Genomic DNA, 56682 nt, shown 5'->3' on the forward strand with positions numbered 1-56682 from the left:
GCGCGGTCCTGGACCACGCCGCGGCCGCTCCTGAGCATATGGGCATAGTTGTACATGCCCCAGTCCAGTCCGCGATCCGCGGCCAACCGGAACCAGTACGCCGCCACGGTATCGTCCGGCGCCACGCCCCAGCCATTTTCGTAGCAGCGGCCCACCATGTTGATGGCCATGAGGTGATCGGCGTTGGCGGCGCGTTTGAACCAGGCCAGCCCCTCGGACTGGTCACGCGGCACGCCGACGCCATCGAGCAGCATCTGGCCGAAGATGGTCTGGGCTTCCGCCAGCCCCATTTCGGCCGCCGTGCGCACCCAGGCGGCGTATTGCGGCGCCGGCCCGGCGCGCAGGCTGGCCAGTTGTTCGGGCGTGGTCGCGGCCACTTCGGCCGGCGTGTAGTGTGTTTTCATATGGGAGTCCGTGCCTGGCGCCACAGGCGGGCCAGGTTGTGCGCCAGCGCGTCTCCCACCTCGGTGGGATCGCGCCGCACGCTACAGGACGCCATGTCGACCGTGCGCAGGCCGGCGTAGCCACAGGGGTTGATGCCCAAAAACGGCGCCAGATCCATTGCCACGTTCAGCGACACGCCGTGATAGGCGCGGCCATTGCGGATCTTGATGCCCAGCGCGGCGATCTTGGCCAATTCGCTGCCGCCATCGGGATCGGGAACGTACACCCCTGGCGCCCCGGACTTGCGGCAGGCGCCCGCCACCCCCATCGCATCGAGCGTGTCGATCACCGCGGTTTCCAGCAAGGCCACGTATTCCTTCACGTACATGTCGACGCGGCGCAGGTCGAACAACGCATAGGCCATGACCTGGCCCGGGCCGTGATAGGTGACCTGGCCGCCACGGTCGCACTGCACCAGGGGAATGGCACCGGGGTTGAGCACATGTTGGGGCAGGCCTGCCTGCCCCAACGTATAGACCGGGGCATGCTCGCACAGCCAGATCTCATCGGGCGTATCGACGGAACGCTGGTCGGTGTACGCCTGCATGTCCCGCCACACGGACAGGTAGTCCGCCGGCCGCGCGAGCCACTTGATCACAACCGCTGGCCTCTACATCTACAGGACGATCGACACCATCGGATGGCCATGCAAGGCGCGGTAAAGCTCGTCGAGCTGCTCGCGCGAGGTGGCGCGCACCGTGAAGGTCAGCCCCATGTAGTTGCCGCCCTTGCTGGGACGCATCTCGACCGTGGCCGCATCGAAGCCCGGGTCGAAGCGCAGCACGACTTCGGTCAGCGTCTGCGCGAAGTCGGGGTGATGCTTGCCCATGACCTTGATGGGAAAGTCGCTGGGATATTCGATGAGGGAATCTTCGGGCGGAATATGCATGATGGATGGCCTGGAACGTCAATGTTTCTATATGGGGGCAGGCATCGTGCAGGCAAGGCCCGCCGCCGGGGCGCGCGGCATGGGCGGCCGCCGGGGCCGCCCCGCGGGTCCTAGAGCGCGGCGATGCGGGCATCATAACCCGCACGTAATTGCTCATAAACAGGGCCGGGTTTGCCCGAACCCACCGGCCGGCCATCCAGCGCGACGATCGGCAGCACCTCCTTGGTGGCCGAGGACAGCATCAGTTCGTCGGCCTGGACCACTTCATCCTGGGACAGGCGGCGCGCCTCGAACGGGATGCCGGCCTCCGCCGCCAGCTCGCCCATCAGGCCGTAGCGGATGCCCTCCAGAATCAGGTTGTTCTTGGGCGGCGCCAGCAGCTTGCCACCGGATACCACCCAGATATTGGTGGACGACCCTTCCGTGAGAAACCCATCGCGGAACTGCAGCACCTCGTCGACGTGGGCGTCCACCGCCTGCTGTTTTGCCAATACGTTGCCCAGCAACGATACCGACTTGATTTCGCAGTGCAGCCAGCGTTCGTCGGGAATGCTGATCGCGCGGAGCCCCTGGGCGCGCTGGGCAGCGGACGGCGGCGTCCAGGCCGACACCATGCCAAATACCGTGGGGGTCACGGCCGGCGAGGGAAACGGATGATCCCGCTTGGCCACGCCGCGCGTCACCTGCAGATAGACGATGCAGGTATCCAGGCTCGTCCGGTCGAGCAATTGCCGGATCAGGTCGATCCAGCCACTGCGGTCGAACGGCTGCGCGATGCGCAGCGCGGCCAGGCTGCGGTCGAGGCGGTCGAGGTGCTCGGCCATGCGGAAGGCATTGCCCCGGTACACGGGGACGACTTCGTAGATGCCATCGCCGAAAATAAAGCCGCGATCCAGGACGGAGACCTTGGCCTCGTCCACGCGCAGGAACTCACCATTGAGATACACCTGGCTTTCGCCCGGCACGCCCGGAATCATGAAGCACTCCTGAATTTGAAATGGAAGCGGGGCGGGCCTGCCGGCCCGCCCCAAGAAGCATGCAAAACGGGCGTTTCGCGCACGAAACGCCCGCTGCTAGCTTACACCCGCGGCCGCGCCCATGGCGCGCCCGTTTACTGGAACCAGCGCTTGACGGTGTCGACCATGCGGCCGAAGAAACCCGCGCGTTCGACCGCGTCCTGCACCACCAGCGGTTCGGTACGCAGCACCTTGCCGTCCAGCGTGAATTGCAGCGTGCCGACCTGCTGGCCCTTGGTCAGCGGCGCGATCAGCGGGTCGGTGCGTTGCGCCACCGGCTTGAGGTCGCCGGCCTTGCCGCGCGGCACCGCGATCGAAACCGGGTTGGGCGGACCGAGCTTGACGTTGTCGGCGGTGCCTTCCCAGACACGGGCGTCGATGCCGGGCTGGCTCTTGTCGAACAGTTTGACCGTGTCGAAGTTCTGGAAGCTCCAGTTCAGCAGCTTGAGGCTTTCCTCGGCGCGCGTGGCCTCGCTGTCGGTGCCCAACACCACCGCCAGAATGCGGCGATCGCCCCGCACCGCGGTCGACACCAGGCAGTAGCCGGCCGAATCGGTATGGCCGGTCTTCATGCCGTCGACCGAGGGATCGGCCCACAACAGGCGGTTGCGGTTGGGCTGGGTGATCTTGTTGTAGGTGAAGCTCTTCTGCTTGTAATAGTGGAAGAACTGCGGATGATCGGTGATCAGGTGCGCCGACAGCGTGGCCAGGTCGCGCGCGGAGGTCATGTGCTGCGGATCGGGCAGCCCGGTGGCGTTCATGAAATGCGTGTTGCGCATGCCCAGGCGCTCGGCTTCCTGGTTCATGAGCGAGGCGAACGCGGTTTCGCTGCCGCCGACCGCTTCGGCCAGCGCGACCGAGGCGTCATTGCCCGACTGCACGATCATGCCCTGGTTCAGCTCATCGACGGTCACCGGCTTGCGCGGCTCGATGAACATGCGCGAACCGCCGGTACGCCAGGCGTGCTCCGACACCGGCACGGTCTGCTCCAGCGTCAGGCGCTTTTCCTCGAGCGCGTTGAACACTACGTAGGCGGTCATGATCTTGGTGAGCGATGCGGGCTCGACCTTCATGTCGGGATTGGAGGCCGCCAGGGTCTGGCCGCTGTTCACGTCCAGCACGATCCAGGCCTTGGCCGCGATGGTGGGCGCGGGTACCGCCGACACATCGCCCACCGGCACCGCTCCCGTCGCCGACGGCGCGGCGGCCGTGGCGCCCGCGGCAGCAGGCGCGGCGGCGGGCGCCTGCTGGGCCCAGGCCGGCAGCGACGCCGCGAGCATCGCCGACAACACCGCGCCGGCGAGGGCTCGGCGGGCAAAGACAACGGGGGAGTGAGTGGGGTAAGACAAATTCTTCATCGGCAACGTGGGTCCTGGAAAGACGCCCGCCGGCGCGGGGCTGGTGGCTGACAATTATAGGCAGTCGATAAGACCCGTCCGGCCCGGGATGGGTTCCGCGGGCATTTAAAACATGCAACTTGATGCTACGCCGCGCCTCGCGCGGGGCAGCACTCGGTCAGTCAAGCTTGACCTTCAGGTGCGCCTGCACCAACTGGCGCAGCACCAGCAGCTTGCCATGGAAAAAATGCGAGGCACCCGGGATCACCACCACCGGAATCGAACGCGGCCGGGCCCAATCCATGGCCTCGGACAGGGGTACGACCTCGTCCTGTTCACCGTGCACCATCAACGTATCGCCAGGCACCTGGACCTCATGCGACTGGAAGCGGTTGACGGCGGGCCCCATCAGCATCAGCGCGCTCGGCAGCACGGCATCGCCCTGGTCGGCCAGCGCGGCGTAGGCCTGCGCGGCCACCGCCGTGCCGAAGGAAAAGCCGGCCAGCACCCAGGGCGCGGCCGCCAGTTCAGGATGGCGCTCGCGCATCTGCGCGACCAGCGCCAGCATGTCCTGGGTCTCGCCCACGGATTTGTCGAACTCGCCCTCGGACAGCCCGACTCCGCGGAAATTGGGGCGCACCGCCACCAACCCATGCTGCACACAGGCGCGCGACAACGTGGTCACGACCTTGTTCTCGCGTGCGCCGCCCTGCAAGGGATGCGGATGCAGCACCAGGGCCCAGCCCCGTGGCGTGCCGTCGGGCCAGTCCACCGCGCAGTCGATGCGGCCGGCGGCTCCGGTAAAGGCTTGGGTTTCAGTGCTTGCGGGCATGGCGGACTCGTGCTGCTTGGAAAAAAAGGAATGTTAACCGGCTGGCCGGGCCGCGGCCCTCGGCTGGGTGGCGAGCCATCGCGCCAACTGATCGGCGGCATCGTCGGTGGCCTGGCGCAACGCGGCCACGCCGCCGGCAGCGTCCTGGGTCGGCGCCGGCGCCTGCGTGGCGACACGCAACTGGCCCACCACGCTGCGACCGTCGAGCAGCACCGCCTGCAGCAACACGCGGCCTTCGCTGGACGAACCGTCGGGCGTGAACACCTGTTCGAACTGCGACAAGTAGACCTGCAATTGCGGCGTCTGGCCGCTGGCGCGCTCGGCCAGCACCGGCCCCTGGCGCGAGAGACGCTCGATCAGGCGCTGGCGCACCAGATCGGCCGGCGACGAGGCCCAGCGATAAGTGGCATACGCTTGCGGCGCGGCGCTGTCGCCGACACGCCAGATGACGCCGGTGCTCGACAGCGCCGGCACTGCCGAGAACACCAGCGCAACCGGCTCGCGCGCCGGCAATTGCGGCGCCGGACGGGCATCCAGGCCCAGGTCGAACACTGCCGGCGGCGCACCCACGCGGCCCACGCCGCAGCCCGCCAGCGCCAGGGTCAGGACCAGAACCACGCTACGCATCTTCATTTCTGCTGTCTCCCAAAGCCGGTGAACCCGGCCTCGCCGGGACCGGGCACGGCCGGCGGCGGCCCGAACAATAACGATTGCGGCGTGTTGTCCACGCGACGCAGCGTGAAGGTGGCGCCGCGCGCGGCCTCGCTGACGCTGGCCGCCATGCCGGTAACCGCCGGCAGCGTCTCCCCATCCAGGCGCGACGCTGCCAGGGCGATTTCGTTCAAGCTGCGCGTGGCGGCGGCCAGCGCGCCATCGGGCGCATTCAAGCCGGCCAGCGATTGCCGCGCCTGCCGCGCCAGATCGGCCACTTCGCGCGCCGCGCGGTCGGCCTGGCGCGACGTACCGTCGAGCGAATCGACCAGCGGCCCCAGCTTGGCCAGCGCCGGGGCCAGCTCGCGGCTGGCATCTTTCAGCGACTGGGTGATGTCGGCGGCGTTCTGCAGGCTGGCGGTCAGGGCCTGCACATTCTGCTCGCTCAACAGGCGCCGCAACTGCTCGGTGGCGTCTTCCACATTGGAAATGAGCCGTCCGCCACGTTGCTCGACGCGATCGAGAAAACCCGGACGCAACGGGATCGCCGCCGGATTGGCGTCGCTCGAAGCCAGGCGCTTGAGCGAACTGCCATCGTCGCGCAATTCCACATTGGCCATCCCGGTGACGCCCTGCACGCCCAGCTCGGCCCAGGTCGACTCCGTGATCGGCGTGCCCGGCGCCACCCCGATGCGGATGCGCACCTGGCCTGGCTTGTCGGGGTTCAACGCCAGCGATTGCACCTTGCCCACAGGCACGCCCTGGTAGCGCACGGTCGACTGCGGATTGAGGCCGCTGACGGCAGTGGCCGACACGATTTCATAGGCTTGCAGTTTGGTCCGGTCGCGGCCGATCCAGACGGCCACCAACGCCGCGGCGGCCAGCAGAACCAGCGTGAAGATGCCGGCCATGAGCGCGTGACTACGGTTTTCCATGATGCATTCCCTTCGGCGCCATGTCCCCGAGCGCGCGCAAGCCGCGCTCGCCCAGGAAGAAAGTTTGAATGAACGGGTGGTCGACCTTCAGCACTTCCGGCACCGTATCGCACACGATCACCCGCTTGTCCGCCAGCACGGCGACACGGGTGGCCAGCGCGAGCAGCGTGTCCAGGTCGTGCGTCACCATGACGACGGTGAATCCCAACTGCCGGTGCAGGCTGCGCACCAGGTCCACGAATTCGTCCGAGCGCAGCGGATCCAGCCCCGCCGTGGGTTCGTCCAGGAACACCAGCTCCGGGTCCAACGACAGCGCGCGCGCCAGCGCCACGCGCTTGACCATGCCGCCTGAAAGATCCGAGGGCCGCTTGTCCGCATCCTGCGCCGACAGGCCGACCATCGCCAGGCGGCACATCACCACATCGCGCACCAGGTCTTCCGGCACCGTGCGCAGCTCGCGCAGCGGCAGCGCGACGTTGTCGTACACCGACAGCGCCGAGAACAGCGCGCCCGCCTGGAACAGCATGCCCCAGCGATAGGACAGGCGCCGGCGCTCGCCGGGCGTCAGCTCGGACAAGGTGTTGCCCAGCACCCGGATGGTGCCGGCCGCGGGTCGTTCGAGACCGATGATCTGCCGCAGCAGCACCGTCTTGCCCGTGCCCGAACCGCCCACCAGCACCAGGATCTCGCCGGGAAAGACGGTCAGATCCAGGTTGTCGTGCACCACGTGGTCGCCAAAGGCCGTGCGCAGGCCGCGCACGGTGATCACGGGCGCGACCGTGACGTTGTCCTCGGCAAACAGGCGTTGCTGCTCGGCGCCGGCCATCAGATGCCCACCGAACTGAAAATGACCGCGTACAGGGCGTCCAGCAGGATCACGCCGGTGATCGAGGTCACCACCGAGGTGGTGGTGCCGCGGCCCAGGCTTTCCGTGTTGGGTTGGATGCGCAGGCCGAAATGGCAGGCGATCAACGCGATCAGGATGCCGAAGGTCACGCCCTTCAGGATGCCGATCCAGTAATTGGTCAGGGAAATGGCGTCCGGCAGCGACTGCACGAACCACTGCGCCGAGATGCCCAGTTGCACCTGGGCCGCCAGCATCCCGCCCAGGATCGCCATGGCGTCGGTCCACAGCACCAGCAGCGGCATGGTGATGGCCAGCGCCACCACCCGCGGCAGGATCAGCCGCTGGCCATGTGAAATGCCCATCACCAGCATCGCGTCCAGCTCCTGTGTGACGCGCATCACGCCGATCTGGGCGGTGATGGCCGAGCCGGAGCGGCCCGCCACCAGGATGGCCGCCAGCACCGGCCCCAGCTCGCGCACGATCGACACGCCCAGCAACCGCACGATGAAGCGGTCGGCGCCAATCATCTGCAACTGCTGGGCGGACAGGTACGACAGCACCACCCCGATCAGGAAACCCACCAGCGCGGTGATGCCCAGCGCCTGTGCCCCCGTGCGGTAGACCTGGGCCGAAATCTCGCGCCATGGGCCGCGCGACGGCCGCCTAAGCATGCCGCCCAGATCCAGCACCAACTGCCCCAGCATGATCAGCAGTGCGCGGCCGTTCTCGGCCGCCTGCAGCACCCCGCCCCCGAGGGCGCGCAGCCAACCCCAGGACGGTTCGGGACGCGGTGGGACCGACTGGCCGCCCTTGTTGGTGGCCAGGGTGGTGAATACGTCCTGCTGGCCGGCGGACCAGCGCACGCGCTCGGGCAGCTTCTCGCCCCACGCCTGCCAGATCAGCAGTGCGCCGATGGTGTCGAGGCGGCTGATGCCCTGCAGATCCCAGCGCACACCGCCAGCGGCCGCCTTGGCCATGGCCGCGCGGCGGCGCTCGACCTCGCCTGGCTCGGCCAGCGCCAGCACGCTCCAGTCGCCCCCGACATGGCACACGCCGGCTTCCTGGCGGAAGGGCGTGGCGGCATGGGAGGCGGGCGAGGCGGAATGCGGCATGTAGCGGAATACCGATGCAAAATGTATCCACAATGATATACGCAGGGGCTGGCACACCGCGAGCCAGCGCGCGCGTGCCCTACAATCGCCGCCATGTCCGCTCACGTCCGCCCCATCGACCTGCCCGCGCCAGACGACCTGGCCCGGATGCTGGGTTCGCGCCTGCCCGCCTTCCAAGACATCGCCTGGACCGCCACCACCGGCTCGACCAATGCCGACCTGCTGGCGCGCGCCCGCGCCGGCGGCAACGCCGGCAAACCCTGGCTGCTGGGCACCCATCTGCAGGAAACCGGCCGTGGCCGCGCCGGCCGCCCCTGGCAGAACCGGGTCGGCGCGGCGCTGATGTTCTCGTGCGCCTTCGACGTGCACCTGCCGGCCGCGCAATTGCCGGCCCTGTCGCCGCTGGCCGGCCTGGCCGCCTGCGAGGCGCTGCGCGCCGTGGCGGGCCCGGGGGCCGACGGCCTCTGCATGAAATGGCCCAACGACGTGCAATGGCGCGATGCCAAGCTGGCCGGCGTGCTGGTCGAGACCACCCGCAACCCGGGCGGCCGCGAAGCCGGCTACACGGTGGTCATCGGCATGGGCGTGAACCTGATCGACGCCGACGCGCTGTCGCAGGCGCTGGGCCGCCAGATCGCGGACTGGACCTGTGTCACCGAACACGCGCCAGGCCCCGCCGCTACCGCCGCCGACCTGGTCTGCGCCGCGGCGACTGCCTGGCACGAGGCCGTCCGCACTCTCGAACGCGAGGGCTTCGACGCCTTTACACAGCGCTTCGACCAAGTGGACGCACTCGCCGGCCGCGCCATCAACGTGCTGGACAAGGGCCAGGTGATCCTTAGCGGCACCGCCTGTGGCGTCGACGGCCAGGGCCGCCTGCTGCTGCGGACCCCGCAGGGCACCAGCCCGATCTCGGTTGGTGAAATCTCGATTCGGCGGCAAGCATGATCATCCTCATCGACTCCGGCAACAGCCGCCTCAAGGTGGGCTGGCTCGATCCTGCCAGCCCCGACATGCCGCGCGAACCGGCCACGGTCGCTTTCGACGGCCTGGACCTGGACGCCCTGGACCGCTGGCTCGCCGCCCTGCCGCGGCGGCCATCGCGGGCGCTGGGCGTGAACGTGGCTGGCGCCGACCGGGGCGCGGCCATTGCCGGCGTCCTGCAACGACACGGCTGCGCCGTGGCCTGGGCCACCTCCCAGCCCACCACCCTCGGGCTGGTCAATTGCTACAAGACCCCGTCGCAACTGGGCGCGGACCGCTGGGCCTCGCTGCTGGGGGTGCTGTCGCGCCTGCCAGGCGCGCATCCGCCCTTCCTGCTGGCGAGCTTCGGCACCGCCACCACCATCGACACCGTGGGACCGGACAACGTCTTCGCCGGCGGCCTGATCCTGCCGGGCCCGGCCATGATGCGCAACGCGCTGGCGCACGGCACCGCCAACCTGCCGATCGCCGATGGCCAGGTCGTGCCCTATCCCACCGATACCCATGAGGCCATCGCCTCCGGCATCGCCGCCGCGCAGGCCGGCGCGGTCGTGCGCCAGTGGCTGGCCGGGCGCCAGCGCTACGGCGAGGCGCCGCAGATCTTCGCCGCCGGCGGCGGCTGGCCGGAAGTGCGCCAGGAAATCGAACACCTGCTGGCCGACACCGGCGGCGGCTTCGGCGCCGCTCCGGTGCCGGTCTACCTGAACCACCCCGTCCTGGACGGGTTGGCCGCCATGGCGCGCGCCAACCCGGCCGCGGACGCCTGACCCTCGCGAGGCCGCGTCATGCGAGTGCTGTTCATCCTGATCCTGCTGGCCAACCTGGGGGTCTATGCGCTCGGCCAGGGCTGGCTGGGCGTACGGCCGGAAGACGAAGGGCGCGACACGCGCCGCTTCAGCCAGGAACTGAACCCGGGCGCCATCACGCTGGTGCCGCGCAAACCCGCCGGAGGCGGTTGACGGACCGCGGACCTTACCGCAACCAGGGCGCCAGCGCGTCCATGGTCCGAGCGGTGGCGCCGGCATGGCTGGCGAACCAGGCCCGCGCCGACTCACCCGCCGCCTGCCGCGCGACGGGGTCGGCGAGCAGCGCCAGCGCGGCCGCCACGGCCTGCCCAGGATCCGGCTGGCGTTGCGCCGCCCCCGCCTCGATGGCATCGCTGGCGGCCTGCTGGAAATTGAAGGTGTGTGGCCCGACGATGACCGGCACGCCCGCGGCGCAGGCTTCGATCAGGTTCTGCCCGCCCAGCGGCGCGAAACTGCCCGCCACCACGGCCACATCGGCGGCGGCGTAATAGAACGCCATCTCACCCAGCGTGTCACCCAGCAGAACCGCCGTGCGCGGATCCGGTTCCTGCCCGCCTGAGCGCCTGACATAAACCACCCCGGCCTGTTCCAGCAGCGCGGCGGCGGCGTCGAAACGCTGCGGATGGCGCGGTATCAGCAGGAACAGAGGGCCGCCGGGCGCGCCCGCAAGTCGCTTGATGGCATCGATGAACGGCCCGTCCTCGCCCTCGCGGGTACTCGCCACGGCTATCACCGGCCGTCCCAGGCGCGCGCGCCAGGCCCGCCCTTCGCTTACCTGGTCCGCCGGCAAAGACAGGTCGAATTTGAGATTGCCGGACACCGCCGGCCGCGGCGCGCCGGCCTGGGCCAGCCGCTCGGCGTCGGTTGCGGATTGGGCCAGCACCACCTGCAACCCGGCCAGCGCCTCGCGCATAACCCCGCCCATGCGCCGGGCCTGGCGCAACGAAGACACGGAGAAGCGAGCGCTCACCAGCGCCATCGGCAAGCGCGCGCGACGCGCGGCGGCCAGCAGGTTCGGCCAGATCTCGCGTTCTATCAGAATGCCGCAGCGCGGCTTGGTCGCGGCCAGGAAGCGGCGCGTGGCGCCGGGAAAATCATAGGGCAGCCAGGCTTGGCGCAATTGGCCTTGGGCGATGGCGTCGGCGAACAGGCGCGCGCCTTCGGCACGGCCGGTGGCGGTGATGTGCGTCAGCAGCACCGGCAGGCCGCGATCGAGCAGGGCCTGCAACAGCGGCTGCGCGGCACGCGTCTCGCCCAGGCTGACGGCGTGCACCCATACCGGCGCCCCGTCCCACCTGACCGTCGCGGCGGGATCGGGCCTGGCCCCGACAGGACCGGCCCGGCCGAATCGTTCCGGAGAAAAGATCTGCCACTCGCCCCCTGCGCGTCTGGCGCGCCGGGCCATCCACAACCAGACCAGGGGTGCCAGCGCCCGCAGCCCGAAGGTGTAGACCAGACGGTTCATCAGCGCGCAGCCAACGCCTGCTCCACCGAAGCCATGACGGCCTCGCGCGACGGCGAGGCGCCACGGTCGCCCAGGCTGGCGGTGTAATTCGACCCGACCAGGGGCGTGCGCACCGGCGTGGACGCGCGGTAGATGCCAATGGTGGGCCGTCCCAGCGCGGCCGACAGATGGGTCAGGCCGCTGTCCAGGCCGACCATGAGGCGCGCTCCGGCCAGCAGCCGGGCAACCGAGGTCAGATCCATGCGCGGCATCACCTCGACGTCCTCCATGCCGGCCACCAGCAGCCGGGCGCGCTCGGCCTCCTGGTCGTTGCCGGCCAGCAGCTTGAGCGCACAGCCGGCATCGCGCAGGCGCCGGAACACCGCGCGCCAGTCGTCCTCGGGCCATAGTTTGTCGTCGCGGCTGGCCGACGGCATGATCACGGCGTAGCCGCGGTCGTTGTCCAGATGGTGCAGGCGTGGCAGTTCGGTGGCGTCCAATCCGCCGGCGGACACCTCGTGGACCGAATCGGCGACACCGCCCTGCCCCCCCTGGCGCGAAAACGCCTGCAGGCCGAAATCGGGTTGCCCCCCGTACTGGTAACCGAATGTCAACGCTGCCAGCTTGCGTTGGCGAATGACCGCCGGCTGCCAGAACTCCACCCGATGGCGGACGTTATAAAACAGCGATGCCAGCGGCTCGCGCGCCGACCGCCAATCGAGCCCGTGGCGCACCCCGCGCGCCTGGCGCACCAGCCACGCGGACTTCAGCAGGGCCTGCATGTCCAGCACGATATCGTATTGCTTGGCGCGCAAGCGCTCGCGCAAGGCCTTGCGCTCGGCCCGGACCTGCGCCGACCACCAGGCCTTGCGCCAGCGGCGGTGGGCCACCTTGATGACCTCGCCAACCGCTGGATGCCATGCGGGGATCTCGGCGAAAGCCTCTTCGGCGATCCAGTCGATTTCAGCGTCCGGCACATGGCGGGCGATGTCGGAGATGGCGGGCAGCATGTGCACCAGATCGCCGAGTGACGACGTGCGGACAATGAGAATGCGAGTTGGCATCGATTGGAAATGGCGGATTTGTGCGCTCGTGCCCCTACCCGGTCTTAAAGTATTATTACGCTCTATTCCGGGAGGGGCTGTCGAATTATCCCGGCAATTTACAACAAAACAACCTAATCTCCCGATGACCGCTGATCCAGTTACCGACCGCAAGGTCCGTTTCGCCCTGGTAGGATGTGGGCGCATTTCCAAGAACCATATCGGCGCCATCGCGCAACACAGCGATCGCGCCGAGCTCGTGGACGTCTGTGACACTAATCCCGCCGCGCTGAAAGCCGCCGCGGAAGCCACCGGCGCCCGACCGTTCTCGTCCCTGACGGAAATGCTGGCGCATACCACCGCAGACGCGGTCATTCTGGCCACGCCGTCCGGCCTGCATCCCTGGCAAGCGATCGAAGTGGCGCAATCGGGCCGCCACGTGGTCAGCGAAAAGCCGATGGCGACGCGCTGGGAAGACGGCAAGCGCATGGTCAAGGCCTGCGACGAAGCCGGCGTGCGCCTGTTCGTCGTCAAGCAGAACCGTCGCAACGCCACGCTGCAGCTGCTCAAGAAGGCCATCGAAAACGGCCGTTTCGGCCGTATCTATATGGTCACGGTCAATGTGTTCTGGACCCGTCCACAGGATTATTACGATGCCGCCCGCTGGCGCGGCAAATGGGAGTGGGACGGCGGCGCCTTCATGAACCAGGCCAGCCATTATGTCGACCTGCTTGACTGGCTGGTCGGCCCCGTGGAAAGCGTGTATGCCTACACCGCCACGCTGGCCCGCCGCATCGAAGCCGAAGACACGGGCGTGGCCGCGATCCGCTGGCGCCATGGCGCCATGGGTTCGATCAACGTCACCATGCTGACCTATCCGCAGAACCTGGAAGGCTCGATCACCATCCTGGGCGAAAAGGGCACCGTGCGCGTGGGCGGCGTGGCCGTCAACCGCATCGACGAATGGAAGTTCGCCGACGAGCATCCCGACGACGCCAAGATCCGCGAAGCCAACTACGAGACCACCTCGGTGTATGGCTTCGGCCATCCGCTCTATTACGACAACGTCATCCGCGTGCTGCGCGGCGAGTGCGAACCCGAGACCGACGGACGCGAAGGCCTGCAGTCGCTGGCCCTGCTGACCGCCATCTACCGTTCCGCGCGCGATGGCCTGCGCGTGCCGTTGCCGCTGGATTGACCATCATGAGCATCCATTCCACCGCCATCGTCGACGACGGCGCACAAATCGGCGCCGGCACCCGCGTCTGGCACTGGGTTCATGTGTCGGGCGGCGCCGTCATCGGCGAGGCCTGTTCGTTGGGCCAGAACGTCTACGTCGGCAACCGCGTCAAGATCGGCAACCGCGTCAAGATCCAGAACAACGTCTCCGTCTACGACAACGTGACACTTGAAGACGACGTGTTCTGCGGCCCCAGCATGGTCTTCACCAACGTGTACAACCCGCGCGCGGCCATCGAACGCAAGAACGAGTACCGCGACACGATCGTGCGCCAGGGCGCAACCCTGGGCGCCAACTGCACCATCGTGTGCGGCTCGACCGTGGGCCGCTACGCCTTCGTCGGCGCTGGCGCCGTCGTGAACCGCGACGTGCCCGACTTCGCCCTGGTGGTGGGCGTGCCCGCCCGCCAGATTGGCTGGATGAGCCGCCACGGGGAACAACTGGACCTGCCGCTGACCGGCAACGGGCAGACCACCTGCCCCGCAACCGGCGACCAATACCTGCTCAAAGACGGCGTGTGCCAATTGGTGTGAGACAACATGCAATTCATTGACCTGAAGAAGCAATACCAAGTCCTGCGCGACCCGATCAACGCCCGCATCCAGGCCGTGCTCGACCACGGCCAGTACATCATGGGGCCCGAGGTCAAGGAACTGGAAGCCGCGCTGTGCGCGTATACCGGTGCCAAGCATTGCGTCACGGTCGCCTCCGGCACCGAGGCGCTGCTGATCGCGCTGATGGCGCTGGGAGTAAAGGCCGGCGACGAGGTCATCACTACCTCGTTCACATTCGTGGCGACGGCGGAAGTCATCGTGCTGCTGGGCGCCGTGCCCGTGTTCGTGGACGTCGAGCCCGACACTTGCAACATCAAGGTTTCCGAGATCGAAGCCAAGATCACGCCGCGCACCAAGGCCATCATCCCGGTGTCGCTGTACGGCCAATGCGGCGACATGGACGAGGTCAATGCCATCGCCGACAAGCACGGCATCGCCGTCATTGAAGACGCCGCGCAGAGCTTCGGCGCCACCTACAAGGGCAAGAAGAGCTGCAACCTGTCCAAGATCGGCTGCACCAGCTTCTTCCCCAGCAAGCCCCTGGGCTGCTATGGCGACGGCGGTGCGCTGTTTACCAATGACGACGCCCTGGCGCAAGCCATGCGCGAGATCCGTGTGCACGGCCAATCGGCCCGCTACTACCACTCGCGCATCGGCGTGGGTGGCCGCATGGACACGCTGCAATGCGCCGTGGTGCTGGGCAAGCTGGAACGTTTCGAGTGGGAAGTGGAGCAGCGCATCAAGATCGGTGCTCGCTACCAGCAACTGCTGGCTGACCTGCCGGGCGGTGCGCGTACGGTCACTGTGCGTCCGGATCGCGACAGCGTCTGGGCCCAGTTCACCGTCATGGTGCCCAACCGCGAAGCCGTGATCGCGCACCTGAAGGAAGCCGGCATTCCGACGGCCGTGCACTACCCCAGGCCGATTCATACTCAACCCGCCTATGCACAATTCTGTGCTGGCGAGAACGAAACGCCTATTTCGGATCAGCTAGCAGCCCGCGTCATGAGTCTGCCGATGCATCCAGACCTCGATACCGCGACGCAGGACACCATCATCGCCGCCTTGCGCGCCGCTCTTTCGCACTGATTTCATGACGAAGACCGTATTGACCGTCCTGGGCGCGCGTCCGCAGTTCATCAAGGCTAGCGTCATTTCGGCAGCGATTTCGCAAACGCCTCAGTTGAACGAAGTGGTCGTACACACCGGCCAGCACTTCGACACCAACATGTCGGATATTTTTTTCAGGGAGTTGGGCATAGAGAAGCCTGCCCATTCCCTGAACATCCATGGCGGCAGCCATGGCGACATGACCGGACGCATGCTGGTTGCGCTTGAACGCATCATGCAGCAGGTGCGGCCTGATCTGGTGATGGTCTACGGTGATACCAACTCGACCCTCGCTGGCGCGCTCGCGGCTGTAAAACAGCATATCCCGGTCGCCCATGTGGAGGCCGGCCTCCGTTCGTTCAACTTGCGCATGCCCGAAGAGGTCAATCGGATCCTGACGGATCGCATCTCGCGCTGGCTGTTCACTCCCACCGAAACTGCTACCGCCCACTTGCTCAGCGAAGGCGCGAACAACGCCAATATCTTCGAAGTCGGAGACGTCATGCTGGACGTGGCTTTGCATCATGGTTCCCGCGTCGACGACCAGGACGGCCTCATGCAAAAACTGGGGTTGAAAGCCCGTAGCTTTATACTCACCACGATCCACCGAGCCGAAAATACGGACGATCCTCAGCGACTTGCTGCCATCCTCCGAGCGCTAACGGCGGCATCCAAGGACATTCCAATCGTTTGGCCGCTGCATCCTCGAACCCGCAATCTCCTGGACCAGGCTGGATTGCTGTCGACGGTCGCCGGCACAGTTAAGCTGACAGACCCAATTGGCTATATCGATATGGTCCAACTGGAGAAATACGCTCGGCTAATCATCACGGATTCGGGTGGCGTCCAGAAGGAAGCGTTCTTCCACCGCGTGCCCTGTATTACCTTGCGCGATGAGACGGAATGGGTGGAACTGGTGGAAGCCGGCTGGAACCATCTCATCCCCCCAGCATCCGCGCATGAAATTACGACCGCGATCGCTCGCGCCCTGAGCTCCACACCGCGGGAGATCCAGCCCTACGGCTCGGGTAACGCAGCTCAGCGAATAGTGGAAACCTTGAGCGCCTAGCCCTTTCGGGGTCGTGGCCACCCTATTGGGAATTTTTAGAAAGACCGGCAGCCAGTCGCCCCGGCTTGCTGGCCTCATCCGCTTCATGACACGCATTGCTCAACTCACGACGGCGCATCCTCGCTACGACATCCGTATCTATCACAAGGAAAGCCGCGCGCTTGCCAGACACGGCTATGACGTTCATTTGGTTGTGGCGGACGGCAAGGGCCCTGAAACCCGAGACGGCGTGCACTTTCACGATATAGGAACAGTAGCGGGGCGGGCGCGGAGAATGCTGGTGCAACCGCTGCGCCTGCTCCGTGTCGCCCTCGGCTTAAAGGCGGACATTTATCACTTTCACGACCCAGAACTCCTTCCCGTTGGTCTGCTTCTCCACTGGATAGGACGGACGGTAGTCTACGATGCTCACGAAGATGTCCCGCGCCAGATCATGGCCAAGCCCTGGATTCCTTTTCCGTTGCGCCGCATGGTATCCGTGGCGTTCGAGAAGCTCGAGAATTTCGCGGCCAGGCGCATGGATGCCGTGATTTGCGCCACGCCACACATTACTGCGCGCTTCCTTGACCTCAACAACGGATCGTTCAACGTCAACAATTATCCTTTTCGTGATGAGTTGGCGCCGGCCGTCGCTGGCCCAACTGCCGCAAAGGCCGGCGCGCACCGAAACATTTGCTATGTCGGCAGCATTACACGTACACGTGGCGCAGTGGAAATGGTTGCCGCGATGGAATTCACGGATGCCCGCCTGATCCTGGCGGGTATCATGGCAGATGCCCAACTCGAAACAGAGTTGAAATCCATGCCGGGCTGGGCAAAGGTCGACTATCGTGGCGTAGTGGATCGCGATGGGGTGCGCAACATTCTGGCCCAGAGTCAGATCGGCCTCGTGGTGCTGTATCCCACGCCCAACCACCTTGCCTCCATGCCAACGAAGATGTTCGAGTACATGTCGTCGGGAGTGCCTGTGCTGGCTTCCAATTTCCCGCTGTGGCGTTCCATTCTGGACAAGGCTCGCTGCGGCATGTGCGTCGACTACGACGACCCCCGCAAAATCGCAACAACGATAAACGACATGCTTTCCGATGCTGACAGCTTGGCCAGAATGGCCGCCAATGGCAGACAGGCAGTCCTGGACGACTACAACTGGGAAGCCGAGGAAACAAGCCTCATAACCGCTTACGATCATTTGGCCTTACGGGCCAGCAAAACCTCCTAAAATCGACACCGCCTTCCCCAGGTCTCTTGCCGCCATGCCCATACTCGACTACCGGATTTGTACACGCTGCGTCATGGACACGTCCGATCCGAATATCACGTTCGATCACCAGGGCGTCTGCTCCTACTGCAATACGTTCGACAATGTAACGTCCCAGCAATGGTTCCCAAACGCGGAAGGGGCACGGAGATTGCGGCAGCGCGTTGACGCCATTCGAAACGAGCGCGCCAAACACGAGTACGACTGCATTCTCGGGCTCAGTGGAGGCATCGATAGTTCGTATCTGGCGCTGCGCGTCCAGGAATTGGGGCTGCGCCCTCTCGTGGTTCATGTCGACGCCGGTTGGAATAGCGAACTCGCCGTTCACAATATCGAGCGCATCGTCAAACACTGCAATTATGATTTACATACCCACGTCATCGACTGGGAAGTCATGCGTGACCTGCAGGCTGCCTATCTAAAAGCAGGGGTTGCGAATCAGGACGTGCCGCAAGACCACGCATTTTTTGGCGCCCTTTATCATTTTGCGGTTAAAAACGACATCCGCTATGTGATCAGCGGCGGCAATATCGCCACAGAATCGGTGCTCCCGGTTGCTTGGGGGCACAATGCGATGGACGCGATCAACCTCAAAGCGATCCATCGCAAACATGGCACGAAGTCGCTGAAGAGTTTTCCGATCATCAACTTCATGCAGTATTATTTTTACTATCCATTCATAAAGAAAATGGATGTGCTGCGCCCGCTCAACTTCATGCCCTACAGTAAGTCGGCAGCGCTCGAATACCTGCAGGACACTGTCGGATATCGAGATTACGGCCGTAAACACGGCGAATCAGTGTTTACCCGTTTTTTCCAGAATCATTATCTTCCCTACAAATTCGGTTATGACAAGCGGCGCGCCCACTTGGCCAGCCGCATCCTGTCTGGAGAGTTGGACCGCGCGGCCGCGCTGGCAGCGCTGGAAGAGCCTTTGTACGATCCGGAAGAATTACGCCAGGACAAAGCATACATCGCAAAAAAGCTGGGCTTTTCCGCCGATGAATTCGAAGCGCTTATGCAGCCGCCTGGCCATCATTATTCCGAGTACGCCAATCAGGATCGCCTGTATCAGGCGATCCGCTCGGGAAAACAGTTTCTGTCGACTCTGCTTGGGCGCAGAATAAAGAGCTACGGTTGAACCGCTCCATCCCTTCTCTTTGGAAAACTCCATGATTTCCGTCGTCGACTATGGCTTAGGCAATCTGGGCTCGATCTTGAATATGTTCCGCAAGATCAATGTTCCGGCACAATTGGTCACGACCCCAGAAGAGATTCTTGTGGCCGACAAGATCCTCCTGCCAGGCGTAGGAGCATTTGATGTGGCCATGCAGGAGCTCGCGCGACGCGAACTTATCGAACCTCTAAAACACCAAGCTCTGCAGGTGCGCATTCCCATCCTGGGGATCTGCCTCGGGATGCAACTGCTGGGCAACGGTAGCGAGGAGGGGAAACTTCCTGGCCTGGGTTTTATCGATGCCCGCAGCCATTTGTTCCGCTTTCCAGTGGCCAGACATCTGAAAGTGCCTCATATGGGCTGGAATTTCATTTATCCGGAACAAGACAGTCCAATCCTGGCTGGCTTGACCGAACAGCAATCGAGATTCTATTTCGTGCACAGCTACCACGTAGTGTGCGCCGATCCTCAGGATAACTTGGCCATGACAGATTATGGTGGCAAATTTACCAGCATGGTCCAACGAGGCAATGTCATTGGCGCGCAATTTCATCCGGAGAAGAGCCACCGCTTCGGAATGCAGTTACTTCGAAACTTCGCCGGGATGTAAGTCATGCTTCGCACTCGTGTCATTCCGTGCTTATTGCTGAAAAACGGGGGATTGGTAAAGACAAAGAAATTCAAGAATCCGGTCTATATCGGCGACCCGATTAATGCCGTTCGCATCTTCAACGAAAAGGAAGTTGACGAACTGGTCTTCCTGGATATTGCCTGCACCCTCGGCAAACGCGAGCCCGACTACGACCTGCTCCAGGACATTGCAAGCGAGGCCTTCATGCCATTTGCCTACGGCGGCGGCATCACTCGCGCGGACCAAGCCCAAAGACTGTTCAAGCTGGGAGTGGAAAAGGTCATAATCAACTCCCATGCAGCGGTCGAGCCGGAGTTGCTCAGCCGCATTGCGGACAGCGCGGGCAGTCAAAGCGTCGTGGCTTCTATCGACGTAAAGCGCAATTTGTTCGGGAAATACACGGTCTGGACTCAGGCCGGCACTGTCGGCACCGCCAACGACCCCGTCCAGTACGCACAACGCATGGAAGCGGCGGGCGCGGGTGAAATTCTGTTGACTTCGATCGACCGGGACGGCTGCATGGGAGGCTACGACCTCGCGCTCATCAAAGCGGTGAGCGAGGCTGTCTCGATTCCCGTGGTCGCCAGCGGCGGCGCCGCGGTCCCGAACGACTTTCTGGAAGCCCGCAAAGCAGGGGCGTCGGCTGCGAGCGCCGGCAGCATGTTTGTATTTCATGGCAAACACCGTGCGGTTCTCATCACCTACCCTCCTTATTCACAGCTCGAAACCTTGTTCGCAGAACGCTGACATTATCCCCCCCCGCCCATGAGCCTGCTCAACCTCCACTTGTTCGGCATCGATTTCAAGTTTGAGTCGCGCACCTACAAAGAAACCGATTCCCTGCTGGACGCCGGCTTAGTGGACCAGGTGGAAATTGTCGCGTTCGGCGACCCCGGTCTTCCTGAGCGAGAGACTCTCGGCCGACCGGATCGTAAATTGTGGCGTGTGCCGATTCGTAGTCGACGGGTACTTCCCAAGAATTTCCTGGCGCAGGCCGTCAAATACGTGGAATGGAGCTGGCGCATTATTCGGGAATACCGTCGCACGAAAGTCGCGATCATCCATTGCCACAGTATGCTGCCGTTGCTTCTGGCATGCCTGTTGAAATCCATGACCGGCGCTCGTCTCGTCTACGATGCCCACGAACTGGAAACAGAAAAATACGGCCTGCATGGCAGACGCCAACGTATCGCCCGCTGGTTGGAACAAACATTAATCAAGCATTGTGACGCTGTGCTGGTCGTGAGCCCGTCCATTGAGCGCTGGTATCGCCAGAGGTATCCCGATACGCCTGTCGTGCTCGTGCGAAATGTCCCGCTGGCGCCGCCCACGCTGACTCCCTATCCTTGGCGGGAAGAATTGGCCCTCCCCGAAGATGCACTCCTATTTATCTTCATTGGCGGCCTGACGCAAAGCCGTGGCATTCCGGCCATGCTCAAGGCATTCGATCGCGAAGAATGCAGGCATCATTTGTTATTCATGGGCGCAGGCGCTTTCGAATCCGATATCCGCAAAATTGAACAGCGCGTTTCGAATATACATCTGCGCCCGCCGGTGCCGATGCGCGAGGTCTTGAATCGTGCGGCGGGTGCCGACGTGGGCATGTGCCTTATCGAAGAGACATGCCTCAGCTATCGCTATTCGTTACCAAACAAATTATTCGAAAGTCTCCAGGCGGGGCTGCCAGTAATTACCGCCGACCTGCCAGATCAAAAAGCGCTGCTCGAACAGGCTGAGGCCGGATGGACGTGTGCCGTCGAACCGCAAGCCATCGCCGCAATCGTCGACCAGTTATCGCACAATTCTGTAGCGCGATGCCGCGAAGGCGTAAAGGCTCTTCAGGGTACGTTGGACTGGTCCCACGAAGCCGAACGCCTAAAGGCGATCTACCGGCACTTGTTACCTTCCGGCTCGCAAGCAAAACACTAGCCGCGGATTCTATGCGCTTTCTTTCCGGCGAATTCTTCCAACGGGTTATCCGAGTATTCCTGGGAACCCTCGGCGCGCAGGCCATTACCATCGGCTCCATGCTGGTGCTGGTCCGCCTTTATAGCCCCGCAGAAATGGGGCATTTCAACGTATGGATCTCGTTCGTCACGATCGGAGTTGTGGTAGCCACCGGGCGTTACGAACTGGCAATGTTCGCGATCAAGTCGGAACACGAAGCGAGGGACCTCGTCAAGCTCATAGGCCACGTGGCATTCTGGTTCGCACTTGCGAGCGGTGGCGTGCTTTTCGTGCTGGACTGGATGTCCGATATGGCACCCGTCGCGGTGGTTTCGTTTCTCCCTGCGCTCGTGGTAGCGATTTTTTTCATGGCTTTGCAAAAGACATTCGGGAATGTCCTGGTGCTACATAGGCAATTCTCTCGACTCGGTCTCTCCCGTTTGGCCGCTGCCGCTAGTGTGGCGTTGCTGCAATTTGCTGGCGCCTGGGTGCTATCTGGAAGCGCCGGCCTGATCTATGGGCAGACTCTGGGCATTATGCTCGGAACGGCCCTGCTACTCATGCTCATCGACCGCCAATGGCTGGCAAGCTGCATGAAAGGCAAGCGGCGGGCAATGTGGCGGGCAGCCAGGCAGTACGCCCAATTTCCGAAGTTCTCCTTGCCTTCGGACCTTATCAATACTTTGGTCAGCCAACTACCACTTATCCTGATGAGTTCGCGATACGGCGCAGATGTTGTCGGATGGTACGGAATGACTACGCGCGCCATGGCCGCTCCCATCTCGCTGCTGTCGAACTCGGTTCTTGATGTTTTCAAAGAGCAGGCAGCACGTGATTATCGCGAAAAAGGCAACTGCCGCGACATTTATCGCAGAACATTCATTACCCTGGCCCTGATCGCTTTGCCCCCGTTTGCGGCGCTGTGGCTGTTCAGCGAAGTCCTTTTCGGCTTTGTATTCGGAGAGGCATGGAGACAATCAGGTGTCTATGCTCGGCTGCTGATACCCATGTTCTATATGGGCTTCATTGCGAGCCCACTCGGATATACGATTTATATCGCCCAGAAGCAACACTACGACCTTGCGTGGCAAATTGGAGCGCTAATGGTGGCACTTGCCAGCTTCTTGCTGCCATCCACCCCGGAACGGTCGATTGGAATTTTCAGCATTTCCTATGCCGGCATGTATGCTATTTACTTGGCTATGTCGTACTACTTTTCTCGAAACCCAAAAGGTAGCGCCTCGACTAAATGAGGCCCTCGTCTTCCGACATACCAGGCGGCCAGTGCCACCAATGTGACGAAGAAAAGATCGATGTTCACAAAAACTTGGAACATCGAAGTTACAGGCAGATCCTTTAAATGCAGCAACAGCCAGACATAACACCCGACCCCTAGAGGGTTACGGGCGCAATGAGTATACAATCCGCCTAGACCATATACCGCCATACCTACCAGCAAGGAGAAGGGCAAGAATACTCCAAGCGGCCCAAAATTCGCGTAAAGCTCCCCCCAATACGCAGTAGGCGCGCTACCGATACGCCCAGTTTTTTCCTCCATTCCCGGATGTACGATTTTCATGACCTCTCGGGACAAGGAATAAGGTTCAAAAGGAAAAATATTGCGTGGATTGGGCAACGATCTGCCATGGAGATAATCAACCTTGTTCGGAAATATTTCCATATAATAATAGAATGTCATTACCTCCGCGCCAATCGCTCTCGAATATATATCGGAAACAAGAATTCCGAGAGTCTTTGATGTGCGGGATGTCAGATCTTTTTTTGTATAATCCGGAACACCTACAAGATAAAACGCAGCGCCGAGAAAAAGCAACCCGGCCAACAGCGCGCTCAACACTGCTTTTATGCTAACTCTACCTGCACCCTTCACGACAATCGCGGTCAAGACCAAACCAATCAATAACCACGCGCCCGGCGCCTTGGCAGTAGTCATTATCGCCGCAAAAAATGCAGGGATAAATATTGCAATGAAGACTGCGACTCTCTTCCAATCGAATTTCAGCAAAACCCGTGCGAATGCGGCCCAACAGCAAACCGAAAGAAAAGAGCTGTAGAATAATGAATACCACCAGAGCTTGCCGGGAAAATCGTAAAACATCTCACTTCGCGCGGCAAGCCGAGCCTCCAGGGCATTATCCTTGAAGGCCTCGAATATGGCGATTACGGGAGCTAGGTAAAGAACCCTGAGCAACACCAGAACGGAAATGAGGGTTAAGGCGATAATCATGAGGAATTCGCCCCTTGACTCGGAAATATTCCGAAAGCTCTCTCCCGCCGGCGGCCTTAACCAAGCGGGGAGCGCCCTCCGGGCCAGAGCGTAGCCCAGCACGACCATAATTATGGAATAGCTGGCGTAAATAAACATACGATCCAGCAGATGCCTGTCGACCATGCCGCGAAAATCGCCGCCCGCGTCCAGTTCATAATATGCCTGGGCGTACCCCAGAAAACCAAACATAAAAAGGGACACCAAGACCAGGGAAGGGGCAGACAGTTGCATTATGTCTATCCGCGCAACGTGTCGCGCCAGCAAAAAAAATGCCATTGCAACCAAAATGAAACAAATCCAAAAAACTGTACCAGTCATGCCTGCGCCCCTATTGCCGGACCGATAATTATATTTTATATTTCAATCTTGTAGTAAACTAGAACGGCGGTGTAAGCTAGAATTCAGCTCCCATCCCAGCAGATACCGCCATGAATTCTCCAGACCAAGTCGAAGCGATTAAGCAGCAATACGCTAGACGAATGGCTGACGCTCATAAGTCAGTCTATCTGCCCACAAATCCAGTTAATTTGAAGAGCATGCAGGAGCGTGAGCGCGCGATCGCCGCCACGCTCGTCAAAGAGTTACAGGTACCTCTTTCGGAGGCGCGCGTGCTCGAGGTGGGCTGCGGAAATGGTGACAATCTTTTGATGCTGATCCGATTGGGACTGGATCCCGCCAATCTGGTGGGAAGCGAACTTCTGCCCAAGCGTGTTGCATCCTCGCGTCACCGCCTCCCCGCCGCCACCATGATCCTTTCCGGCGATGCCTGTGAGTTGCCGTATCCTCCCGGGAGTTTTGACATCGTTTATCAATCAACGGTGTTCACTTCCTTGCTGGATCCGGACTTTCAACAGGAACTCGCGGCCAAGATGTGGTCTTGGACTCGGCCCGGAGGCGCAATACTTTGGTACGACTTCACTTACAATAACCCCCGCAATCCGGATGTAGTTGGCGTTCCACGAAAACGAGTTCGAGAACTATTCCCATTGGCGGATATTGTTTCTCGGCGCCTGACACTGGCGCCGCCCATTGCGCGTCGACTGCCAGCTTGGCTATATGACTACGTGAATGTACTCCGGCCCTTGCGCACGCATTTACTTTGCTGGATAAGAAAACCTTTGTGAACCTGCTGCTCATCAATCATTACGCCGGCTCTCCTCATCATGGGATGGAATTTCGGCCGTTCCATCTGGCAGAGTCCTGGATAGCCAGGGGTCACAATGTCCGCATAGTCGCGAGTAGCTACTCGCATGTTCGCCAACGGCAACCCGTACTCACCGAGCGAACCCTGCTCGAGCGGGTGGGTACCGTCGAATACCTTTGGCTGCGCAATAGGCCCTACCAGGGAAATGGCTTCGGGCGGCTGATCAACATGCTGCAGTTCACCTCCATGCTCGCGGCGCGCAGCAAAGAACTAGCAGCCTGGAAGCCGGACGTGGTTATTGCGTCCTCGACCTATCCGTACGATATCTGGCCGGCCGCCCGCATTGCCCGCCTGGCCAAGGCCAAGCTGGTGCATGAAGTGCATGACCTCTGGCCGCTGACCCCCATCCAGTTGGGAGGACACAACCGATGGCACCCCATGATCTACTCCATGCAGCTTGCCGAAGACTACGCGTGCAAGCATGCGGACAAGGTCATTTCGATTTTGCCCGGCACTGAGAAGTACCTGCGCGGCCGTGGCCTGCAGCCTGGAAAATTCGCGCATGTGCCGAACGGGTTCAGCCCCGAACTGGAGAAACAGCCGCTACCCGCCGAAGCCAACCGGCAACTGGAAGAATTCGCTTCCCGCTACACGACGCTGTGCGCGTATGTGGGAGGACATGGCGTGGCAAACGCGCTGGACCATCTGATCGCAGCCGCGAGTGATCCAGCAGTAGCAGACATCGGTTTCGTACTGGTGGGCAACGGACCATTGAAGCCGGCCCTCATCTCAACGGCGGCAAAGCTGAAATGCCGGAATGTCCTTTTCCTGGACCCTGTACCCAAGGCCTGCGTTTCCACGTTGCTGCAGCGCACGGATATGGCGTTCATCGGCCTGTCTCCCAGCCCACTCTATATGTATGGCACAAGCCCCAACAAGCTGTTCGACTACATGCTGGCTGGCTTGCCTATCGTCCATTCGATCAACACGCCCGAGTACGACCTCGTAAAAACCGCGAACTGCGGCATATCAGTACCCGCAGCCGACTCCCACGCAATCGCAGTTGCGGTTTCACAGATCGCCGCCATGCCCAAAGAGGCCCGCAGGCTGATCGGCCAACGCGGACAAGCCTATGTACGAGCCAACCATGCCTACCCTGTCCTGGCCGATCAATTCATCGAGAGTCTGACCAGCATATGAGCCCTGCACCCTTTATCCCCTTCGCTCTGCCAGATATCGGCGAGCCTGAAATTGATGCGGTCGTGCAGACGATGCGGTCGGGCTGGCTGACTACCGGCCCCAACGCCAAGGCATTCGAAGAGGAATTCAAGGACTACCTCGGCGGTGGCGAACTCCAGGCGATAGCCGTCAATTCCGCTACGGCAGGTCTGCATCTGGCCTTGGAAGCAATCGGAATAGGACCGGGCGACGAAGTCATCACCACCACCCATACGTTCACCGCCAGCGCGGAGGTGGCACGCTATCTCGGAGCCGAGCCCGTTCTTGTGGACATCGATCCGGCGACCCTGTGCATCAGTCCCGAGGCCATCGAACACGCCATCACTCCGCGCACCAAGGCTATCGTCCCCGTGCATTACGGCGGTTTGTCTTGCGACATGAGCGCTATTTTTTCGATTGCGCGCAAGCATGGGTTGAAGATCATTGAGGATGCAGCCCACTCCCTCCCCGCAACGTGGCAGGGCCAACGGATTGGCAGCCTGGAAAGCGACGCTACCGTCTACAGCTTCTATGCCACAAAAACCCTGGCCACGGGCGAAGGAGGCATGGTTGTCACGCGCGACCCGGCCATTGCAAAACGCTGCAAGGTAATGCGTTTGCACGGCATCGATCGGGATGCGTTCGACCGCTTCACTTCAAAAAAACCAGCGTGGTTCTATGAGATCGTCGCGCCCGGCTTTAAATACAACATGCCGGACCTGAGCGCTGCCCTGGGCCGAGTACAGTTAAAGCGTGTGCAGCAAATGCGCGATAGACGCCATGCGATTGCGCAACGATTCGATGCGGCCCTGACTTCATTGCCTGTCATCCTGCCCCCGCGTCCCGGTGTTCCCGGTCCGCGCAATGCGCCAACCCCGCACCTGCCGAATGACGAACATGCGTGGCACCTATATGTAATCCGGCTGGACGATGACTGTGCAATCGACCGCGACAGTTTCATCGCCAACATGGCACAGGCCGGTATCGGATGCAGCGTTCACTACGTCCCACTGCATCTCCAACCGTATTGGCGTGACCGTTACCAATTGACGCCCGAAATGTTCCCTTCATCGCAGAAGGCTTACGAACGCATGGTCAGCCTCCCACTCTACTCCTGCATGACTGATGCCGATGCCGAGCGCGTCGCAACAACGGCCGCGCAATTGATCACGGCCCGATGAAGCGCCTCTTCGACTTGACCTGCGCCACGATCGGTTTGCTTGTATGCGCTCCCGTTTTCGCGCTCATTGCCCTGGCTGTCAAGCTGGACTCCCCCGGGCCCGTGTTCTTCAGGCAGGTCAGAGTGGGCCGGAACGGCCGTCCTTTCCGCATTCATAAATTTCGGAGCATGCATATTGCCGACAAGGGGCAGCGGGAGATTACCGTCAACAACGATCCCCGGGTAACCCGCAGCGGAAAGCTGCTGCGAAAATGGAAGCTGGATGAACTGCCCCAATTGATTGACGTGTTGCGAGGCGCCATGAGCTTGGTAGGGCCTCGCCCGGAAGTTCCCCGGTATGTGGAGCTGTATCCGTCCGACATACGGTCGCTGATACTGTCGGTCAGGCCAGGTATCACTGATCTGGCATCCATCCAATTCAGGGACGAAAATACGCTGCTGGACCAGGCTGGGGACCCGGAAGCCGTATACATACATCAGATACTACCCGAAAAGCTGAGGTTGCAAGCTGAGTACGTCCGAGAGCGGTCGTTCTTTTATGATTTGCGTATTCTGTGGCAAACGGTGATCAAGGTCATCAAACACTGAAGCCGCCGCCCCCCCATTTCCTATTACGTATCACCAGCCATGCCGACGTTACCCTATGCTCTGCGCAGCGTATTCGTGAGTTTGCCGAGACGCTACAAACAGACGCTGGCCGTTCTGATGGATGCCGGCATCCTGCTGGCGACATTTCAACTGGCGCTCTGGTTCCGATTTGAGTTTTTCTTTCTCGACCAGCATTACATGCTTTTGGCGATAAGCGCCTGCGTGGGGGGCGTGATAGCGATGGGCGCGCTGGGCCTCTATCTCCACGTACTTCGCTACATGAACGAGCGCGTGGTATTCGCCGTCGTCGGCGGGGTGATTGTCTCCGTGATGGTGGTGACGGCCGTAGCCACTTTTTTCCAATTGCCTACCGGTTTGTCCCGCGGCGTCCTGATCATCTATGCCCTGCTGGCGGTGGGCAGTTTGCTGGGAAGCCGCTCGCTGGCGCGGCGCGTACTCTTCCCGGGCGCCTACCACATGACGGACATGCGGATACCCGTCGTCATCTATGGCGCCGGAAGCGCGGGCTCTCAGCTCGCGGCCGCGTTGCGTGCGGGCACCCATTACCTGCCCGTTGCGCTGATCGACGATGACAACGCAAAACGCAAATTGATGATTGCGGGCCTGCGGGTTTACCCACCACAAGGACTACCCAAACTCATTGAGCGGCACGCCGTCCGCCAATTGCTGATTGCCATTCCCGCGGCTTCGCCGGCCCAGATACGCCGCATCGTCGAATTCACCGCCCCCTACCGCCTACGTATTCGTCTGGTGCCAAGCCTGCGTGAATTCGTCGATAACCCCAATGGGCCACGCCTGCGTGACCTTCAGATCGAAGACTTGCTGGGCCGCGATTCGGTCGCGCCGGTCCCTGCGTTGCTGGATAGCTGCGTTCGTGGAAAATCAGTCTTCGTCAGTGGCGCGGGCGGCTCGATCGGCTCGGAACTATGCCGCCAGATTCTCGCGCTTCAACCGAAGCGCCTGGTCCTGTTCGAAATGGCGGAACCTTCGCTCTACACCATCGAACATGAACTTCGGCAGCAAGCCAAAGGCACTCAGGTCGAGATCGCGGCGGTCCTGGGATCGGTGAGAGACTATGACCATTGCGTCAGCCGGCTGCGCCAGTTCGAAGTCGAGACCGTCTACCATGCGGCAGCCTACAAGCATGTGCCGATCGTCGAAGAGAACATTATTGAAGGCATACGCACGAATACGTTCGGCACTCTCGCACTAGCCCGGGCGGCTGTTGCAGCCCGCATCCGGGACTTCGTGCTGATCTCCACCGACAAGGCAGTGCGGCCGACAAATGTCATGGGCGCCTCCAAGCGGCTGGCTGAATTGGTGCTGCAGGCGTACGCGCAACTGCCGGAAAGCCCGCGATTCTCGATGGTCCGCTTCGGTAATGTGCTGGGCAGCTCTGGCAGCGTCGTGCCATTGTTCCATCGGCAGATCATCGCGGGCGGCCCCCTAACGCTGACTCATGACGAGATCACGCGCTACTTCATGACAATTCCGGAAGCTGCCCAACTCGTCCTGCAGGCTGGCGCCATGGGGGAGTCCGGGTCGGTCTTCGTGTTGGATATGGGGGAACCGGTCAAGATCCGAGACCTCGCTGTCCGCATGATCCATATGTACGGACTCACCGTTCGCGATCAGGAGCATCCCGAAGGGGATATAGAGATCCAGGTTACCGGCTTGCGCGCGGGCGAAAAGCTCTATGAAGAACTGCTCATCGATGCAACGGCCGTCAAGACAATGCACCCGCGCATCATGCGAGCCAAAGAGCGCTCGCTCGACTACGATCCGCTCATGCGCCAGCTTGCACAAATGGAACAGGCGCTGGTGTCCGGTGATATAGACAGCGCTCTAGAGATACTCTGTACCCTGGTCCCCGAATATACGCGCGGGTGCCCCTAGGATGCTTCACGTCCTATGACGGAGAAAATGAGGATCCTGTTCGCCGCGAATGCTCGATCCGTGCACATGCACCGCTGGCTTTTGGCGTTGCGGGATCAGGGGCACGACGTCCATATCGCGTCGTTTGACGCAGCCGATATTCCCGGAGTGACGGTGCATCGCCTGCCCACCTATGGTCTGGGAAAGGCAGGATACTTTGCCGCCATCCCTGCCCTTCGGCGGCTTGCAAGGCGTCTGCGACCGCACGTCGGACATGCGCACTACCTGACCAGCTATGGCTTTGTCAGCGCGGCCGCAGGACTGCACCCACTCGTTCTAACCGCCATGGGTTCGGACGTCTTCGCCCCTCCCGGCCAAAGCCTGCTGCGCCACCTCGTCAAGTTTGCCGTCAACCGTGCCGATCACATCACTGTCCGGGCGGAACACATGGTCGAACCCGTGCGTGCGCTCTGCAAACGTTCTGCTCCTGTCTCCGTCATCCCTAATGGCATACGCATAGAGCAATACCGGTTTCAAGCCAGGCCTGTCATCGCCGGCACTCCTTCGATCATCAGCACCCGTGCCTTCACTCCTATCTACGATCACCCGACATTGCTACGGGCGCTGGGGAAGCTACGGGACCGGAGCATTCCGTTTCAGGCCACCATGGCCGGCGATGGTCCGTTGCGCGCTTCGCTGCAAGCCCAGGCCGATGCGTTGGGCCTCACGACGATCTCTTTCACCGGCGCACTCTCAAGCCAGGACGTTGCGGCTCATCTAGGGCGCTCGGATATCTATGTCAGCAGTTCGCTGTCGGATGGCAATTCGGTCTCCCTGATGGAAGCAATGGCCAGCGGCTGCCTACCCGTCGTGTCCGATATTGCAGCCAATCGCGCCATCATCGAACATGGCAGAAACGGCATGCTGTTCGCTCCTGGCGATAGCGAGGGGCTGGCACAGCATCTGGAAAGTGCCATTCGCGATTGGCAGGGCTACGGCGCAGCTCTGACTGCCAACGCCACCTACGTACAAGACCATATGAACTTCGTACACTGCCTCGAAGGAACCTTGGACATTTATTCCCGTCTTGTTCATGAAAATCGCCTACGTCACGTTTGAGCGGCCGGAACCACGCAAGGGGTCCGGCAAGAAGATCTATGAACAGGCGCGGATCTGGCGCACGCATGGCCATGAGGTGCGCCATTTCGTTCTGGCGCCTGCTGGCGAAGACCCTCCGGCCGAACACACCGAGCACATCTTCGACCGCCGCGTCGGCAAGCCCATGATATCGGCGGTCTGGTATAGCCGCCAACTGCGCCATCATCTTGCCCGCTGGAATCCCGACCTGGTGTACGCGCGGGAAATGATCTGGTGGCCTGGCGCTGTGAACGCCCTGAATGGCGCTCCACTTGTGCTGGAATTCAATTCCTTGGCTTTGAGCGAATACCGCAGGAACAGCCGACTGAAGTACCTACTGCATCGCGCCACGCGCGGGTTTCTTCCTGGTATAAGCAGCGGTCTGATCTCGGTGAGCCGGGAGATCGACGCTGAGCTGCCGTTTAACGGCATACCCAGGACTGTAATTTCGAACGGGTACAACCTGGACGCCGTGACGCCTCGGACAGTACCGACCAATGCTCGCCCGCAGATCATTTTTGTAGGCAGCGCAGGCCAATATTGGAATGGCGAGGACAAGATACCTCGCCTCGCGCACTCGCTGCCTGAATGCGACTTCCATGTCGTACAAGCGGACTTTCAGGCGCCTCAGTTGCCCAATCTCATCGCCCATGGCGCCCTGTATGGCGAGGCACTGGCTCGGCTGTACCGCAACATGGATGTCGGCCTGGGCACGCTCGCGCTGCATCGCAAGCGGATGCAAGAGGCATCCCCCCTCAAGACACGCGAATACCTTGCCTACGGCATTCCGGTTATCGGCGGGTATGAAGATACGGATCTCGACGGCGCGGAATGCTACCTTCGGATCGGCAATACGGAGAACAACGTCGACACCGAGGTCTCCCGCATCCGGCGTTTCGTCCAGCAATGGAAGGGCCGCACCCTGGATCGGGCCGAAATCGAAGCAAAGATATCCTCGCGAGTCAAGGAACTCGCCAGGCTGGCTTTTTTTGAGCAGGCCGCGCGCCGGCGCTAGGTTCGACGTCCCGCACGCACAGAACCATAGACGTCCAGAACCTTGGACAGGCAGCTATCGAAGTCCGCCTGTTCGACTACCTTATCGCGATTCATACGCCGTATCTCGTCAAATGTCTCGATACCGTCTATCGCTTCGCCCAGCTTGCGGGCCAGATCCTGCGGATCAGTCGGAGCAAATAGTTTTCCATTCTCGCCATTGACGATCCACGCGCGATTGGCCGGGATATCGCTCACCACCGGGTAACATCCACCGGCAAGCGCTTCCATCAGGGACACCGAATTGCCATCCGACAACGATGGGCTGACGTAGATATCGCAGGAGGCGTAGTACGCCGGCAATGCATCATGCGCGAGGGCGCCGACCAGAGTAACGCAATCTTCCAGCCCTTCCCGCTCTATGGCTGCCTCAATTTCAGGTCTGTCCGTACCGTCGCCTACCAGAATGAAATCGGCGCGCTTGCCCAAGCGTTTCAATATAGCGATGGCTAGGATAAAAGCCATAATATTGTAGACGGGCCGGAATGCACGCGTGCAAAGCACGCGCGGCACGCTGTTACGTGCCCCCCCATATGTGAACACCCGTGTTTCGATACCGTTAGGGACAGCTTCCACTGGCCCGCCGGCCCCCAAAAACCTTACCGCCTCATTCATATGCTCCGCTCTGGTCAGCACGTAGTCGGCGTGACGGCATGCGTAGCTCGCCAAGAAGCGGCGACGGTATGAGACATCCAATCCACGCAGCACGTCGCTGCCCATCGCGGTAACCACCAGCGGTTTCATGCCAGCAAATGCCGCCATAAATCCGTAGTCCAACAAATAATAGGCATGTACGACGTCCGGCTTGAGCTTCGCCACCAGGCAGCGCAATGGCCCCGCAGACAAGATCAAACGCAGCAGTTGATACCGATAGCGCGGCAATGTGTGCACCGTCACGCCCTCGATGGCACGGGGTTCGGCGGTGGCAACGTGAACCTCATGTCCGGCTGCGCTCAGCGCAATGAGCCAGCGATGAAAGTGCACCGACTGCGCGTTGGCAAGTATCAGTATTTTCATAGGTGCGTCTTTTCCGTTTACACCTGCAATGTCACGCGCCCTCATCACAATGCCGCGAGACACACGGAGCCGATGAATGCGAGATTCAAGCCCATCCAACCGTAAGTGGCGTAGTGAGAGTATGGGACCGGCAACAACTGCACGCTTTTCCGCACCCACAAAAAACCATAAACGACAGATGCGATCGCGCCGCCAACTGCGACACCGCGGGCGCCCCACAAATGAGCCAGCAGTACGCTCGTCCCCGCATTGACAATCAAAGAAGTCAGGGCGAAATAAGGAATATATCCAGTTTGCCGCCTATAGCTCATGCCAATGAAGAACAGATATATTGATGACATGAACCCTGTCGCCATCAGTATAGGAATTAAACTCTGGTCAAACTGATACGTAGGCGCCACGAACAAGCGCCAGACATAAGGAGAGGTAAAGTAAGCAAACGGGAATGCCGCCAAGGTTCCCGCCAAATAGGCATAATAAATCGCCACAAAACCACGAGGTATCGAATCCTGCTTCGCGGCGGCGAACACGTACGGCGTCAAAGCCATTTTCAATGGTTTCAAGACCAACAGGAACAGCCCCGCCATCTTTACACCAATCGCATACCCTCCAAGCTCCGAGGCGCCAAGATATTTTGCAACGATAGCTCTGTCTATGTATTGATTCAGAAAAACCAACACCGTGGATATCAGCATCGGCATGGAGTAAGCAATCAGCCGCCTGGCCTTGCCCAAGACGTGCCGCCATTCCAGGTCTCTCCTCCGCAATTCCCCCCGGACGATCAACACCAGTCCGCAGATATTGGCGATTGCACCCAGCGATGTTGCCCACAGATAGCTGTCAACGTCGAGGCGATCCAGCCAATGCAATCCCAGGATAGCAAGGGCATAAGCCAGGCCTCCCGCCGCGGTGCATACCAACACCGTGCTCGGACGATCCAGCCAGCGAAACACCGTTACGGCCACTCCGGACAGAAATCCTGTGGCCGCCACCGCCGTCGCGGCCAGCCGGAAGCCCGCCGTTATTGTCGCCGAAGACTCGAAGAACACGATTGTGGGCAGGAGCAAGAAAAAAGCGCACGCTGCCAATGCCCCCAAAACCAGCGTCAACAGCAGATAGGTGCGCAATGCCAGTGAGCGCGCAAAATCACTGCGCGCAAGCGCATAAAAGCGCGCGAAACCCTCTCCGACGGAAAGGCTGAATACAGCGAAGGTAAGTACGCCAGCCAAGGTGGCGAACTCGACCAAGCCGTACTCGGATTGCGTCAAACTGCGCGTCACAATAGGAATTGTGACAAGGCTGAGCAGGCTCGGTAGCATCAATGCGGCCGCATAAATAAAATATGAACGCATTAATTGTCCAATTGAACCCAATCATGCTCCTTCGCAAATTCCACGGTAAACCGCGTAATCACCGATACGTTCCAGCAACTTCAAACGTGAAAAATCGTAATAATTCTTCCCACTCAATGCATTTATTTTACTGAGTGCTGTCTCTTTAACAACGACTATATCTATCTTCTCTGAATTGATCAGCGATTCAAGCTCAGACGAAGGATAAGGATAGAAATCTGTAATCACCCTTTCAAAAAGGGCCTGCCGGGAAGGGTCGCCAATGTTAGTAAGCATAGCGACATACTGCGCATTGATCCCTTTCAGAGCCATGGGGAAGGCTATTCTTACAGGAATTGTCAGTATGCGCTTGTTTTGCATGGGTACGCTAAATTCTGGAATTTCCTCTTGAGTTCCCGTACGAACGTACTGCAACATTTGCTTATAGTGCATATAAAATGCTAGAGAACAACCGGCCCCGTAGAAAAGAAGCGGCACAAGAACACCCGGCCTTCCCCAATCGAATTTCGGAAAATAGAAACTCGCTCCTACGATCGCGCCTATCGTTACATATTCAATATAACGCTCCGGTTCGCCGAGAAATAGTAGCCGTGGAATAGCAATAATGACGGCCACGATCAGCCCAGCCGCCACCAGTAGGATGAAGGGCTCTGCCGTCGGTTTGTCGGGTGAGAGAAGCGCAATAATTACACCGCCAACTGCTATTGGGTATAAAAAAAAGATTCGACCGTAAGGGCTCCACATCGCACACTTGACCGCGGCTTTGAAGTCTCCTGCTTTTAAGTGTAGGTAAATAGCTCGAATCTGGTTAGCGGTGGCGGGGTTAACCTTTTGAATATATCGCGCATAAAAATAACTGTGCCGCCAGATACCATATTGGATACGCAATGTTCTGCCTAAGCTCAACACTGCACCGAGAACTTGGCATATAAAAAGTAAAATTATAGGGCTAAGTGTTCCCGCGATTATTGCATAAACAACGGAAATGAACAGAATCGCTTGGACGGCAAATTTCGATGCGAGCGCTGCCCCGATGAAGAATACTCCCGCTATGCCTATCATTACGGGAGACCACCCTGCTTCATTTATCAAACACATCGAAACAAGATACAAATTTCCCCATAACGCCCCAAATGCCCGCTCAGAGAAATGGATATTTCTCCCCACATGAATGAAAAATGCTCCGCAAAGCACGAAAAGCGCAATTACCCAATTAATCCCCGCACCAACATGAATTAGTAAGGCTGCGCTGCACAGATAGAGACAAGTGTCGAATAGAAGCGGGAGCAGGCCGCCCAACCGCTTCACCATTCCGTCAGAAAAAACCAGCGATAGCTGATGGAAGGCGGTAGGATAGTCGAAGCCCTCCATAAGAAATGTAGCCTCTGGATTTTCTCCTCGCCGCAACATGTTCCGAATAATAAGATGGTTACATTCATCTCCGGAACCCACGGTTGCGCGCTTACCTCTTTCGATCATCCATGGATAAAGCCTTGTACTCAGGAGGAGTGCATAGCCAGACAAGAGCCAAAACCAGCTCCACACAGTAATTTCCATAAGATCTCTTCAAGTGCCGACTTCTTTATCTCTGATGTCCAAGCAGCTACCATCAATTATTCGAAGCGATGCCTTACACTGCTTACAAGAGTTGCCGGCGCAACAATAGAACCATCAAGACGCACAACTTCGGATATTCGACAAAACCCTCCTTCTCCGCAGGCAATATCCACTGCTCCGCTGCCGTGTTTAAATGCAATTTGTCCTGGTACGGCGACGTAGGGGTCGGAGCGCACCCATGTCGCACGCAATACTCGCAACCTTTCTCCCTGATAGTCGAAATACGCACCTTCATATGGTGGCCCACTTGCATTAATATGTCGAACAACCATAGGAGCAGGCCGCTTCCAATCAATTTTGGCATCTGTGGGCACCCTGGGAAAACAACGCAACGGTGTACCCATGTCCATCTGCCTATAAAGTATGAATTCTCTGTTGGATGACAGTGCAGATAATGCACTCACAAAGAGTTCAGGCACACGGAACTCCATCCAAGCATAGACGTCCGCTATGATGGTATTGACATCAATGGGGAGCAAATCCCGAGCCAGAACATCTCCGGCATCCAGTTCGTCCGCTACCATTTTGTGTATGCACAAACCAATGTGTTGCTCTCCGTTAATCATCGCCCAAGCCTGACAGGCGTTTCCTCGATAACGAGGCAGATCGCCGCCATGCGCATTCAGAATGCCAAGGGGAAAGAGATCAATTGTTGATTTCCCGAGAACCGTCGGGTAATTCATACTGACAGCAATGTCGCAGGGATGTTGTCTAAGGAATCTATCAATATCCTCAGTAATACGATTAGAACAATAATAAGGTATCGACATGATCCGCGCGCGCTCTTTGAACTCTTCCTCCCTTACGGTGTAATCCGCAGGCGCCGATGCCGTCAATATATACTCAATGCTGTGGCCGGCCAAACGCAACTTCTCGATGCTGTGAAATAAGCCGGCGTGCCGGCCAATGATAGCTATTCGCATTGCAATCCAATTAAGTTGCGCAAAAATGTACGAACTCCAGCGGTGGTGTTTCTATGTTGTTCCAGTCGGACAATGTCCCTGTGGTCCGCCCGCGAACGCTCGTATCTATTAATGTCTTCAGTGTTCAGATACACATGAATAGGGTGGAAATCAAGAATATTTAGGCCGTGCGCTTGATACCAGTAGGATTCACGTGTCTCCAATGGCCAACCTTGTACACACGCAACGTCGTCTTCCCAGTGGTAAGGAAGACGGATTAGCTCCCCGCCCCAATAAATCCAAGGTTTTAAACTGATACCAGCATCCCATGGTATCAGGGTATTAGACTCGTAACGCATTCCATGCTTAGCGAATATATCGAGCAATCCAGAACTTTGTGAAACGGAATGCGACCTTGTTCCAACAGCCCCTGGGGACAGGTTGACGCAACGCATGAATATCTCTTCGGCGTCGTACTGCGAAGTTCCATTAAATAGCGGATTAAAATTTGGATGCAATGCGATCTCAAAATTTGGATTTCCGCCAAGACGATCAAGCAGGGGAGTTTCATGGGTTATAAACCATGTTGCTGGAAGAGAAGCCCGCTCAAGCAGTGAAATACAATCCGCCAGTACAAAGTCCTCGGCCCAATCGATGTCAAATGTTAGAAATATCCGCCCTCTCCAAGTATCAGGACTATGTGGCTGGATATCGCACAGTTTGGAAAAAAGAGACTTATCAAACATAGAGGGTCAAGTAAAATATTCTCAGCACTGATCAGAAGGACGCGGTCCACCAATATACAGCAACGATTTCTCGAAAATATTTCATTAAAATTTGGCCTAGCACTATAGGACTTCGAGATCACCGCACCATTAGACTGACAGCTATTCAAATGGCTTGGAGGTACCAACAAATTTCAAAGTTGCGCCAGGCTAAATATCCAATATAAATCTAGCGCTGCCTGACCCTACTTGCCGGGTAACTCTAATGCACCTTCCAGCGGAAAATTATTGAGTTCTTAATTGCCATGTTCGCATCGGAGTTATTTAGAGATGGTACGAAAAATCATGCTAAAAGCATAAGAGAACTCATTTTAATGAAATTAGAGCTTGATATCGACGAAACAACTCAGATTATCTATATTTTTATAGAAACAAGGTATATTTTAGACTGCACCATCTTCGTGCCGGTCGCAGCGTTGATGCGAGGCTTTGCGTAGAGTCGGCAACATATCGACGCCTTTGGCATCGGTGGCCTCAATGATGCGCAGCAATCCGCTACCGGTTACGATCACAACAGCACCGTCCGTCGGCAGACGGAATATTTGTCCAGGGGCGCCGTGAACTAAGGCTCCTGTAAGTTCCGCTCTCCATATCGTCAAGCGTTTATTCAAAAAATACGTATATGCGCCAGGATACGGATAGCTAGCGGCCCGCACGAGTCTTAAGATGTCTCCCGCCCCCCGCGTCCAGTCAATTTTTCCGTCTTCCGGACTGCGCTGCAAACCGTAAGACACCACGCCCAATTGTTCCCGCCCCTGCAGCGCTCCATTTAGTATCGCTGTTAAGTTATCTCTCACCAGTGCAAAGCATGCGTGCCCTGATTTTCTAACAAGGTCCCCAACATAATCTGTTTCCTCAATTGCAATGGTCGATTGCGCAAACATTAGGCCATCGTCGATTCCGTCAGCCAATTGAAACATCGTTACACCCGTTTCCCGTAATCCGGTCAAGATGGCCCAATTCAAAGGGGCGCCACCACGCAGCTGAGGTAACAATGACGCATGGAATCCCACTGCACCATGCTCAAAGAGGGCTCGAATTCGAGCGGGCACCATGTGATACCAGCCTGCAACTATGCATAAGCAGGCGCGGTGCTCCTGAAAGTATTGATAGATACTCTCAGGACCTTCATAGGGTACGGCCTCTGCACCAAATTCTTGACACCAGCCAGGAATGTCGGCAGCTCTTGATATATTTACCGGCGTCGCGCTATAAGAAATCGAAAAATCCGCGGGCACATAGACAATTGCAGCCACGCGATGTCCGGCTTCAATGACAGCATTAGCCACTGAAAGCGTGACATCAGTGCTTCCTAAAATTGCAATACTAGCCATTTCACTTTTTACCTTCACATTATATCGAGCGCAAATTGAATGGCATGAATATTGCTAAGCCTATATCCCGAGCGCCCCCCCCCTTCGAGGACCACGTCATCTAAGCTTTGCGTATTAGAGAAACTGCTTCATCCAAGAATCTACATTCAGCAGTGACCATATCAGCAGGCGCCGATTCCTCTCACCAGATAAGTGCTCCCCTACTAACTTCCGAATCGCTACTGCGTCCATTACGTCGTACAATGGCGAATGCCCAAACATCAATTTACGTTTCACAAATTCCACGCTTTCCCCTTTGAACCAACTCGCGTCCGGAGCTGAAAATCCTTGTTTCTCAGCACGAGCAATATCGGCGGGAATGTATTTCTTCATAACATCGCGGAGAATCTGCTTGCCGTCCCGGGTTTTTTCGAAGTATTTATTACCCTTATTCCCTGGTTCATTCTCATTGAGCTTGATGACGTCCGCCAAGTTATTCAACTTGAGCCGCACCGGGCACTGCATTGCGAAATCCACCAGATCATTATCCAAGAACGGCACCCGTGACTCAAGACCGTGCGCCATGCTCAGTTTATCTTCGACAACCAGCAGGCCATGCAGGAATGTCTTGGCCTCAAAATATAATGAATGGTTGATGTAGTCTTCTGGCGAATACAATTGTTCAGCATGTGTTTTGAACACATCTCGAAAGATATCCCGCGTCCAAACGTGCGAAAGATCCGCCCAAATCGGTTGGAACAAGCCTTTTAGAGTGCTATTGGGAACCAGCCGTTGCCAGAATTGGTAGTACTTGTCGATATAGTGTTCGAAGTCATTGTTGACGACGGCCCGGTAGTATCGCCATGGATAGCCGCCAAACAGCTCGTCGCCACCGGCGCCGGAAAGAACCACCTTGACGAACTTGGACGCCAACTTCGCGGCATAATAATTCGGATAGCTCTGACCAACCCGCGGTTCTTCCAGATGCCAGGCCAACTTGGGCAGGACCCGTTCCATATCGCCGGACTTCAACACCATTTCATAGTGCTCGGTCTTGAAGTAGTACGACATGTACTCGGCCTTGCTACGCTCATCGAATCCCAGCTCGATGCCCGACGCGGAATTCAGGTCGAAGCCGCAGGTGAACGTCTTGATATAGGGATGCGAAGCCGCGGCGATAGCGGTTATCGACCCCGAATCCATGCCGCCGCTCAAATAGCTGCCCAGTTCGACGTCGGTCACCAATTGCCGGTTGACTGCTTGGTTGAACAGCCTGCGTAGCTCTTCCCGGTATTCCTCGTCCGGCTTGGGCGACGCTGGCTCCTTGAAATTGAAATCCCAGTATTGCGCGAGCTTAAGTTGCGGCTTGGTCGTGGCGAAGTCCAGCACGCCGTAGTACCCTGCGGGAAACATGCTGACGCCATCGAGCAGCGTTCGATTGGTAAAAATATTCTGGAACGTGAAATACTCCAGCAGCGCCGCACTATCCAGCTTGCGCCGGAATCCAGTGTCCGCCAAGATCGCCTTCTGCTCCGAGCCGAACGCCAGCGTATTGCCCTGGATACTGTAATAGAGCGGCTTGATGCCATATCGGTCTCGCCCGAACATCATGCGGCGCTCGCGCCGATCCCACAGGGCGAAGGCGAACATCCCATTGAAGCGCTTCAAGGCTTTTTCGATGCCCCAGGCCGAAATGGCGTTGAGCAGCACTTCGCTGTCGGTACGGGACCGGAAGCCGTACCCCTGTGCCTCCAGCTCTGCCCGCAACTCGCGAAAGTTGTAGATTTCGCCGTTGTAACTCAAGACGAAGCGTAAATCGCTAGACACCATGGGCTGATGGCCAGCGGGCGACAGGTCGATGATCGCCAGACGGCGGTGCCCAAGGCCGACATTGCCTTCGATCCACTGCCCCTCGCCGTCCGGACCGCGATGGGCGATGGCGTCGGTCATGCGTTGCAGCACCGCGGGAGAAACCGCGGCGCCGTCCAGATGGATCAAACCAGCAACACCACACATAGTCAGCCGTCAATGCGTCAGACGCGTCAGTAAATAAGAAAGCCACCGGCCCCATGAATGTGGCCGGCGACTGGAGGGCATGCGAATCTACGCGCAGCCAGCGGTCGGGGACCGCGGCTGGCGAACAGCGCGAATCAGCGTCCCAGGGCCCGGATCGCCTCAACGACGTAACGATAGTCGTCTTCCGTCATGCGGTTATGCAGCGGAATCGCCATCGTGTAGTCGTTGCAGTCCCGCGCCCCGGGGAAATCCTCCGGCTTGAAACCGTATTGCTGACGATAGAACCCCAACATGTGCACCGCATGCGTCCCTGGCCGCGTCGCGATGCCCTGCTCCTGCAGGCGCTGCATCATGTCGTTGCGCGGCATGGGCGCCTTTTCAGGATCGACCCAGGTCACGAACGATTGCCAGCCATGGCGCGCGCCGGCGGGCTCCTGCGGCAGGCGCAGCCAGTCGATGCCGGCGAGCTGTTCGCGGTAGAACTGCGCCCAGCGGGCTCGCTCGTCGATGAAGGTGTCCAGTTTGGCCAACTGCACCACCCCGACCGCGCCCTGCAGGTCGGTCATGCGGTAGTTGTAGCCCAACAGATCGAAGTCCGCCAGGATCCACGGGCGCGGACCGTGGTGGCGCTGTTCCTCGGAAATGCTGGCGCCGTGGTTGCGCATCTGGTTCATGCGCTCGGCCAGTTCCAGGTCGTTGGTCGTGACCATGCCACCCTCGCCCGTCGTCACCGACTTGCGGGGATGAAACGAGAACACGCCGATATCGCCCAGGCTGCCCGCAGGCCGGCCGTTCCAGGCGGCGCCGGCCGCGCAGGCGGCGTCTTCGACGATCGCCACCGAAGCAGGCAGCGCGGCGCGCAAGGCATCGATATCCGCGCACAAGCCGAACAGGTGCACGGCAATGACGGCGCGGGTGCGTTCGGTGACCTTGGCGGCGACCTGCGCAATATCGATATTGAAGGTATCGCGGCTGACGTCGACCAGCACGGGCGTGCCGCCGCAGTACAACACGGCGTTGGCCGTGGCCACCCAGGTGAAGGACGGCACGATGACCTCGTCGCCCGGGCCAATGCCCAGGCCCGCCAGGGCCAGGTGCAGACCGGTGGTGCAGGAGGTCACGGCGAGCGCGTGCTTGACCTGGTGGCGCTCGGCGAACGCCTTCTCGAAAGCAGCGACCTTGGGACCTTGCGTCAACCAGCCGCTCATGAGCGGCTCGCGGACGGCATGCCATTCGTCCTCGCCGGTCATCGGCAGGGAGATGGCGATATTGCGCTTCGCGATGGGATTGCTCACGCGTTATCTCCGTTGGCGGCACGCCAGTCGATCAGCTTCTGCAGGCCTTCGTTCAGGTTGTATTGGTAGGTGAAGTCCAGGTCGGCGGTGGCCTTCTTGGGGCAACCGATGCGGTTCTGGACCATACGGCGGGCGTCATCGGCGCTGTAGGGCCGGTATTCCACGGTCAGGTCCGATTGCTTCATATCGAGGATCGTATCGCACAGTTCCTTGATGCTGGTCTGCACGCCGGTGCCCACGTTGTAGAACTGGTCGGTGGCCTCGGAGGTCAGGGACAGCACGTTGCAGCGCGCCACGTCTTCGACGTAGATGAAATCGTAGGCCTGCGTGCCATCGCCATTGATGATCGGAGCCTCGTTGGCGTCGATCTTGTTCAGCATGATGGGAATGACGCCCGTGTAGGCAGCCGTCTGGTCCTGGTGCGGTCCGTAGACGTTCATGTAGCGCAGGCCCACGTAGCTCAGGCCGTAGCGATCATGGAACGCGTGGCACATGGCTTCGCCCGCGATCTTGCTGGCGCCGTAGAAATTGCGGTTGTTGAAAGGATGTTCTTCGGTCATCGGCACTTCGACCGCATCGCCATAGACGGATGCCGAGGACGAATACACCAAGCGCTTGATGTTGTTCTTCACGCAGGCCTCGAGCACATTGAACGTGCCTTCGATGTTCACGTGGAACGCCGTGCGCGGGAAATCCTTGCAGTGCAGCAGCCACATGGCCGCCAGATGCACCACGCCGTCCATGCCGTACATGGCGTCGTTCAACAAGTCCACGTCGCGGATATCACCGCCGTGCGGGTACATCCGGCACCGGGGGTCCTTGAGGTATTCGGCAATATTGCTCTGCTTGCCCCGGGCGAAATTGTCGTAGATGACGACTTCAGCGACCGGATGCTTCAGCAGTTCGGCAACGACAAAACTGCCGATAAACCCGGCCCCACCGATTACCAGGATTTTCGAACCCTCTAGCTTCATGGAAATGTGCCTTTCGATTGCGACGCGAAGCTTCCGATTTTATCCGCAAATCGCATATTGCCCCCCGGGACGCCGCCCCTTCGTCGGCAGGAGCCACGCCAGCCCCTCATATCGGCAAGCAATATGTAATTAAAGCAATCTGGTTGTTTATAACGGCGAGGCGGCGCAGAACTTATGTGCTGCTTCGAATCTTGAAACCGGTAATAACACTCACTATTAATTACAGCGCCTGGACACCGCACCAGCACCGGACCCGCGAGGCCCGGCCTGGCCCCTTCTTAGGGCTCCTCACTGCCACCCTTGGCGTTTCATGCATTTGAGTCCACAATGAGTTCACAACGACGCCGACAAGGGAGACAACCATGCGCATAGCCGATGCCCAGTGGATTCCTTCTACCCAGCACCAGACTTGGGATGCGTTGACCGATCCCTCCGTGCTACAACGGTGCATTCCAGGCTGCGTCGGCGTCACCCAGCGCAGCCCAACCGAGTACGCCGTCACCCTGCGGGCCAAGATCGCTGGCCTGGACACCGACTACGAAGGCGAGATCCTGCTCTCGGACGTCGATCCTCCCAATAGCTGCACCCTGGTGTTCGAAGGCAAGGGCCGCGCCGCCTGCCTGGCCATAGGCACCGCCCAGGTCAATCTGTCGACAAAAGACGAAGGCACCCGGCTCGCCTACACGGTCGCCGGGATGACAGGCGGCAAGCTGGCCGAGTGTGGCGAAGGATTGGTCCTCAAGGCAGGGGAGAAGATCATCGACAAATTCTTCACTGCCTTCATTGACCACATGGCCGCCCAGCCACGCCTGGCGCCGCCACCGCCACCGCCGGAACCCGAGCCGCGGGGGTTGTCGAACTCCCGCTGGTCGTGGGCGTTGGTCGTGCTGGTGATCGCAGTGTTCTGGAGCTATCACGCGTTCTATAAGTAAAAACCCGTGGGGCCGGTGATATCCTTGGCGGCATGACCGCCCCGTCCCCTCCGCCGCCCCCGTCAGAACCCGCCCATTCCCGCCGCGACCTGCTGATGGGTATGGCCGGGGTGGCAGCCACCGTGGTGTTGGCGGCCTTCGATTCCACCATCATCAGCACCACCCTGCCCCGGGTGGCCGAGGCCCTGAACGGCATGGCGCTGTATGCGTGGGTGGGCACCGGCTACCTGCTGGCCACCGCCGCCTCCATCATGATCTTCGGCCGCCTCGGGGACATGTTCGGGCGCAAGCCGCTGATGCTGGTCTCCGTGCTGATCATCGCGCTCGGTTCGATCGCCTGCGGCCTGTCCCAGAGCATGGGGCAGCTGATCCTCTTTCGCACATTGCAGGGCATCGGCGGCGGCATGATGATCGCCACGGCCTTTGCGGCCCCGGCCGACCTGTTTCCGGACGCCAAGCAGCGAGTGAAGTGGATGGCGTTGGTCTCGGCCGCCTTCGCCATGGCCAGCGGCGTCGGCCCGGTGCTGGGCGGCGCCGCGACCCAGGCGCTGGGCTGGCGCGCCGCCTTTTTCATTTCCCCCATTGCCGCCGCGGTGGCGCTGTTCCTGTTGGCCCGGTACTTCCCCCGCATTCGGCCCGTCCACACCGGCGAGCGGCGGATCGACTGGGTTGGCGCCGTGCTGCTGGTGTTGGCGGTGGGCGCGCCCCTGGCGGCGCTGGAACTGGGTTTCGCCAAGGGCGAGCACGCCCATCCCACCATGGGCCTGACGCTGGCGGCGGCCGGCATCGCCGCCATTGCCCTGCTGATCCCGATCGAGCGTCGCGTTGCCTCGCCGATCTTTCCCCTGCGTGTGCTGGCCGGCCGCGAACCGCAGCTGCTGAACCTGGCCGCCATGACCGTCGGCGCCGTGATGTTCGTGCTGATCTTCTACAGCCCCTTGCTGTTGCAGCAGGTGCTGGGCTATACCCCGAGCGAGGCCGGCCTGCTGCTGACCCCACTGGTGGCCGCGATCTCGGTGGGCAGCATCATCAATGGCCGGCTGTTTCCCCGGCAGACGGAACCGCAGCGCCTGATGGTGTTCGGCGCCGGCCTGCTGGCCGTGGGCACGCTGATGGTGCTGCTGATTTCGCCGGGGACGTCGGCCTGGTGGATCCTGGCCGCGTTCTTCGTCAATGGCTGTGCGCTGGGCTTCCTGCTGCCCAACCTGACGCTGTTCATGCAGATGCTGAGCGAGCGCCGCGACGTGGGCGTGGCCTCCGCTCTGGTACAGACCACCCGCGCCATCGGCAGCGCGCTGGGCACCGCGGTGGTAGGCATCCTCATTTCGCACGGCACGATACTAAACGGAGTGCGCACGGGGCTGGTGCTGTGTATTGTCCTGTGCCTGACCTGTGCGGTGCTGGCGCATCGGGTCAAGATGAAAAACCTGGCCACCAACCGGGCTCAATCCTGATTCACTGCCGATCATGCGTCGCCGCGACCTGCTGGACCTTCTGCTCCTGGCCGCCGTCTGGGGCGGCTCCTTCCTGTTCATGCGCCTGGCCGTGGACGAATTCGGGCCGGTCGCGCTGATCGAATTGCGCGTCGGCCTGGCCGCCTTGTTTCTGCTGCCGGCCGCGCTGTGGCGTGGGAAGCTGCCCACCATCGCCAAACACTGGAAGGCCATACTGGTGGTGGGTATTTTCAACGCCGCGCTGCCATTCCTGCTATACGCCTACGCCGCCCAGTCGCTGGGTGCCGGGTTTCTGTCCGTGGCCAACGCGGTGACGCCGGTGTGGGGCGCGGTGGTCGGCTGGCTGTGGCTCAAGGACCGGCTGCCCCGGTCGCGTTCGCTGGGCCTGGCGATCGGCCTGCTGGGCATCGTCGTGCTGGTATGGGACAAGCTCGACTTCCGGGCCGGCGGCACAGGCCCGGCCGTGCTGGCGGCCGTATCGGCCCCGATTTTCTACGGCATCGCGGCCAATTGGACCAAACGCTTCCTGACTGGCGTGGATGCGCTGTCCAACGCCACCGGCAGCATGCTTGCCGCTTCCCTGGTCCTGCTGCCGCTGGCGTTAGCCACCTGGCCCGAGGCGCCAGTATCGGCCGGGGCCTGGGGCGCCACCGTCCTGCTGGCCGTTATCTGCACCGGGGCGGCGTACATCATCTTCTTCCGGCTGATCGCCAATGTCGGGCCGACCGGTGCGGTCAGCGTCACATTCCTGGTGCCGGTCTTCGGGGTCGTGTGGGGCGCCTGGTTCCTGGATGAGGCCGTCACCGCGTCCATCCTGATTGGCGCCGGCATCATCCTGGTGGGAACGGCGCTGGCGCTCGGGCTGGTTGGCGGCAAGGCCCGCACCACGGCCAGCCAGGGCCGATGACCGCCTTCGCGCCGACCTGCCCGAACCGTAGCGGCACCTAGCAGATGCGGACGCCGGGCGTTCGCGCCAGGGGCATGCCCCGCTGGTCGTTGACCGACAGCAGCGGCGCGGCCGCCGCCAGCGGCCAGGCCACCCCCAGGTCGGGATCGTTCCACAGCAGGCATTGCTGATGTGCCGGCTGGTAGTACGCCGTCGCCTTGTATGACACGATGGCACGCTCGGACAGTGCCAGGAAACCATGCGCGAAGCCTTCCGGAATCCAGAGCTGCAGCCGGTTGTCGCTGGACAGGAGCTGGGCCAGCCATTGCCCGAACGTCGGCGACCCTTGGCGTACATCCACCACAACGTCGTAGATTTCTCCCTCGGTCACGCGCAGCAATTTTCCCTGGGGATCCACGGTCTGATAGTGCAAGCCGCGCAGCACATGGCGGTGCGACTCCGACTGGTTGTCCTGGACGAAGCGCACGTTCCGTCCCGCCGCGATATCCAGCTCCGCCTGCCTATAGGTCTCGAAGAAGCAGCCGCGCGCGTCCCGGTGCACGTCGGGTTGGATCAGCAGCACGTCGGGCAGGGCCAGGGGGGTAATAATCATCAGAACGGCAGCCGCTTGAGCAGGCTCATCAAATAATCGCCATAGCCGCTTTTCTGCAGCGGCCGGGCCAGCGCTTCCAGTTGCGCGGCATCGATCCATTGCTTGCGGAAGGCGATCTCCTCGGGACAGGCCACTTTAAGGCCCTGGCGACGTTCCAGCGTGGCGATGAACTGGCTGGCCTCGAGCAGGCTGTCATGGGTGCCGGTATCGAGCCAGGCATGGCCCCGACCCATGATCTCGACATGCAGCCGGCCCTGATCGAGATACGCCTGGTTCACGTCAGTGATCTCCAGTTCGTCGCGGGCCGACGGCCGGATGCCGCGCGCCAGCTCCACCACCTGGTTGTCGTAGAAGTACAAGCCGGTCACGGCATAGCTGGACTGCGGCACCACCGGCTTCTCTTCGATGCGCAATGCCTGGCCGCGGCCATCGAACTGCACCACGCCATACCGCTGCGGGTCCTGGACGTGATAGGCGAACACAGTGGCGCCTTGCCGGCGCGCATCGGCCTGCCCCAGCAGTTGCGGCAGGTCATGGCCATAGAAAAGGTTGTCGCCCAACACCAGGGCGCAGGGCGCGTCGCCGATGAAATCCGCGCCGATCAGGAAGGCCTGCGCCAACCCGTCCGGCGAGGGCTGCACCGCGTAGCGCAGGTTCAGGCCCCAGCGGCTGCCGTCTCCCAGCAGATGGGCAAAGCGCGGCGCATCGTCCGGCGTGGCGATCACCAGAATGTCGCGTATGCCCGCCAGCATCAGGGTGCTGAGCGGATAGTAGATCATCGGCTTGTCGTACACGGGCATCAACTGTTTGCTGATGGCCAGCGTCGCTGGATGCAACCGCGTTCCGGAGCCGCCGGCGAGGATGATGCCTTTGCGCGGCACGGACGCGCTCATGGCAGCACATCCCCGCGTCGATGAGCCCGCGCCACGATCTCGGCCACCCATTGGGGATGGTCAAGATACCAGTACAGGGTTTTCTCGAGCCCCGATTGAAACGTCTCGACGGGCCGCCAGCCCAGTTCGCGCTGGACGCGTGAGGTATCGATGGCGTAGCGGCGGTCGTGGCCGGCGCGATCCGCCACTCTTGTGATCTGCGTCTTGTACGACGCGCCATCGGCGCGCGGACGCGCCTGGTCCAGCAAGGCACAGACCGCCAACACCACCTCGAGGTTGGTGCGCTCGCTGTCGCCCCCCAGGTTGTAGGTTTCGCCCGGCCGCCCCTGCGCCAGCACCTTGCACAGTCCACGGCAATGATCCGCCACGTAGAGCCAGTCGCGCACATGCAGGCCATCGCCATAGACCGGCAGCGGTTTACCGGCCAGCGCGTTGTGCAGCACCAGCGGAATCAGTTTTTCCGGAAACTGACGCGGCCCGAAATTGTTGGAGCAATGCGTGGTCAGCACCGGCAGGCCGTGGGTCTTGCCGCAGGCCCGCACCAGGTGATCGCTGGCCGCCTTGCTTGCAGCATAGGGATTGTTGGGCTGAAACGGGCTGGATTCGGTGAAGGCAGGGGCATCGGGCGACAGCGAGCCGTAGACCTCGTCGGTGGAAACATGCAGGAAACGGAAGTCGTCGCGGGCCGGGCCGGCCAGGCCCGCCCAATACGTGCGCGTCGCCTCCAGCAGGCCATGCGTGCCGCAGATATTGCTCTGGATGAAATCCCCCGCCCCGGCAATGGAGCGGTCCACGTGCGACTCCGCCGCGAAATGCAGGATCGCGCGCGGCTGATGCGTTTGCAGCAGGCGGGTCACCAACGCGATGTCGCCGACATCGCCCACCACGAACACATGGCGCGCGTCGTCCTTCAGCCCGTCCAGGTTGTGCCGGTTGCCGGCATAGGTCAGCTTGTCCAGATTGACCACGGGCTCGCCCCCCTGCGCCAGCCAATCCAGCACAAAGTTGGAACCGATGAATCCGGCGCCGCCGGTGACGAGAATGCTCATTGTGTGATGCCCGATTGAAGGCGCTGCCTTCCAGTCCAGCAGTTTACCGCCGCGCCCGCCACCTCAATACTTATCCGAAGTCCCCGTCAACGCCACCCCCACCCGCAACAACGTATACGACACCGCGTCCACCCAACGCCGCACCCACCCACGCCGCTGGTACTCCAGCGGCCGGATGAAGCGCCCGCCCTGCTCGATGGCCGCTTCCAGGCGCTCCTGCAGGTCCCAGGCAAACGGCTGGTCATCGATCACCACATTGGCCTCCCGCGCCAGCAGCAGGCTGAAAGGGTCCAGGTTGGACGAGCCGACGGTGGCCACGTTATCGATCACCGCCACCTTGGCGTGCAGGTAGCTCGGCATGTACTCGTAGATCTCGATGCCGTCCCGCAGCAGCTGGTCGTAGAGCGAGCGCGTGGCGTGGTACTGCATGCGGTATTCGACCTTTCCCTGCAGCAGCAGCCGCACCCGCACGCCGCGCGCGGCGGCCTTGGCCAGGGCGCGGCGGAACTGGCGTCCGGGAAAGAAATAGGCGTTGGCGATGAGGATGTCGCGCCGCGCCTGGCTGATGCCGTAGAGATAGGCGCGCTCGAAGGTCTGGCGGAACCGCAGGTTGTCGCGCAGCACCAGCGCCGCGCGCAAGGTGCCACAGGGCGCCACCGGCGCGTGGCTGGGCTTGGTCAGACGCATTCGGTTCCAGTCGCGCGGATGGCGCCGCAGACGCGCCCAGTTCAGGCGGACCCACAGCAGATCCTGGGCGTAGGCCGCCTCGGTCACTAACGGGCCGCGCACCTGCACCGCGAAATCGAAGCGCGGCGCCGAAATGCCATCGGTGGGATCGAGGTCGTCGTAGTCGTCAATGATGTTGATGCCGCCGATGAAGGCGACGCTGCCATCGACGATGGTGACCTTGCGGTGCAGGCGCCGCAAGCGGCTGCGCGAGGGGATGAACTTGGCAAACCAGCGCGGTTCGGGACGGAAGATGCGGCATTGCGCCCCCGCGCCGTTCAAGCGTTCACGCAAGGTATCGGCGGTCTCGGCCGCGCCGAAGCCGTCGAGCACCACTCGCACCTTGACGCCACGCGCGGCCGCCGCCATCAGACAGTCCAGCACCTTCACGCCGGTGCGATCCAGCATGAAGATATAGGTTTCCAGATGCACGCTGGACTGCGCCGCGTCGATCGCCTGGCACAGCGCCGGGAAAAAGTCGGTCCCGTTCTGCAGCAGCCGGATATCGTTGCCCTCGGTCCACTCCAGCCTGGCCTGCTCGGCCTTCACGGGAGTTCCAGCTCGGCCAGCAAGGGGGAATGATCGGACAGCCGCGCCCATTCGCGGCCGCGCAGCACGCGCGCGCTGCGCACAGCGAAGCCGCGCTGGTAGATGCGATCCAGACGAAACCAGGGGAACACGGCGGGGAAGGTGCGCGGCGGTGGCAGCAGCAGGCGTGAGTTGCCGTCCATGCCCAACTGATTGTTGCGCTCCAGCACCGACACGCCGCTGCTGGGCAGGCCGCGCAGGGCGTTGCTCAGGCGCTTGACCGAATCGCGCAGGCGCGGCAATTCGCCGCCATGGCTGCGCGGCGCGTGCGAGAACACTTCGTACAAGCCGAGTTGCTGCACGAACAGCGGCGCCAGGCGGTCGCCCCAGTCGTTGAAATCGCCGGCGATCAGGATCGGCTCGCCGTCCGGCACCATGCGCCGGATGCGCTCGGTCAGCGCCAGGATCTGGCGGCTGCGGCTGCCGGCGAACAGGCCCAGGTGCACCACGAAGCAATGCACCGCGCGGCCGTCGACCTCGATGGTCGCGTGCAGCAGGCCGCGCTGTTCGAGGCGGTGGTCGGAGATGTCCTGGTTCTCGTGCTCAAGAATGGGAAAGCGCGACAGCAGCGCATTACCGTGGTCGGTCTCGTGGCGAATGGCGTTGCGGCCATAGGCCACGTCCAGCTTGAGCGCGGCGGCCAGCGATTCGTGCTGGGCATCGAGCAGCGATTTCTGCTCGTTGCGGCCCTGCACTTCCTGCAGGAAGACCAGGTCGGGGCGCAGCCCGTACAGGCCCAGGCGCAGTTCGTTCAGGGAGTCGCGGCGGCCTAGCGCCGAGCGGCCCTTGTGAATGTTGTAGCTGACGACACGAATGAGCGACATGGAGGAGATGGCGCCTTCTCAGGACAGTGAAACCGCCGGCCGTGGTTCGCAAAAGCGGAATTGCGGCAAGCACCGCCAACGCAGACGGCGTTTTTCAGATTACTCCAATTCCGTGCAACCTACCCACCTCGGGGACACCCTGAAACGGTATCGGCCAAGCCCGTTGACGCCAGCGCGCCATATCCGGGAAGGCCTCACCAAGCCAGCGGCGAACCCGAAGACCAAGCCACCAGCCCGAGACACCGCCCCAAGCCGGGCCGCCGGGGTCCGGCTGCGCCGGTCCCGCAAGGCGCCCCCCCTTTGAAGGGAAGCGCCGCGGGCGTCCGGGGGGTGGGCTACTTCACTTCGGTGTTGCGCAGGCGGATATGCAGTTCGCGCAGTTGCTTCTCGTCAACCTCGGACGGCGCTTGCGTCAGCAGGCATTGGGCGCGCTGGGTCTTGGGGAAGGCGATCACGTCGCGGATCGATTCGGCGCCGGTCATCATCGTGACGATGCGGTCCAGGCCGAAGGCGATGCCGCCATGCGGCGGCGCACCGTATTGCAGCGCATCCAGCAGGAAGCCGAACTTCTCGCGGGCTTCCTCGGCGCCGATCTTGAGCGCGCGGAACACCTTGCTCTGCACTTCCTCGCGGTGGATACGGACCGAGCCGCCGCCGATTTCCCAGCCGTTGAGCACCATGTCGTAGGCCTTGGCGAACGCCTTGCTGGGATCGGATTCCAGGAAGTCTTCGTGGCCATCCTTGGGGCTGGTGAAGGGATGGTGGGCAGCGGTGTAGCGGCCATCTTCCTCGTCGTATTCGAACATCGGGAAATCCACCACCCACAGCGGCATCCAGCCGGAGGAGGACAGGCCGGCCTTCTTGCCGAACTCGCTGTGGCCGATCTTCACGCGCAGCGCGCCGATGGCGTCGTTGACGACCTTCTCGCGGTCGGCGCCGAAGAAGATGATGTCGCCGTCCTGCGCGCCGGTGCGCTTGACCAGTTCGGCCAGGGCGGCGTCATGCAGGTTCTTGACGATGGGCGATTGCAGGCCGTCGCGGCCCTTGGCCACTTCGTTGACCTTGATGTAGGCCAGGCCCTTGGCGCCGTAGATGCCGACGAACTGGGTGTAGGCGTCGATCTCGCTGCGCGACAGCTCGGCGCCGCCGGGCACGCGCAAGGCGACCACGCGGCTGCCGGGCGCCGTGGCGGCGGCGGCGAACACCTTGAAGTCCACGTCGCGCATGACGTCGGTCATGTCGGTGAATTCCAGGTTCACGCGCAGGTCCGGCTTGTCCGACCCATAGCGGCGCATGGCTTCGGTCCAGGTCATGATCGGGAACGGCGTCGGCAGATCGACGTCCTGCACCACCTTGAACACATGGCGGATCATGTTCTCGAAGATTTCACGGATCTCGAACTCGTCCAGGAACGAGGTTTCGCAGTCGATCTGGGTGAATTCGGGCTGGCGGTCGGCGCGCAGGTCTTCGTCGCGGAAGCACTTGGTGATCTGGTAGTAGCGGTCGAAACCGGAAACCATCAGCATCTGCTTGAACAACTGCGGCGATTGCGGCAGCGCGAAGAAGTGGCCGGCGTTCACCCGCGAGGGCACCAGGTAGTCGCGCGCGCCTTCCGGCGTGCTCTTGGTCAGCATCGGGGTTTCGATGTCGATGAAGCCCAATTGGTCCAGGAACTTGCGCACTTCGATGGACACGCGGTAGCGCAGCATCAGGTTGCGCTGCATCTGGGGACGGCGCAGGTCCAGCACACGATGCGTCAGTCGGGTGGTTTCCGACAGGTTGTCATCGTCCAACTGGAACGGCGGGGTGACCGACGCGTTCAGGATCTCGACTTCCTTGCACAGCACTTCGACTTCGCCCGAGGCCAGCTCGGTGTTGGCGGTGCCCGCCGGACGTTCGCGCACCAGGCCGGTGACGCGGATGCAGAATTCGTTGCGCAGGCGCTCGGCGGTGGCGAAGGCGGCGTTATCCGGATCGAACACGATCTGCGCCAGGCCCGCGCGGTCGCGCAAGTCGATGAAGATGACCCCGCCGTGGTCGCGGCGGCGGTTCACCCAGCCATACAGGGTGACGGTCTGGCCGAGATGGTCGCGGCAAACCTGGCCGGTGTAGCAGGTACGCATCGGGATAACTCCGTTGTGTGCTTGGTAGTAGCGTAAAAGGTTACAGGTCGACGCCGGGCGCGCGCTGCGCGTCAGGCGTCGGAGAGAGCGGCGCCGGCCGGGCGCCCGGCACGGCCGGACCCGGGGCGACGACGCCCATGGAAACGATGTACTTCAGGGCCGCGTCCACGCTCATCTGCAGGTCCACCGTGTCGGCACGGGGCACCATCAGGAAGAAGCCGGACGTGGGATTCGGCGTGGTCGGCACGTACACGCTGATGTGGTCCCCGGGCAGGCGCTCGGCCACCTCGCCACTGGGCGTACCGGTGACGAACGCGATGGTCCAACTGCCCGCGCGCGGATACTGCACCAGCACCGCGCGGCGAAACGCCTGGCCGTTGGGCGCCAGCACGGTATCGCTGACCTGCTTGACCGAGTTGTAGATCGAGCGCACCAGAGGGATGCGGCCCAGCAGGTTTTCCCACTGGTCCACCATGGTACGGCCGATCAGGTTGGCCGCGAATATGCCCGTCAACAGCACCACCACGATGACCAGGACGAAGCGGAAGCCGGGAATGTCGACGCCGAATAACGATTCGGACGACAGGAAGCCAGGCACGAACCCTTCGAGGGTCGCGACCAGCAGCCCCAGCACCCACACCGTGATGACCAGGGGAACCCAGATCAGCAGGCCGGTGATGAAGTACTTCTTGATGACGCGCATACGCATCGGGCGCGTGCTCAGGAGGCGGCCGATCCCGCGGCGGGCGATCCCGCGGCGGACGCGGGCGCGCTGGCCGCTGCCGGCGCACTGGCCGCCGGCGCGGCGCTTTCAGCGGGCGTCGACGACGGAGCGCTGGCGCCGGTGGCCTGCTGGCCGCCACCGCCGTTGCCACGGAAATCGGTGACGTACCAGCCAGAGCCCTTGAGCTGGAAGCCAGCCGCGGTCACTTGCTTGGAAAACGTACTCTGGCCGCATTCGGGACAAACCGAAAGCGGCGCGTCGGAAATCTTCTGCAGGACGTCTTTGGCGTGGCCGCAGGCACTGCACTTGTATGCGTAGATGGGCATCGAGGGCTCCCAGGCGCGGGCCCGGAGTATCAATGACCGTCGGCCGGACGCAGCGCAAGGCCAGGGGCGCGAGGGGCCTTCCAAAGGAAGGTCCCGGCGCCGGGACTGGCTCCGGTCCGGACAACGGGCGGGCAAGGCCGGAAAAATACGGGAAAGTCTTGAATTTTAGCGGTTTTTCGTGAAGGGCCGGCGACACCCCCGCGGCGGGCAGCCCAAGCGGCCCGCCGGGCGCCTGCCCCCCCACCCCGTCAAAGGGGCAGCAGGAACATCAGGGCGGCAACCAGGGTCGGCCCCAGAGCGGACAGAAACAGCCGTCCGGACGAAATACTGCCGTCCGGAAAGTGGTTCTTCAGGATGGCGAAGCCCGCCGGGTTGGGCGCGTTGGCAATCACCGTCAGGCCGCCCCCCGTTACCGCGCCGGCCACCAGCATGTAGCGCCAGGCCTCGTTGGTCCCTTCCACCAGCGAACCCAGGTAGGTCAACGCGGCATTGTCGGTAATCGCCGTCAGGGCGGTCGCGCCCCAGAACAGCACGAACGGCTCTAGCCCGCCCAGCAGGTCCTGCAACCACCATTTCTGCAGGCCGCCCAGCACCACCAGGCCCGCCAGGAAGAACCCGACCATCAGCCCCTCCTTGATCAGCAGGCGGTTCTGGTGGCGCTTGTAGGCCTCGGCGAAGCCAATGAACATCATCAGCAGGCCCAGGAAGATCGCCGGGTGATGCGCCGTCAGCACCACGGCCACCAGGAACACCAGGTGAACCAGCATGACCCATGCGGGCACCGGCGGACGCTTGTCCTTGCCTTCGGGCGCGTCCACGCCGCCGCCAGTGCCCACGGAACGCTCCAGCAACGCCTTGCGGCATACAAAGGTCAGCAGGGCCGCGTTCAGGCATACCGCGATCGCGGCGCGCCAACCGAAATGCTGCACCATGAAGGCCGAATCCCAGCCGAAAGTGGAGGCCACCATCAATACCGGCGGCGCGGCGTAAGAACTCAGCACGCCGCCGATCGAGACGTTGACGAACAGTACGCCGAGGGTCAGGTACTTGAAGCCGGCGCGCCCACTGCTGCGGAAGTAGGCGTCGCGCAGCAGGATCGCCGCCAGCGTCATGGCCGCCGGTTCGGTGATGAACGAGCCGCCCAGCGGCACCAGCGACATCACCACGAAGAATGTCGCCAGTTCGCGCGGCAAGGGCAGCACGCGCGCCGTGGCACGCACCAGCAATCCCACCAGTTCCAGGACCGGCCGGCTGGCCGCCACCACCATGATGGTGAACACGAACAGCGGCTCGGTGAAGTTGCGCGTGTCCATGTAGCCAATGGCCGAAGCAGGCCCGGACAACGCCGCCATCGCCACGATCAGGGCGAACGCCCACACACCGAACACGGCCTCGACTTCGGCGAGCAGGTGCCAGAAACCGGCATGGGGCCCGCCGCGATGGGCCAGGCGTGCAAACGCGGGAACGGAAAAGGTGTGCAGCACCGCCACACCGAACAGGACGGTGGCGATGACTTCTATGGGCTGGGGCATCGAAAGCGCTTCCGGAATGAGGACCCGGGCCGTGCGTGGCCCGGAATCGTCGAACAAGGGTCGCACTATAGCGTAGCGGGCCAGGCCTCCCTACAGGGACAACACCAGGATTCGCCCGTTTTTCAGGCGATCGGCGCGGGCGGCTCGGCCCCTTCCTGCGCGGCCCGCATCTCCATCAGCAGGCTGTGCAGCATCTCGGTCGACAGGCCATGCAGCACCAGCCTATAACCGGCGCGCAGGGTCGACATCGGCACCAACGGGTGATTGTTGTTGACCAGGATAAGATGCTGCGGCGCGCCCAGCAGTTTGGCCGCGTAGATGCCGATGGTTTCGTCCAACTGCAGCGAATTGGCCGCGCGCCAGAAGTCGTTGTCGGTCAGCATCAGCTGGTAGAGCGGCGTGAACAGCTCGATGGCGCTCTGCAGGTCGAGGAAATTCAGCTTGCCATGCGGCATGTCCTCGAGCTTGAGACCCGGGTCGCGGATCATCGAAAAGTCCACGCGCTCGGGCGCATGCATCTCCACGCCGGCGTCGCGCAAGGCCTGATTCAGCCGGATCACGAAGTTGAACAGGTTCAGGTCGTGCTTGACGAACAGTTCGTCCTTGAGATCGTCGATCTCCATCGGTTCGAGCGGCGTGGTGCTGATGCGCACCGGCGAGTTGGCCGCGATGAACGCCAGGATCTGCGCGCCCAGGTGGAAATGCCGCAGGATCAGCCAGTTGGCCTCTGGCGAGACGAAGCGCTTCAGGCCCCACGCCAGGATGCGATGCAGCAGCCGCGAATGCGACCAGCGGCGCGGCAGGAAGGTCTTGATGACCTGGATCAGGATGATGCAGGCGCGCGCCAACGGCCGCAGGAACGGCAGCAGGTACTGGCGCGAGCCGCAGCTCGAATCGGTCAGCCAGGCC

Annotated in this window: 55 protein-coding genes (1 of these 55 only partly in view); 23 read left to right on the forward strand and 32 right to left on the reverse strand. The window is 61.3% G+C overall.

What is annotated here, in order from left to right; translation table 11 throughout:
• The 10 genes from AC6LKG_RS07190 to AC6LKG_RS07235 all read right to left on the reverse strand — a co-directional run.
• Positions 1-404, reverse strand: a 404-nt coding sequence (locus AC6LKG_RS07190; RefSeq protein ID WP_498163701.1) for a tetratricopeptide repeat protein, incomplete at its 3' end; no start/stop codon positions are given.
• Positions 401-1042 (reverse strand): lipoyl(octanoyl) transferase LipB, encoded by a 642-nt coding sequence (gene lipB, locus AC6LKG_RS07195; RefSeq protein WP_498163702.1) that lies wholly within the window; start codon positions 1040-1042, stop codon positions 401-403. The genes lipB and AC6LKG_RS07190, both read right to left, overlap by 4 nt.
• An 18-nt stretch (positions 1043-1060) precedes the next feature.
• Positions 1061-1333: a YbeD family protein gene (locus AC6LKG_RS07200; protein ID WP_498163703.1), complete on the reverse strand. Its 273-nt coding sequence runs from the start codon at positions 1331-1333 to the stop codon at positions 1061-1063.
• 110 nt (positions 1334-1443) lie between these two features.
• Positions 1444-2310 carry a D-amino acid aminotransferase gene (locus tag AC6LKG_RS07205; protein ID WP_498163704.1) on the reverse strand — a complete coding sequence of 289 codons (867 nt, stop codon included), beginning with the start codon at positions 2308-2310 and terminating at the stop codon, positions 1444-1446.
• 134 nt (positions 2311-2444) lie between these two features.
• The gene (locus tag AC6LKG_RS07210; RefSeq protein ID WP_498163705.1) at positions 2445-3707 is read right to left on the reverse strand and encodes a D-alanyl-D-alanine carboxypeptidase family protein; all 1263 of its coding nucleotides are present in this window, start codon (positions 3705-3707) and stop codon (positions 2445-2447) included.
• Positions 3708-3864: 157 nt separating this feature from the next.
• Positions 3865-4518, reverse strand: a complete 654-nt coding sequence (locus AC6LKG_RS07215; protein ID WP_498163706.1) for an alpha/beta hydrolase — start codon at positions 4516-4518, stop codon at positions 3865-3867.
• 33 nt (positions 4519-4551) lie between these two features.
• Positions 4552-5151 carry an ABC-type transport auxiliary lipoprotein family protein gene (locus AC6LKG_RS07220; RefSeq protein ID WP_498163707.1) on the reverse strand — a complete coding sequence of 200 codons (600 nt, stop codon included), beginning with the start codon at positions 5149-5151 and terminating at the stop codon, positions 4552-4554.
• Positions 5148-6104 (reverse strand): MlaD family protein, encoded by a 957-nt coding sequence (locus AC6LKG_RS07225; protein ID WP_498163708.1) that lies wholly within the window; start codon positions 6102-6104, stop codon positions 5148-5150. Before AC6LKG_RS07225 ends, AC6LKG_RS07220 begins: the two co-directional genes overlap by 4 nt.
• Positions 6091-6930, reverse strand: coding sequence for an ABC transporter ATP-binding protein (locus tag AC6LKG_RS07230; protein WP_498163709.1), 840 nt, complete (start codon positions 6928-6930; stop codon positions 6091-6093). The genes AC6LKG_RS07225 and AC6LKG_RS07230 overlap by 14 nt, the downstream gene beginning before the upstream one ends.
• Positions 6930-8063, reverse strand: a complete 1134-nt coding sequence (locus AC6LKG_RS07235) for an MlaE family ABC transporter permease (RefSeq protein WP_498163710.1) — start codon at positions 8061-8063, stop codon at positions 6930-6932. The genes AC6LKG_RS07230 and AC6LKG_RS07235 overlap by 1 nt, the downstream gene beginning before the upstream one ends.
• Positions 8064-8156: 93 nt before the next feature.
• Here AC6LKG_RS07235 and AC6LKG_RS07240 point away from each other — a divergent pair, with 93 nt between their 5' ends.
• From AC6LKG_RS07240 to AC6LKG_RS07250, 3 genes are read left to right on the forward strand one after another with little or no spacing between them, the layout of a single operon-like run.
• On the forward strand, positions 8157-9011 hold the full coding sequence (locus tag AC6LKG_RS07240) for a biotin--[acetyl-CoA-carboxylase] ligase (protein WP_498163711.1): 855 nt from the start codon (positions 8157-8159) through the stop codon (positions 9009-9011).
• Positions 9008-9814: a type III pantothenate kinase gene (locus tag AC6LKG_RS07245; RefSeq protein WP_498163712.1), complete on the forward strand. Its 807-nt coding sequence runs from the start codon at positions 9008-9010 to the stop codon at positions 9812-9814. The genes AC6LKG_RS07240 and AC6LKG_RS07245 overlap by 4 nt, the downstream gene beginning before the upstream one ends.
• Positions 9815-9832: 18 nt before the next feature.
• Positions 9833-10006, forward strand: a complete 174-nt coding sequence (locus tag AC6LKG_RS07250; protein WP_498163713.1) for a hypothetical protein — start codon at positions 9833-9835, stop codon at positions 10004-10006.
• Positions 10007-10019: 13 nt separating this feature from the next.
• Here AC6LKG_RS07250 and AC6LKG_RS07255 read toward each other — a convergent pair whose 3' ends face one another.
• Complete coding sequence (locus tag AC6LKG_RS07255; protein WP_498163714.1) at positions 10020-11318, reverse strand: 3-deoxy-D-manno-octulosonic acid transferase; 1299 nt, start codon at positions 11316-11318, stop codon at positions 10020-10022.
• Positions 11318-12361, reverse strand: coding sequence for a lipopolysaccharide heptosyltransferase I (waaC, locus tag AC6LKG_RS07260; protein ID WP_498163715.1), 1044 nt, complete (start codon positions 12359-12361; stop codon positions 11318-11320). Before waaC ends, AC6LKG_RS07255 begins: the two co-directional genes overlap by 1 nt.
• 124 nt (positions 12362-12485) lie before the next feature.
• Here waaC and AC6LKG_RS07265 point away from each other — a divergent pair, with 124 nt between their 5' ends.
• Genes AC6LKG_RS07265 through AC6LKG_RS07310 form a run of 10 tightly spaced genes read left to right on the forward strand, consistent with a single transcriptional unit; the run spans position 12486 to position 22579 of the window.
• The gene (locus AC6LKG_RS07265; RefSeq protein WP_054500300.1) at positions 12486-13538 is read left to right on the forward strand and encodes a Gfo/Idh/MocA family protein; all 1053 of its coding nucleotides are present in this window, start codon (positions 12486-12488) and stop codon (positions 13536-13538) included.
• A 2-nt stretch (positions 13539-13540) separates the two neighbouring features.
• Entirely contained in the window at positions 13541-14113 is a 573-nt protein-coding gene (locus tag AC6LKG_RS07270; protein ID WP_498163787.1) for an acyltransferase, read from the forward strand.
• Between the two features lie 6 nt (positions 14114-14119).
• Positions 14120-15223 (forward strand): DegT/DnrJ/EryC1/StrS family aminotransferase, encoded by a 1104-nt coding sequence (locus AC6LKG_RS07275; RefSeq protein ID WP_498163716.1) that lies wholly within the window; start codon positions 14120-14122, stop codon positions 15221-15223.
• A gap of 4 nt (positions 15224-15227) precedes the next feature.
• Positions 15228-16313 (forward strand): non-hydrolyzing UDP-N-acetylglucosamine 2-epimerase, encoded by a 1086-nt coding sequence (wecB, locus tag AC6LKG_RS07280; protein WP_498163717.1) that lies wholly within the window; start codon positions 15228-15230, stop codon positions 16311-16313.
• A 13-nt stretch (positions 16314-16326) separates the two neighbouring features.
• Positions 16327-17532 carry a glycosyltransferase family 4 protein gene (locus AC6LKG_RS07285; RefSeq protein ID WP_498163718.1) on the forward strand — a complete coding sequence of 402 codons (1206 nt, stop codon included), beginning with the start codon at positions 16327-16329 and terminating at the stop codon, positions 17530-17532.
• Between the two features lie 34 nt (positions 17533-17566).
• Positions 17567-18712 carry an N-acetyl sugar amidotransferase gene (locus tag AC6LKG_RS07290; protein ID WP_054500296.1) on the forward strand — a complete coding sequence of 382 codons (1146 nt, stop codon included), beginning with the start codon at positions 17567-17569 and terminating at the stop codon, positions 18710-18712.
• A gap of 31 nt (positions 18713-18743) precedes the next feature.
• Positions 18744-19358, forward strand: coding sequence for an imidazole glycerol phosphate synthase subunit HisH (hisH, locus tag AC6LKG_RS07295; protein WP_498163719.1), 615 nt, complete (start codon positions 18744-18746; stop codon positions 19356-19358).
• A gap of 3 nt (positions 19359-19361) precedes the next feature.
• The gene (locus AC6LKG_RS07300; RefSeq protein ID WP_054500294.1) at positions 19362-20126 is read left to right on the forward strand and encodes an AglZ/HisF2 family acetamidino modification protein; all 765 of its coding nucleotides are present in this window, start codon (positions 19362-19364) and stop codon (positions 20124-20126) included.
• 18 nt (positions 20127-20144) lie between these two features.
• Complete coding sequence (locus tag AC6LKG_RS07305) at positions 20145-21308, forward strand: glycosyltransferase (protein ID WP_498163720.1); 1164 nt, start codon at positions 20145-20147, stop codon at positions 21306-21308.
• Between the two features lie 11 nt (positions 21309-21319).
• On the forward strand, positions 21320-22579 hold the full coding sequence (locus AC6LKG_RS07310; protein WP_162876574.1) for a lipopolysaccharide biosynthesis protein: 1260 nt from the start codon (positions 21320-21322) through the stop codon (positions 22577-22579).
• Here AC6LKG_RS07310 and AC6LKG_RS07315 read toward each other — a convergent pair.
• Positions 22537-23934: a hypothetical protein gene (locus AC6LKG_RS07315; RefSeq protein WP_498163721.1), complete on the reverse strand. Its 1398-nt coding sequence runs from the start codon at positions 23932-23934 to the stop codon at positions 22537-22539. The genes AC6LKG_RS07310 and AC6LKG_RS07315 overlap by 43 nt on opposite strands.
• Before the next feature lie 110 nt (positions 23935-24044).
• On the opposite strand from AC6LKG_RS07315, the gene AC6LKG_RS07320 reads away from it, so the two are divergent.
• The 7 genes from AC6LKG_RS07320 to AC6LKG_RS07350 are packed head-to-tail and all read left to right on the forward strand — an operon-like array spanning position 24045 to position 31794.
• Positions 24045-24740: a methyltransferase domain-containing protein gene (locus AC6LKG_RS07320; protein ID WP_498163722.1), complete on the forward strand. Its 696-nt coding sequence runs from the start codon at positions 24045-24047 to the stop codon at positions 24738-24740.
• Complete coding sequence (locus tag AC6LKG_RS07325; RefSeq protein WP_498163723.1) at positions 24737-25960, forward strand: glycosyltransferase family 4 protein; 1224 nt, start codon at positions 24737-24739, stop codon at positions 25958-25960. Before AC6LKG_RS07320 ends, AC6LKG_RS07325 begins: the two co-directional genes overlap by 4 nt.
• Positions 25957-27159, forward strand: coding sequence for a DegT/DnrJ/EryC1/StrS family aminotransferase (locus AC6LKG_RS07330; protein ID WP_498163724.1), 1203 nt, complete (start codon positions 25957-25959; stop codon positions 27157-27159). The genes AC6LKG_RS07325 and AC6LKG_RS07330 overlap by 4 nt, the downstream gene beginning before the upstream one ends.
• A complete protein-coding gene (locus AC6LKG_RS07335; RefSeq protein ID WP_498163725.1) occupies positions 27156-27746 on the forward strand; it encodes a sugar transferase in 591 nt (196 codons plus the stop codon). The genes AC6LKG_RS07330 and AC6LKG_RS07335 overlap by 4 nt, the downstream gene beginning before the upstream one ends.
• 39 nt (positions 27747-27785) lie before the next feature.
• Positions 27786-29663 (forward strand): polysaccharide biosynthesis protein, encoded by a 1878-nt coding sequence (locus tag AC6LKG_RS07340; RefSeq protein WP_498163726.1) that lies wholly within the window; start codon positions 27786-27788, stop codon positions 29661-29663.
• A gap of 27 nt (positions 29664-29690) precedes the next feature.
• Positions 29691-30761, forward strand: coding sequence for a glycosyltransferase (locus AC6LKG_RS07345; RefSeq protein WP_498163727.1), 1071 nt, complete (start codon positions 29691-29693; stop codon positions 30759-30761).
• Positions 30736-31794, forward strand: a complete 1059-nt coding sequence (locus AC6LKG_RS07350; protein ID WP_498163728.1) for a glycosyltransferase — start codon at positions 30736-30738, stop codon at positions 31792-31794. The genes AC6LKG_RS07345 and AC6LKG_RS07350 overlap by 26 nt, the downstream gene beginning before the upstream one ends.
• Here the strand turns inward: AC6LKG_RS07350 and AC6LKG_RS07355 are convergent.
• The 9 genes from AC6LKG_RS07355 to AC6LKG_RS07395 form a co-directional block, all read right to left on the reverse strand.
• Positions 31791-32849 (reverse strand): glycosyltransferase, encoded by a 1059-nt coding sequence (locus tag AC6LKG_RS07355; protein WP_498163729.1) that lies wholly within the window; start codon positions 32847-32849, stop codon positions 31791-31793. The two genes, AC6LKG_RS07350 and AC6LKG_RS07355, sit on opposite strands and share 4 nt — an antisense overlap.
• A gap of 44 nt (positions 32850-32893) precedes the next feature.
• Positions 32894-34201 carry a lipopolysaccharide biosynthesis protein gene (locus AC6LKG_RS07360; RefSeq protein WP_054500285.1) on the reverse strand — a complete coding sequence of 436 codons (1308 nt, stop codon included), beginning with the start codon at positions 34199-34201 and terminating at the stop codon, positions 32894-32896.
• Positions 34202-34222: 21 nt separating this feature from the next.
• Positions 34223-35758: a hypothetical protein gene (locus AC6LKG_RS07365; protein WP_156330681.1), complete on the reverse strand. Its 1536-nt coding sequence runs from the start codon at positions 35756-35758 to the stop codon at positions 34223-34225.
• 56 nt (positions 35759-35814) lie between these two features.
• The gene (locus tag AC6LKG_RS07370) at positions 35815-36741 is read right to left on the reverse strand and encodes a methionyl-tRNA formyltransferase (RefSeq protein ID WP_116791332.1); all 927 of its coding nucleotides are present in this window, start codon (positions 36739-36741) and stop codon (positions 35815-35817) included.
• A complete protein-coding gene (locus AC6LKG_RS07375; RefSeq protein WP_082401781.1) occupies positions 36732-37466 on the reverse strand; it encodes a polysaccharide deacetylase WbmS family protein in 735 nt (244 codons plus the stop codon). The genes AC6LKG_RS07370 and AC6LKG_RS07375 overlap by 10 nt, the downstream gene beginning before the upstream one ends.
• 422 nt (positions 37467-37888) lie before the next feature.
• A complete protein-coding gene (locus AC6LKG_RS07380) occupies positions 37889-38839 on the reverse strand; it encodes a methionyl-tRNA formyltransferase (protein WP_082401780.1) in 951 nt (316 codons plus the stop codon).
• 114 nt (positions 38840-38953) lie between these two features.
• Positions 38954-40816, reverse strand: coding sequence for an asparagine synthase (glutamine-hydrolyzing) (gene asnB, locus AC6LKG_RS07385; RefSeq protein ID WP_498163730.1), 1863 nt, complete (start codon positions 40814-40816; stop codon positions 38954-38956).
• Between the two features lie 152 nt (positions 40817-40968).
• Positions 40969-42129: a DegT/DnrJ/EryC1/StrS family aminotransferase gene (locus AC6LKG_RS07390; RefSeq protein WP_498163731.1), complete on the reverse strand. Its 1161-nt coding sequence runs from the start codon at positions 42127-42129 to the stop codon at positions 40969-40971.
• Positions 42126-43103, reverse strand: a complete 978-nt coding sequence (locus tag AC6LKG_RS07395) for an NAD-dependent epimerase/dehydratase family protein (protein WP_479285209.1) — start codon at positions 43101-43103, stop codon at positions 42126-42128. The genes AC6LKG_RS07390 and AC6LKG_RS07395 overlap by 4 nt, the downstream gene beginning before the upstream one ends.
• A gap of 362 nt (positions 43104-43465) precedes the next feature.
• On the opposite strand from AC6LKG_RS07395, the gene AC6LKG_RS07400 reads away from it, so the two are divergent.
• The 3 genes from AC6LKG_RS07400 to AC6LKG_RS07410 all read left to right on the forward strand — a co-directional run bounded on the left by AC6LKG_RS07400 (position 43466) and on the right by AC6LKG_RS07410 (position 46396).
• Positions 43466-44035 carry an SRPBCC family protein gene (locus AC6LKG_RS07400; protein ID WP_498163732.1) on the forward strand — a complete coding sequence of 190 codons (570 nt, stop codon included), beginning with the start codon at positions 43466-43468 and terminating at the stop codon, positions 44033-44035.
• A gap of 95 nt (positions 44036-44130) precedes the next feature.
• Positions 44131-45489, forward strand: coding sequence for an MFS transporter (locus AC6LKG_RS07405; protein ID WP_498163788.1), 1359 nt, complete (start codon positions 44131-44133; stop codon positions 45487-45489).
• A 13-nt stretch (positions 45490-45502) separates the two neighbouring features.
• Positions 45503-46396, forward strand: a complete 894-nt coding sequence (locus AC6LKG_RS07410) for a DMT family transporter (RefSeq protein ID WP_498163733.1) — start codon at positions 45503-45505, stop codon at positions 46394-46396.
• A 37-nt stretch (positions 46397-46433) separates the two neighbouring features.
• On the opposite strand, the gene rfbC is transcribed toward AC6LKG_RS07410, so the two are convergent.
• The 10 genes from rfbC to AC6LKG_RS07460 form a co-directional block, all read right to left on the reverse strand.
• Entirely contained in the window at positions 46434-46988 is a 555-nt protein-coding gene (gene rfbC / locus AC6LKG_RS07415) for a dTDP-4-dehydrorhamnose 3,5-epimerase (RefSeq protein ID WP_498163734.1), read from the reverse strand.
• Positions 46988-47881 carry a glucose-1-phosphate thymidylyltransferase RfbA gene (gene rfbA, locus AC6LKG_RS07420; RefSeq protein WP_498163735.1) on the reverse strand — a complete coding sequence of 298 codons (894 nt, stop codon included), beginning with the start codon at positions 47879-47881 and terminating at the stop codon, positions 46988-46990. The genes rfbC and rfbA overlap by 1 nt, the downstream gene beginning before the upstream one ends.
• Positions 47878-48930: a dTDP-glucose 4,6-dehydratase gene (gene rfbB, locus AC6LKG_RS07425; RefSeq protein WP_498163736.1), complete on the reverse strand. Its 1053-nt coding sequence runs from the start codon at positions 48928-48930 to the stop codon at positions 47878-47880. Before rfbB ends, rfbA begins: the two co-directional genes overlap by 4 nt.
• A 63-nt stretch (positions 48931-48993) precedes the next feature.
• Positions 48994-50205, reverse strand: coding sequence for a cardiolipin synthase ClsB (clsB, locus tag AC6LKG_RS07430; RefSeq protein WP_498163737.1), 1212 nt, complete (start codon positions 50203-50205; stop codon positions 48994-48996).
• Positions 50202-51068, reverse strand: coding sequence for an endonuclease/exonuclease/phosphatase family protein (locus AC6LKG_RS07435; RefSeq protein WP_498163738.1), 867 nt, complete (start codon positions 51066-51068; stop codon positions 50202-50204). The genes clsB and AC6LKG_RS07435 overlap by 4 nt, the downstream gene beginning before the upstream one ends.
• 335 nt (positions 51069-51403) lie before the next feature.
• Positions 51404-53191 (reverse strand): aspartate--tRNA ligase, encoded by a 1788-nt coding sequence (gene aspS, locus AC6LKG_RS07440; protein WP_498163739.1) that lies wholly within the window; start codon positions 53189-53191, stop codon positions 51404-51406.
• A gap of 40 nt (positions 53192-53231) precedes the next feature.
• Positions 53232-53894: a DUF502 domain-containing protein gene (locus AC6LKG_RS07445; protein WP_498163789.1), complete on the reverse strand. Its 663-nt coding sequence runs from the start codon at positions 53892-53894 to the stop codon at positions 53232-53234.
• Positions 53895-53911: 17 nt separating this feature from the next.
• Positions 53912-54241 (reverse strand): FmdB family zinc ribbon protein, encoded by a 330-nt coding sequence (locus AC6LKG_RS07450; RefSeq protein WP_498163740.1) that lies wholly within the window; start codon positions 54239-54241, stop codon positions 53912-53914.
• 248 nt (positions 54242-54489) lie between these two features.
• The gene (locus AC6LKG_RS07455; protein ID WP_498163741.1) at positions 54490-55773 is read right to left on the reverse strand and encodes a putative Na+/H+ antiporter; all 1284 of its coding nucleotides are present in this window, start codon (positions 55771-55773) and stop codon (positions 54490-54492) included.
• A 122-nt stretch (positions 55774-55895) separates the two neighbouring features.
• On the reverse strand, positions 55896-56682 hold the 3' portion of the coding sequence (locus tag AC6LKG_RS07460) for a DUF6999 family protein (protein WP_498163742.1). Its footprint extends 110 nt past the window's final position; the window shows 787 of its 897 coding nt (coding positions 111-897); the start codon falls outside the window, past its right edge — the gene reads right to left on this strand; it ends in the stop codon at positions 55896-55898.

The organism is Achromobacter sp. 46006 (genome assembly GCF_059761975.1).

Bases quoted from the DNA above. Each gene is read 5' to 3' on its own strand.
- AC6LKG_RS07200 (WP_498163703.1), bottom strand. From the start codon at position 1,333: ATGCATATTCCGCCCGAAGATTCCCTCATCGAATATCCCAGCGACTTT.
- AC6LKG_RS07205 (WP_498163704.1), bottom strand. From the start codon at position 2,310: ATGATTCCGGGCGTGCCGGGCGAAAGCCAGGTGTATCTCAATGGTGAG.
- AC6LKG_RS07210 (WP_498163705.1), bottom strand. From the start codon at position 3,707: ATGAAGAATTTGTCTTACCCCACTCACTCCCCCGTTGTCTTTGCCCGC.
- AC6LKG_RS07215 (WP_498163706.1), bottom strand. From the start codon at position 4,518: ATGCCCGCAAGCACTGAAACCCAAGCCTTTACCGGAGCCGCCGGCCGC.
- AC6LKG_RS07220 (WP_498163707.1), bottom strand. From the start codon at position 5,151: ATGAAGATGCGTAGCGTGGTTCTGGTCCTGACCCTGGCGCTGGCGGGC.
- AC6LKG_RS07225 (WP_498163708.1), bottom strand. From the start codon at position 6,104: ATGGAAAACCGTAGTCACGCGCTCATGGCCGGCATCTTCACGCTGGTT.
- AC6LKG_RS07230 (WP_498163709.1), bottom strand. From the start codon at position 6,930: ATGGCCGGCGCCGAGCAGCAACGCCTGTTTGCCGAGGACAACGTCACG.
- AC6LKG_RS07235 (WP_498163710.1), bottom strand. From the start codon at position 8,063: ATGCCGCATTCCGCCTCGCCCGCCTCCCATGCCGCCACGCCCTTCCGC.
- AC6LKG_RS07240 (WP_498163711.1), top strand. From the start codon at position 8,157: ATGTCCGCTCACGTCCGCCCCATCGACCTGCCCGCGCCAGACGACCTG.
- AC6LKG_RS07245 (WP_498163712.1), top strand. From the start codon at position 9,008: ATGATCATCCTCATCGACTCCGGCAACAGCCGCCTCAAGGTGGGCTGG.
- AC6LKG_RS07250 (WP_498163713.1), top strand. From the start codon at position 9,833: ATGCGAGTGCTGTTCATCCTGATCCTGCTGGCCAACCTGGGGGTCTAT.
- AC6LKG_RS07255 (WP_498163714.1), bottom strand. From the start codon at position 11,318: ATGAACCGTCTGGTCTACACCTTCGGGCTGCGGGCGCTGGCACCCCTG.
- waaC (WP_498163715.1), bottom strand. From the start codon at position 12,361: ATGCCAACTCGCATTCTCATTGTCCGCACGTCGTCACTCGGCGATCTG.
- AC6LKG_RS07265 (WP_054500300.1), top strand. From the start codon at position 12,486: ATGACCGCTGATCCAGTTACCGACCGCAAGGTCCGTTTCGCCCTGGTA.
- AC6LKG_RS07275 (WP_498163716.1), top strand. From the start codon at position 14,120: ATGCAATTCATTGACCTGAAGAAGCAATACCAAGTCCTGCGCGACCCG.
- wecB (WP_498163717.1), top strand. From the start codon at position 15,228: ATGACGAAGACCGTATTGACCGTCCTGGGCGCGCGTCCGCAGTTCATC.
- AC6LKG_RS07290 (WP_054500296.1), top strand. From the start codon at position 17,567: ATGCCCATACTCGACTACCGGATTTGTACACGCTGCGTCATGGACACG.
- hisH (WP_498163719.1), top strand. From the start codon at position 18,744: ATGATTTCCGTCGTCGACTATGGCTTAGGCAATCTGGGCTCGATCTTG.
- AC6LKG_RS07300 (WP_054500294.1), top strand. From the start codon at position 19,362: ATGCTTCGCACTCGTGTCATTCCGTGCTTATTGCTGAAAAACGGGGGA.
- AC6LKG_RS07305 (WP_498163720.1), top strand. From the start codon at position 20,145: ATGAGCCTGCTCAACCTCCACTTGTTCGGCATCGATTTCAAGTTTGAG.
- AC6LKG_RS07310 (WP_162876574.1), top strand. From the start codon at position 21,320: ATGCGCTTTCTTTCCGGCGAATTCTTCCAACGGGTTATCCGAGTATTC.
- AC6LKG_RS07315 (WP_498163721.1), bottom strand. From the start codon at position 23,934: ATGACTGGTACAGTTTTTTGGATTTGTTTCATTTTGGTTGCAATGGCA.
- AC6LKG_RS07320 (WP_498163722.1), top strand. From the start codon at position 24,045: ATGAATTCTCCAGACCAAGTCGAAGCGATTAAGCAGCAATACGCTAGA.
- AC6LKG_RS07330 (WP_498163724.1), top strand. From the start codon at position 25,957: ATGAGCCCTGCACCCTTTATCCCCTTCGCTCTGCCAGATATCGGCGAG.
- AC6LKG_RS07335 (WP_498163725.1), top strand. From the start codon at position 27,156: ATGAAGCGCCTCTTCGACTTGACCTGCGCCACGATCGGTTTGCTTGTA.
- AC6LKG_RS07340 (WP_498163726.1), top strand. From the start codon at position 27,786: ATGCCGACGTTACCCTATGCTCTGCGCAGCGTATTCGTGAGTTTGCCG.
- AC6LKG_RS07345 (WP_498163727.1), top strand. From the start codon at position 29,691: ATGAGGATCCTGTTCGCCGCGAATGCTCGATCCGTGCACATGCACCGC.
- AC6LKG_RS07350 (WP_498163728.1), top strand. From the start codon at position 30,736: ATGAAAATCGCCTACGTCACGTTTGAGCGGCCGGAACCACGCAAGGGG.
- AC6LKG_RS07355 (WP_498163729.1), bottom strand. From the start codon at position 32,849: ATGAAAATACTGATACTTGCCAACGCGCAGTCGGTGCACTTTCATCGC.
- AC6LKG_RS07360 (WP_054500285.1), bottom strand. From the start codon at position 34,201: ATGCGTTCATATTTTATTTATGCGGCCGCATTGATGCTACCGAGCCTG.
- AC6LKG_RS07365 (WP_156330681.1), bottom strand. From the start codon at position 35,758: ATGGAAATTACTGTGTGGAGCTGGTTTTGGCTCTTGTCTGGCTATGCA.
- AC6LKG_RS07370 (WP_116791332.1), bottom strand. From the start codon at position 36,741: ATGCGAATAGCTATCATTGGCCGGCACGCCGGCTTATTTCACAGCATC.
- AC6LKG_RS07375 (WP_082401781.1), bottom strand. From the start codon at position 37,466: ATGTTTGATAAGTCTCTTTTTTCCAAACTGTGCGATATCCAGCCACAT.
- AC6LKG_RS07380 (WP_082401780.1), bottom strand. From the start codon at position 38,839: ATGGCTAGTATTGCAATTTTAGGAAGCACTGATGTCACGCTTTCAGTG.
- AC6LKG_RS07395 (WP_479285209.1), bottom strand. From the start codon at position 43,103: ATGAAGCTAGAGGGTTCGAAAATCCTGGTAATCGGTGGGGCCGGGTTT.
- AC6LKG_RS07400 (WP_498163732.1), top strand. From the start codon at position 43,466: ATGCGCATAGCCGATGCCCAGTGGATTCCTTCTACCCAGCACCAGACT.
- AC6LKG_RS07405 (WP_498163788.1), top strand. From the start codon at position 44,131: ATGGGTATGGCCGGGGTGGCAGCCACCGTGGTGTTGGCGGCCTTCGAT.
- AC6LKG_RS07410 (WP_498163733.1), top strand. From the start codon at position 45,503: ATGCGTCGCCGCGACCTGCTGGACCTTCTGCTCCTGGCCGCCGTCTGG.
- rfbC (WP_498163734.1), bottom strand. From the start codon at position 46,988: ATGATTATTACCCCCCTGGCCCTGCCCGACGTGCTGCTGATCCAACCC.
- rfbA (WP_498163735.1), bottom strand. From the start codon at position 47,881: ATGAGCGCGTCCGTGCCGCGCAAAGGCATCATCCTCGCCGGCGGCTCC.
- rfbB (WP_498163736.1), bottom strand. From the start codon at position 48,930: ATGAGCATTCTCGTCACCGGCGGCGCCGGATTCATCGGTTCCAACTTT.
- AC6LKG_RS07435 (WP_498163738.1), bottom strand. From the start codon at position 51,068: ATGTCGCTCATTCGTGTCGTCAGCTACAACATTCACAAGGGCCGCTCG.
- aspS (WP_498163739.1), bottom strand. From the start codon at position 53,191: ATGCGTACCTGCTACACCGGCCAGGTTTGCCGCGACCATCTCGGCCAG.
- AC6LKG_RS07445 (WP_498163789.1), bottom strand. From the start codon at position 53,894: ATGCGCGTCATCAAGAAGTACTTCATCACCGGCCTGCTGATCTGGGTT.
- AC6LKG_RS07450 (WP_498163740.1), bottom strand. From the start codon at position 54,241: ATGCCCATCTACGCATACAAGTGCAGTGCCTGCGGCCACGCCAAAGAC.
- AC6LKG_RS07455 (WP_498163741.1), bottom strand. From the start codon at position 55,773: ATGCCCCAGCCCATAGAAGTCATCGCCACCGTCCTGTTCGGTGTGGCG.